This is a genomic window from Mesorhizobium sp. LSJC285A00 (genome assembly GCF_000503155.1).
In the GTDB taxonomy this organism is placed as follows: domain Bacteria; phylum Pseudomonadota; class Alphaproteobacteria; order Rhizobiales; family Rhizobiaceae; genus Mesorhizobium.
Genome location: NZ_AYVK01000038.1, coordinates 1 through 57,671, shown reverse-complemented (window position 1 = coordinate 57,671; position 57,671 = coordinate 1). Strand labels below are relative to the sequence as shown.

Genomic DNA, 57,671 nt, shown 5'->3' with positions numbered 1-57,671 from the left:
AACTGACGAGGGCTCTTCTGGCGCCCCCTGTCTCAACAGCCGGATGGAACTGATCGGCATCCACAGCGCTGCATACAGGCCTGCAGGGGTACTCAAGGGAAATCTGGCCGTCCGCATCGATGCAATCCATCCGAAAGTCCTCACACATCTTCCGATCAACTCCGTGCAGCGAGCGGCAAAATCGATCTGGCGCGTGACACGGCCCGGAAGTGCCTTGGTCCCGGTGCTGGGCAGGGATAAGCTTCAGACGTGGCTCGACAACGCGACAAGTCCATCGCCCCAGACAAGGAGCCGCAGCAACAGGGTTTATGTCGCCGATGCGCCACAGAAGGGTGCCGGAAAGTCGTTCACGGCGGACATCGTGAGGACCTTTCTGGCGGCCGATGGAACGCAGAATATTATCGTGTTGGGCGGCGACACCGAGCTCATTCCCGAAACTCTGGAGGACTTCGTGCTCGCGCTCGCAGCCGGATTCGGGATGTCGAAGGAAGACCTTGGCGCCTTCCCACCAAGGCCCAGCGTTGACTTGCCAAAAGACGCCAAGGACGGGGACAAGGTCGATCGCTGGGAATCCCAGGAGATGCCGGAGTGGTTTTCCAAGCGGCTCGCCGCGCACCGCACGACCACGGTCAACACGACCGAAGTCTTGAAACGAATTGTTCAGGACAACATCGCGCTCGGGCGTCCCAACACACAAGAGGATCTCGCCATCGCAAACGCGAATCCGCCGGTGATGGTGTCGTCCGTGAAATGGGCGAAAACTTGGATACTGTTGGACGACCTCGACCAGCGTCCGCTGTCATCTCAGGTCCGCAAGTTCACAGCCGGCCTTATCGGCGCCGACATTGATGAGGGTGCGGTGACGGACGTGCGCGCCGAGCTGCAGTGGTTATTCCTAGGAGCCGTTCCAGAGTTCCTGACCTCGCAAGACATGTCCGTCGAGACGTTTTCTCCGGCCGACGTGCAAGTCCAGCATATCTCGGCCACATTTCAGGCAGCTTTTGACGAGGCCGGCATCCTGCAGGATCCGCTCGCCCTTGCATCGGGCGTACTGCTGCTGGTGCCCGGCGTTCTGCAGGGCGAACACGCAAAGGGCAATCTTGACCACACGCCGTTGAGCGTTTGTCAGCAGATTCTGGCAAATCTCATTGCCGGCGCCTACCAGAGCAGCGGGCACAAGCTATGAAAAGCCTCTCCGCCGACTATCTGACCAATCTCCTCGCAAGGTCGGACATTCGCGACCAGTTGGAGAAAGCGGTCGGAAAGACTGCTCTGGAGACGATCGTTCGGTTCGACGCGGCGTGGACGGGCCCCAACCTACCATCGTTCGAGCCGGCACGACCAGGCTCGGACGTGTCGGAGTTCGGAGCGCAGAAAGGCGGTCCCGACTTGCCGGCGCTTGAGGCAGCGGGCCTGTCCACGCCTGCCGATGCCGCGACACCCCCGCTTGATATTTCTGGGGCGTTGCTGCGCGCGGCCATCAGCTACAATTACCACCTCGACGCACTAAACCCTGACGTCAGGACGCGAGCATGGCTGCTTCGCCAGTCGGTTCTTGTTTGTGCTTCGGGCGCCAAACACCTGCGTCTTTTGAATGCCGAGCGACAGCGATTGCTGAATTCGGTCGACGCGACACTCGCGCTGCCTAGCTTGCTTGGTGAGTACGAGGCCGACGACCGCGCCATGCTGTCGACCCCGAACGCCGAGCTCGAGAAACTCGCCGACACGTATCTGCGCGAATTCCTCCGCGGACGCAGCGTCTCGGATGCGCTCTTGGCCAATCACCGCCGTGCGATCACGGCCGCCCGCGAAGAACTCGAGGGCGTCATGAACATCTCGCCCTCCGTCCCCTCGCTGGCGGAATGCCGGCGACGTGCCGGCCTGGCGGAAATCCTGATCCCGCTCGGCATTCTGATCGGAGTAGATCCGGCCAAGGCGCCAAAGAGCGTGGGAGACCGGTTCGTCGGGCGGGCCGAGGAACTGCTCATTTTGCGCAGCGTTGTCGATGAGCTGGCTTCGCACTCCGTCCTGGAATCGGCCAGCCGCGGCTTTCATCGCGTAATCCGCAGCAAGCCGAGGCTGCTTTCTCTTGTCGCGCGCGGCGGCCTAGGCAAGACGGCGCTGGTGGCGAAGTTCCTCTACGATCATGCGACGCTTTCCCGGCAGCAATTTCCGTTCGCGTATCTCGACTTCGACCGCTCGGATGTCCAGCCTCGCGGCCCCGGCTTGATGCTGCTGGAAATCTGCCGTCAACTGTCCTTCCAGTATCCGAACGCTGAGCAGGCTCTCCATCAATTGAGCGAACAAATGCGGCAGTCGCTCATGGGCCGGGCGACCGGCGACCTCAGGCAATGGTGCAAGACGTTTCGCAGCATCATCAGAACTGCGCTCAGGTTGAATGGCGCCGCGACGTTCCTGCTGGTGCTCGACACGCTGGAGATAGTGGAGTCCGACCTGGCAGCGACGGAGGGCGTCGTCATCTTGCTGCGTACCCTGGGCGCCGATTCCGAGGATCCATTTCTCGAATTCTGCGTTGTTGCCGCGGGAAGGTCTGGTGTCGACCAGCTTTCGGTCGGCGATGCGTTTGAGGTCACCCCGCTGAAGCTACAACCGCTCTCAGTAGACGACGCGCGGGGCATGGTCGAGCAGTTGGGCAAAGACCTGCTCCCCAATGAATGGGTTGAAAGCTGGTCGCGGCGGATTGCGGGGCGCAAGAAGGACCCCGACAGCCGTCGGGAGCCGCTCAGCCTGCGAGTAGCGGTCGAGATGGTGCGCGACACGAAGCCCGACATGCGAGCGACCGTCGTCGACGACATCGTCCGGCTGGGCGAAAGCGCCGACGACAAGTTCGTCGCCGCACTCTATGAGCGGCGCATCCTGGACCATGTCCGCGACGAACGCGCCCGCAAGCTTGCATGGCCCGGGCTGGTTGCGCGCAACGTCACGCGCCACATGGCGCGGGAGGTGCTGGCGCCGGTCTGCGGACTTGATGCGTCGGAAGCTGAGGTGGCTTTTGATCTCTTGTCCCGGGAGACATGGCTCGTCGAAGGACAGCCCGGCGGTGACAGCATTCGTCACCGCAGGGAACTCAGGGCGCGCACGCTCCCGCTGATGCGCCGCCGCGATCCGGAGAGGTTCAACCGGGTAGTCGAGGCGCTGATTGTTTACTACGCCGACCGGGACCCCGTCGAGCACGTATACTATGTCCTGCTGCGGGGCGACAAAGAGGAAATCTACTCGGATCGGAGCCTTCACGGTTACCTCCCCGAGTTCGTGGTCGACATCCAGGATTTCGAAACCGGTTCTCCAGCCTGGAATCTGATTCAAGCGAAGTTTGGCAAACGATCACTCGAATTCGACCATATGAGTCAGCTCCCGGATGATCTCTTGTGGGAGCATCTCGGTCGCACCGGCAGCGGTCTGCGCGGCATAAACGACCGCAGGATCGAGCCGCGTGTACAGCTTCTGGCCGAGCGCGACAGGCCGGCCTCGTCCGACGATGTTGGACAGCAGAGTGCTTGGCAGGCAATCCAGATCAAATGCGGATTCTGGTCGCGCCTCGACCCGGCCGCTCTGGTGATCCCCTCGGCCCAGTTCGATCTCACCCAATTCGCATTCTACGTAGCCCAGCTCTCGCTTGCCGGCGAACGCCCGCCAGCGTATTGGACCCAACGCTATCCTGCGTTGATCGATTCGCTGTACAGCAGCCGCGGCAACGACAACTGGCATGCGCTGACGCAGTCGTTGATCACCGCAGGACTCTACGACCCCACGCTTTTCGCCCACATCGAATGGCGCCTCGGCGATTCGCTCGCCGGCGCTTCCGGCCAGGGCCGTATGCGGGAATGCTCGCTACGATTCCTGCTGCAGGTCGGTTTCGAAACCCAAGGCACTGCACTGACGATCTGGGCAAAGGCGGAAAAGGATCGCATACTGGGCGGAATCTCATTTGCCGAATATGCCATTCTCGTCCACTGGGCGGGCGGCAGCGGTTCGCGCGGACGCGGAGCCTCCGACAAATTCCGCGCTCTTGCAACCGAGCATAGAGACGCTATCGAGCGCGGCTCGATGGCGGAGGTTCCAAGGCAGATACTCAAGGAGCGCGACGTCATCGCTGAGGCGACAACCCTTTTGAGCGCGATCGCGACCTGGGGTGACCGCAGCCGAATTCAGCGTTTCGCGCGACAGTACTGTTCCGTCAGGCAGCCTGAGTGGATCGTGCCGTTCGCCTATTTGCTCAACGCCTGCTTGCCCCAAACTTGGCAACAGGTGGTAGGGCAGGAGGTTTCATCAGATCGATACGACCCCGGGCGCCAGGGGTTCTTCGGCCAGATCACGTCGACGCTACGGCGCTCACGGATACCTGCGGACCTGATCGAATACTTGATGCTTGCTGATCGTGCGGGCGACTTTGATACTGTAGTTCGGCGCCTGTGCGAGTTGATCGATGCCAATCGAAATGTTGACATCCAGAGTTTGGACAAGATCCGACGGCAGGCACGCACGAAAATGGTAAATGTCGAGATGGTCGTTCCCGGGCATACTCGCAACGGGTGACAATGGCCAGATGCCCGAACAAATGTGGCGTTCGCGGTCTCAAGAACCGGCTGCGCATGATCCCGCCTCCGTCCATCGGCCCGGGCCGGCTCGGGCGCTTCCTGTGCCGACCAGGCGTTCCACCGGCGTTACGCTGTCAGCCCGAGAAGCGCCTGCGTTTCAGGGATGACATCTACACTTCTACGCAAGCGCCTGGGACAGGTCGTCGTGTTCGAACGCCGACGCCATGCGGTTGACTTCGGCCTTGCCGATGCCGGCTTCAGCAGCGACGCCGCGCCAGTTCTCGACGGCTTCACCTCGCCAAGCGGCTGATGAGCCAGACCTTCGCGATTTTCGAGATCTTCGCCATTGCCGGCGTGCTCTACCTCGTGATCAATCTGCTGCTGATCGCGATCATCCGCGCCATAGAGCGCTCTCTCATGCGCCACGAGACCTCCTCTGGCCGAGATCTGGCGGCGGCGCAACCAAATCGATCGACCGTGGGTTCGTGGCGCCCCTGCTAAGATAGAGCGATCCGAAGACAAACTTGTCCGCTCAAGCACACACTCGAACTGAATTTCGCTGTCGGGGACGTCCGCTTTCAGGCGGCGGCTACGAGGCCCTGGACGGCCGAGACGGGGGCGCAAAGCAGTGGTTGGCGAAGTAAAAAGATCGAGAACTGTTCCTGTCGCCATCACGCCACCGCCAGTGCCGGCCGATTGCCCCAATTGGAACGGGCCCTGTATTCGGCCGTACGCTGCTCAGACTTGAATTACTCGTCCGGCTTCTGCAGAACGGGCGACGAGGCATTGGTGGTTTCTTTAAATTTCCGGTGACGCGAAACGACTTCGTCGCACGACAGTGGCTTTTCATCGAACATACGGCGGCATGCCACGGTAGTCGGAGCGCAGGTCCGCAGTCGCATTTCGGACGGCAAGAGGGCAACCTTATCCACCAAGGGCACCACTTGCGTTGTTGGCGATGGCGACGAGCGTCGGCCGCATCCATGCAGGTGCCCGAGTGGCGCCAGCGACAAGTGCTTTCTTGTCGCTCACCGATAGCTGGCGCGCGGCCACCTGGGCAACGTCGTGCGCAAGCATTGGATCCAGGTGACGCAGAGCGTGCACGACGGTGCCAGCGGCGCTGCCCGGGGCGATCAGATGCTTCGGGGAGGCGTGACGCAGATCCACAACAACGCGACGAGAAGGCCATCGGCCAGGTAAGTGCTCCTGGCCGGAACTTGCGTCAGAGGCCAAGCACGCTCGCAGCGCGAGCGCCCGCGATCTGCACCCGCGAGCCGATCTCGCGAGCGAGGGCCTGGGCGACGTTGTCAGGAGAGGGCGAGAGCGGGCCCAACCCAGGCGCGTTATTCCAAACGAGCAGGGACAACTTGCGGGGGTATTGCCGACTTCGACGTTGGATATTGGGGCGTGGGTCCATTTTGCATGTTGCCAACTGAATCACTGAGTGCCCGAGTTGCACGCGGCCAGTGGAATGAGCAAGCGGCGGCGGGTTTATGAATAGGTGGGGGCCGGTATTTTGCCAATGCTCAAATCGATTATACTTGTGAAGAGCAGTTTCGGCCGTTTACTTGCCGCACAAGTCCCCATAAAAGGAGACAGCATCGATTCGATGTTATCCCTTGTCTTTCGCGTACTCGCGGTCCGTGGCGCCGAGTGGACGATTGAGGACCGCCAGCCCGCTCACTAGCAGGTCTGCACTGGCGGCTTGGGGCCCGTTGGTAAGCCACAGGAGTAGGACAATGTCGAAGGATTCGGGCAAGGGCGAAAATCACGGCGGCGGCCCCGGGAAGATCGAGATCACGGTGGTGGTGAACGGCCAGCCCACACAGGTCGAAGCCAATCCCAACCAGCCGCTTCACGTCGTCCGCACCAAAGCGCTTGAAAATACGCAGAACGTCGCCCAACCGGCCGAGAATTGGGAATTCAAGGACGAGGCCGGCACCTTGCTCGACGTCGACAAAAAAGTTGGCGATTTCGGTTTCGCGACCACTGTGACCCTGTTCCTCAGCCTGAAGGCGGGCGTCGCAGGTGCCTGAACTCCAAACTGTGGACCCGGAGGTGTCCCGAGCGAAGTTCGGTCGGCAGATCGGCTGGTTCCAAACACAAGCAGGTATTTACCGGGCTCAGGGTTGTTTCCTAATCGAGGCGAGCTTCCCGACGGCCTTCTTCATCTTCGTACCGCCGAAGATAAAGCCACAGATCATCGGTGCAGCTGTCGAGATCGACTTCTCCAATTACGACCTCCGACCTCCGTCGGTGGTCTTCGTAGACCCCTTTATACGCCGGCCGATTGCCCGGAAGGATTTGCTGCTCAGGATGCTGAGACGACCGCATCTACCCGGAACCCCACCGGATATGATTTTGGTCCTCATGCAGCAGAACGCTCTGTCGCTGTCGGACTTCATCCAGGCCAACAGTGCGGAACACACGCCATTCCTGTGCATGTCAGGCGTCCGGGAATACCACGACAATCCAGCCCATTCAGGTGATTCATGGCTTCTCCACCGGGGTTCTGGCGAAGGCTGTTTGGCCTTCATCCTGGACAAGATCATCAAGTACGGGACCGGTCCCGTGGAGCAGCTTCAGTATCAGTTCCAAATCTCAGTGGGAGCCATGATAGCACCCCTACCCGCCATTCCAGAATGACCGAGCTCAAGGATGTCGGGACAGTCGCTCTTCCCCGAGACTGTCTTTCAAGTGTCCAGGCGCACCTGCGCTCAGTTGGGCGACAGGGCCATGAGGGGATGGCGCTCTGGGTCGGCGTTCAGCAGGACCAGCACTTTGGCGTAACAGAGACCGTTATACCGGCACAGCGTCACATTCGGACGGGCGACGGCGTTTGCGTGATAGTTCCGGCCGAAGAACTACACCGGCTCAATGTCTGGCTCTACAAGAGCAGCCTTAAACTCTTCGCCCAGATCCATAGCCATCCGGGCCGAGCCTACCATTCGACGACCGACGACGCCTACGCGGTCGCTACGACGGTTGGGTGTCTGTCGCTGGTGGTGCCCAATTTCGCCCGCGAGCCTTTCGATCTTGCTCGGGTCGCCGCCTATCGACTTGACGCGAAGGCGAACTGGAATGAGGTCCCATCCGCGGCACTCAGGCGGATGATCACGATAACGGGTTGAACGATGGCACTCGCTAACTTCATCGACCGCGCCGCCACGGCAGCTTCTCAGGTGCTGGCCGACTTTCATCTATGCGACTTCAAAGCAGCCCTCGAAAAGCAGGTCGTGGCTGTGGCCTTCGACAGCCAAGCCGCTTCGTGTGCCGAGGGCCAGGCGACGCTTGACCTTACGGTCAGGTTGCTTGCCAGACTTTATCCGGTTCTGGCCATACTCCCCCTGGACATGGCCGCGAGCTCTCAAGCCCAAGCGCTCGAGCGCTTGGCAAAGTCGATCAATCCAAAAATCAGCATCCGGCGTTCCGGCAAGTATGCGACGGTCTGTGTAGCTGCAGGCGCGGTGCACCCATCACTTCGGTGCCCAACGTTTTTCATGGGATCGCAGGGTTGGGCGGCAAAGCTGTCGCGTACGGACCCGGTGGGCTCTGGCTCGAGCTTGCTGCCCTATGGAGCCGGCGCCGCAAGCTGCTTTGCCGCCGCCAACGTCTTTCGAACCGTCTTTGCTTCCCAGTTGACCGGCGCCGAGCTGGACGAGAACATCGACCTCTCTTTATGCACCTACAACAAGAGCAACGCCGGCGATTCCAGCCCCTTAAATTTCCCTGTCGACCTTGGCGAAACGCACCTCGTTGGGCTCGGCGCGATAGGCCATGGCTCGCTCTGGGCGCTGGCGAGGCAATCCGGTCTGTCGGGGCGCCTGCATGTAGTTGATCACGAAGCTATCGAACTCTCAAACCTGCAGCGCTACGTGTTGGCAGGTCAGGCGGAGGTCGGCCTCTCTAAGGCGGCCCTAGCAACCCACGCCCTTCGGTCCACCGCCCTTGAAGTGGAGGCGCACCCTATGAAGTGGGCAGAATATGTTGCGCGCCGGGGCGATTGGGTATTCGACCGAGTGGGTGTGGCGCTTGACACCGCCGCCGACCGTCTAGCTGTCCAAGGTGCTCTGCCCCGATGGATCGCGAACGCCTGGACTCAGGAGCAAGATCTAGGCATCTCGCGGCATGGTTTCGATGACGGCCAGGCTTGCCTTTGCTGCATGTACATGCCGACCGGGAAATCCAAGGACGAACACCAACTGGTCGCGGAGGAACTCGGAATGCCGGAAGCACACGAGGAGGTAAAAACGCTCCTGCAGACCAATACCGGAGTCCCCAATGAGTTCGTAGCTCGGGTGGCTACGGCGATGGCTGTGCCGTTTGAGCCGCTCGCCGCGTTTGTTGGCCAGCCCCTCCGTTCCTTTTATCAGCAGGTTATCTGCGGCGGCCTGGTGTTCCAGCTTAGCGATGGAAGTCGTCTCCTTCGAACCGTGGTTCCGATGGCCTTTCAATCAGCGCTTGCCGGGATCATGCTTGCCGCAGACCTGGTCAAGCATAGTGCGGGTTTTCCGATGAGTCCGACGACCAGCACTCGCGTGAATCTACTGCGCCCCCTTGGTTCTCACCTCCATGATCCGAAAGCCAAAGATTCCAGCGGCCGCTGCATCTGCAGCGATGAGGATTTCGTTGCCGCCTACAGGCTGAAATACGGCTGTGCCGTTGAACAGCTGAGCAACTGGTCCGCCTGAGAAAGATCTGAAGTCTTCGTTACCGCGGACGGCGCGCTGTCAAGCGCTCACCGACGTTTTCGACCACGATCGAGTGCCTGGAGAGCGCGGGGCGGATACTATGACACGCTCGGCCCGCTGCTTGCCAATGTCAGGCCCAGAACCCACGACAGAGATCCTTGAGCGACGCCTCGTCGTTTAACTTTTTTGTACTGTTATCTACGTTCGACCATATTCGTCGTCGAAGCGAACGATATCATCCTCGGCGAGATAATCGCCGCTCTGCACTTCGATGATCACCAGGTCAATTCTGCCTGGGTTCTCGAGCCGATGCTTATGGCCGCAGGGGATGTAAGTAGATTCGTTTGTCCCCAGGAACAACTCCTGCTCGCCATTGACGATCTTGGCGGAGCCGCTGACCACGACCCAGTGCTCCGAACGATGATAGTGCATCTGCAGGCTCAACTGGCGACCGGGCTTCACCTCGATGCGTTTGATCTTGAAGCGCTCGCCTTCCTCCAGAACCGTATAGGAACCCCAGGGCCGGTGTACCGTGCTATGGACCAGATGAGCTTCATGTCCCGAAGCCTTGAGGCACTCGAAGAGCTTCTTAACGTCCTGAACGCGGTCGCGGGATGTGACAAGCAAAGCGTCCGGGGAATCCACGATCACCAGATCGCTTACGCCCACCGTGCCGATGACGCGCTTGTCGGAGCTCACATAGGTGCCGGTCGTGTCGACCATGTGCACATCGCCGTGTATCCTGTTCCCGCTTTCGTCGGGGGCGATCAAATCGGCCATTGCGTTCCAAGATCCGATGTCGCTCCAATCCATGTCGCAGGGAATCACGGCAAGTTTGTTAGTTTTCTCCATGACAGCGTGGTCGAGCGAGATCCGCGGCGCGGAACCGAAATGCTCAAGCGCGAGTTCGATTTTGGCAAAGCCTTGGCATTGACTGGCGCGGCCGTTCTCGTAGCTGTCGGCGACGGCCTGGAGCACCTCGGGACAATGCAAAACCATCTCGTCGAGCATGGTTTGCGCACTGAAGCAGAAGATGCCGGCGTTCCAGAAGAAGCGTTGAGACGCGACATAGGCTTTGGCTGTATCCAGATCCGGTTTTTCAACGAAACGGACGACGTTCTCACCATCTGCTTCGATGTAGCCGAATGCCGTGTCCGGTCTGGTTGGGGTGATGCCCAATGTGGCGATCCGCCCGAGCTTCGCATGTTCCATGGCCAGGCCCATGACGTCTAGAAACGCAGGCAGGTTGCTAATCAGGTGATCGGCCGGGAAAACGCACAGGATCGCGTCAGGGCCTTGCGTTACCCTCGCATGGATCGCGGCTGCAGCCACGGCGGCGGCCGTATCCCGAGCTTCGGGCTCGAGCAGAAAGGTGCGTGGCAGGACCACGGAATCCAGTTCGTCAAATTCGTCCTTGGTCAGGAAGAGGTGTTCCCCGGATGTCACAGCGACGAGTTCCACGACACCTTCTATCGAAGCGGCGCGCAGCACAGTGTGCTGAATGAGAGAATATCCATCCGCTACTTTGAGGAAAGGTTTGGGGTGCGATTGCCTTGAGGCGGGCCATAGCCGCGATCCGGCTCCGCCGCTGATGATCACGGGAATCACTTTCATAACTAACCTCGATTTCGTCTCTGGAGTGATCGCCCGCGTTCTTTCGAGCGTCAGCGTCACGATCGCCGTCGCTCTGGCTTGTCTGCGGCCCCCCGCGTAACAGCGAAGTTCTGGCGCGTTGCGGGCGGCGCCAGATGACGACCCTATCGGTAATGTACGACGCCTCCACTGGCGTCGATGAGAAATGCGCATTCAACTAAGCCTGTTGGTTGCCTCTGCCGAATTGCGCAGGTCGCGGGTCTTAACTGAGATCAGAGACTTGGCTGTCTTCTATCAAAGTCAAACGACTTGGCTCCTTCAGATCGAATTCAATTACCCGTGGTGCGAATAGACGTGCATATCGTGTAAAGGCGCTCGTCGGGGGAAACCGAATTACGGTATCGCAGCGCCCGAGAAGATACATCTCAACGAGGGCGGAAATTCCGCCGTCAATCCCGAGTGCTGCAGTGTGTAAGGGGCCACCTTGATTGGATCCGAAGTGCTTCGGGACAGTGAGCAGATCGGGAAACCTGGCCGACAGAAGATCCAGTATCCGCGCGCTGTCCGTGCATAAGAACAGCCGCACAGGCCTAGGGTGCGGTAACGCCTTAGCCTTCTCAATTGCAGCGCACACTTGCCGAACGGCGAGCTCCGGATCGGCCCAGTAGGGCGCATGCTCCATGATGTCTTCACCGTTGCCGTGCCGAACATGAATCCCGATGATGCTGTGCCCCTCAAAACATTCCTGATAAATGGCATCTATGCGGGCTTGAATTTCTGGCCGAGGCTTGACACTCTGGAACACCTGCCGCTCTGCTTCCTCATCGCACCGCCACATCAGACAAGCGTCACACACTACTGTGTTCGCTTCGACATCGTGTTCGGCCTGAAAGAGCTCGCCCAACTCATCGCGCTCTTGGAAAATCTGCTCATCTGGCCGGTAAAGGCACTCGATCGCCGGCCTGTTCCACCACTCTGGGAAGAATGGACCAGGGAAGGAAACGTCGTTGATCCGGTCGTCGGAAATAGCCGGCACCCCAGCGATGTCATTGATCGGCTGGAAGAACACCGGAAACGCATTTGTGAAGGGTTGGTCGAGGTAGCAGGCCCCCCGCCAGTCGATGGCTAGAGTTCGTCCCGACCGCTGCGCGTAGCGCCAAGCGGCCGCCAACGACCACAGACAATCACCGAACCCCGTACGCCTCCGAGAGACGACGAACCGGCGCTTTTCCAATCCACTAACATGCATTTTCGGAAATCTCGTTTCGGAGAGGAGGTTGCATCCGGTTTGGAATCCTTAGTCGACACTAGTAGACCCTGACGCCGGGCCCTTGGCAGAGGCCGGGCCACAGGGCAGAAGAGCTCACTCAGCACTGCCCACTAATCCCGTGACGCTCGCAAAGCTTGAAGCCGATGCCCTCGCTTAGGGTTGCCCTCGCTTCCGGTTCAGCCTTCTCTACTGGGCCTCCGCCGCATATGTAAAATCTATTGAGTGGATGCCGGCCATCCATGTGTTGGATGCCATGATGAAGGGGCTCGGCTGACGCGGGCCCGGTCAATAGAGCCGAAACAGCCGGAAACGCTACGACACTGCCTGCCGAAGCAAATCATTCCGTCGACGCCGTACGCCAAGGGTGCAAGGCTGCATACAGCAACCGGTACCGGGCGAGATGAGGTCGATGGCTCGACGCGCCTGGAACCAGCTGATCGACAGAATCCGCAGTCGGCTCCCAAAGTTCTGCACGACCTGTGCCGGATGCTGTGGTGACGCTCGCGGCCACGAACTTTGTCCTCGCCCCGAACGGAAGCTCGCGCTACGACTCCGGGCCGGCGATGCGCCCCCGCTGCTCGCTCAGACCATCCATTCTGTGGATGCACTTTATCCAAACAATCGATTTCACGGATCCAAACAATTCCCATTAGAAGACGCTGAAGCAAGAAAGAAAGGCGTCCTCACTCGCTGATAGAAGAGCAAATCAGCTGCAAGGTGCTGGGAGTACATGTCGCTCAGGGCGTGAGCTGAGCGGCACTCAGACCGCATGTACGAGTCCGACAGGTTAGCGGCGCGACTCTATTTTTGCTCGTGACTCTAAGCAGAGCAGGTGTGCTCGGCTGGCGGACAGTCAATGACGATCTTCGCGCCGCATCTGTCGAAGTGCTCCATGGGGCACGGGGCGGGCCGCACATTGTGTCGGCGTGGCGAGCCGGAGCCGAAACTTTAAACTTTAATTGAGCAGGAATAGAATGGGTGATAGCAGGAAAGTTGCTCTTATTACGGGCATAACTGGACAGGATGGTGCCTATCTTGCCCGTCTTCTTCTCAAAAAAGACTACATCGTTCATGGGATTAAGCGACGTTCCTCTTCCTTCAACACCGGTCGTATCGAAGACCTCTACCAAGACCCGCACGAATCCGATCCGCGCTTAATCTTGCATTACGGTGATCTCACTGATTCGACTAACCTCATCCGCGTGGTTCAGGAATCTCAGCCAGACGAAATTTACAACTTGGCTGCTCAGAGCCATGTCCAGGTGTCGTTCGAAACACCTGAGTACACAGCAAACGCGGACGGTATCGGTACATTGCGACTTCTTGAGGCGATTCGCCTCCTCGGTCTGACGGACAAGACCCGCTTCTATCAAGCCTCGACGTCAGAGCTATACGGCCTCGTGCAGTCCGTACCGCAGAACGAAACGACGCCCTTTTATCCGCGCAGCCCTTACGCCGCCGCCAAGCTCTACGCCTACTGGATGGTCGTCAATTATCGTGAGGGCTATGGTATGCACGCTTCCAACGGCATTCTTTTTAATCACGAAAGCCCCCTCCGTGGCGAAACTTTTGTGACGCGCAAGATCACCCGCGCTGCCGCTGCTATTTACCTGGGCAAGCAGGACAAGCTTTATCTCGGCAATCTCGATGCTCAACGCGATTGGGGCCATGCGCGTGAGTACGTGCGAGGTATGTGGATGATGATGCAGCAGGATCAACCGGATGATTACGTGCTGGCTACGGGCAAAACGACTCCTGTCCGCCAATTCGTCGAGTGGGCTTTCGAAGATGTCGGCGTCGAGATCGAATGGCGGGGCAAGGGTGTCGACGAAAAGGGCTATGATCTAGCGAGCGGCAGATGCCTAGTCCAAGTGGACCCACGCTACTTCCGCCCCACGGAAGTCGATCTTCTCCTGGGTGACGCTACCAAGGCGAAGGAGAAGCTCGGCTGGGTGCATGAGATATCCGTGCGCGACCTTGCTGCGGAAATGGTCCGCGAAGACCTGAAGGTCATGCAGACATCTGTAGTCATGAAGGAAGCGTAATGTATGATCTGAACGGAAAAACCGTGTGGGTCGCTGGCCACAAAGGTATGGTGGGCAGCGCTGTTGTACGCCGACTCGCGTCTGAAGACTGCAAAGTTGTGGCCGCCCCTCGCGGAGAGCTAGATCTCAAGCGACAGACCGAGGTTGAAAACTTCGTGGCAGTGATGAAACCGGACGCTATCATTATGGCGGCGGCAAAGGTAGGTGGTATTCTCGCGAACGCCACCTATCCGGTCGACTTTCTTTACGACAATCTGATGATCGAGGCCAATATCTTCGCGGCAGCCCACGAAAACAATGTCGACCGCGTCCTCTTCCTCGGCTCGTCTTGCATCTATCCGAAGATGGCACCACAGCCCATTCCTGAAAGCGCGCTTTTGACCGGGCCACTAGAGCGCACCAACGAATGCTACGCCGTCGCCAAGATCACCGGCATCAAAATGGCTCAAGCCTATCGCCAGCAATATGGCCGCGACTACATCTCCGCTATGCCGACGAATCTCTACGGGCCAGGCGACAATTATGACTTGCAGTCAAGCCACGTCATCCCAGCGCTGATCCGGAAAGCGCATGAAGCTAAGCTCATAAGTGATAAGCGAATCACCATCTGGGGCACGGGCACACCACGTCGGGAATTCATGCACGTCGACGACTGCGCCGACGCATTAGTCTTCCTTCTGAAGAACTACTCTGACCATGATCACGTCAATCTCGGCTGCGGACAGGACATCACGATCCTAGAGCTGACCAGAATGATCTGCCGTGTAGTCGGATTTACTGGGGAGATCGCGCATGATCACTCTAGACCTGACGGTACACCGCGAAAGCTGATGAGCGTCGACAAGCTGCGCACTTTGGGATGGGCAGCAAAGATCACTCTCATGGAAGGCATCGAGAGTGTCTATCATGCATTTCTGAACGGGAGCTACACCGAACGGCGATAGATAAGAGGATTTGCTGTACGCGCTTTCGGGACCCAGAGCTAATGTAGACTGAGACAATCACTCGATGGCGATAGCGCTCATGTGAGCCAGCCGCGAGGAGCCCTGCCGGGCCCGGACCCCATCCGCTCCAACTCGTCGCCGTGAAGGTCACGGTGCGCTGCCCACGCCGACGCCGACTGCGTCAATCCTCACAAGGGTAACCCTCGATAACCGAGCGCGTCTACGGTAACCGAATGTACTTCTTGTTCTCGTCCGAGGGATCTGTCGATGGGCATTCCGGACGAGCCAAAGTTTGAGCATGTTACCCTCAAAACCCGGTTAGCAACGTCGGATTTGGTATGAAATTCGGAACAAGTGGATTACGGGGCCTGGCGACAGAATTGGCAGGAGCCGCCTCTGCCCTATATGCAACGGCATTCGCGACATTCCTGCTGGAATCCGGCCTGGCCAGAATTGACGACGAGATACTCATAGGGCGCGACTTTCGCGCCTCGAGTCCGGCCATCGCCGCCGTCTGTGCGGCGGCACTGTCTGCGCTCGGCTTCATCGTAGTCGATTGCGGCGCCGTCCCCACCCCTGCCCTGGCACTGTATGCTCAGGCGCGTAAGAGTGGTTGTTTGATGATCACAGGCTCGCACATTCCGGCCGACCGTAATGGAATAAAATTCTATCGACCCGACGGTGAGATCGACAAGGGTGATGAGCGGGAGATAACGCGCATCGCCTTGCAGTTGGAGAAGCGCGGATACGTCCTTGAAGGTGCTGTTGCACGTCGGCAGCACCGGGAGGCCGAATGCAAGGCCTTTTTCATGGCGCGCAATCGAAAGCTTATGGAGATTAATGCTCTAAAGGGCTTAACGGTGGGCGTATATCAGCACAGCACAGTCGCGCGCGATCTCTTGGTTGACATTCTCTCATATCACTGTGCGACGGTCGTAACCCTGGGACGTTCGGAAGGTTTCATTCCTGTCGACACTGAAGCGGTCTCGGACGAGACTGCTCAACAGTTCAAGCTCTGGGCCAAAGAGCATCGGCTTGATGCGGTCGTCTCGGCAGATGGCGATGGTGACCGCCCACTGGTAGCTGACGACCACGGAGACCCCCTTCGCGGTGATTTGTTAGGCCTGATTACGGCGAACTTCCTGCAAGCGAAGGCAGTCGTCACGCCGGTCACATCAAACTCTGGTATCGAGACCGCAGGTTCTTTTAAAGTCGTGCGTACCAAGGTTGGATCGCCATTTGTTATTGCTGCCATGCTCGATTTGGTTGCGTCGGGTCACGAGCGCGTGGTTGGTTTCGAAGCAAACGGTGGTTTGTTGACCGGCACGGACTTTGACCCGAACGGAACTAAACTGCCAGCGCTACCTACACGCGACAGTTTTCTCCCCATCCTTGCGGCACTTTCCCTTGTTAATACAAGTGGGCAGCCACTGTCGGAGATTGGCAGTTCCTTTCAATTGCCAGCGGCGGTTGCGGATCGCTTGGAAAATTTTTCCGTCGAAAGCAGCACTCGCCTCATGACATACCTTCGTACAGCGGAAACTAACATCGCCGCCTTCGTCGGGTCGATTGGAGTGGTAAGCAAGGTTAGCGATGTTGACGGGCTTCGTATCACTCTCGCGGATAAGCGTGTCTTGCATTTGCGTCCATCCGGAAATGCCCCGGAAATGCGGTGCTACGTCGAAGCCGAAAATCGGGAGGACGCGGAGCTTTTGCTCCGGACTGGATTGGATCGAATTCGTAATTGGACGCAAGGCTAAATAAAAGCCGCCTCCCTGCGTATTCCAGGTGACCCTGGGGGTCGCACGAGCTACTCTAGCGCGATCAGAACGTCCACAGTGTCCCTGGCAGCTGTCCGCTTTGAAGCGAACCGGAACGCCCGTGGAAATGGCCGGGCGGTGGACGTGAGCCGATCCGTACCGGCCCGAAGCGTCCGGTAGCTCATGGTCAAGGCAGCGCCTTCCGGTAGCGAACAGCCGGTCCCGCACTCACCGCCTGTGCCGCATGTACGATGGCGTTGGTGTCCAGGCCGTGGTGACGGTAGAGGTCCGCAATAGTCCCCGTCTGGCCGAAATGCTCGACCCCGAGCGCCTTCACGCGATGCCCGTTAACCCCACCGAGCCACGCGAGCGTCGCCGGGTGGCCGTCGATCACGGTGACGATGCCGCAGTCACGCGATAGCGGCGCGAGCAGCCGCTCGATATGACTCAGGGCGCCAATCGCGCCACGCTGCCGGGCTCGTTCCGCCGCCTGCCAGCCCGCATTAAGCCGGTCCGCGGAGGTGATCGCGAGCAGCCCGACATCGCGCCGGTCCTCCGCCAGAAGACCCGTCGCGGCAATCGCCTCCGGCGCGACAACGCCTTGGTAAGCAATGACGACACTCGCGTTCGGCCCGGGCGGACGCAGCCAATAGGCGCCGTTGACGATGTCCCGCGCGAGCGCCGGTTTCATGTCGCGCAGCGGCTGCTCGAGCGGCCGGGTTGACAGGCGAAGATAGACCGATCCTCCGGTCTGATCACGCAGCCACGTCATCTCATCCGGATCCCCCTCGCCATTACGTTGCATGTAATCGAAGGCAAAGCGCATGATCACGGACAGTTCGTCGACGAAGGCCGGTTCGAAGGCGCAAAGCCCATCCTGCGCCATGCCGATCAATGGGGTTCCGATCGACTGGTGTGCCCCGCCCTCGGGCGCCAGCGTCACGCCCGAGGGCGTTGCGACCAGCATGAAGCGCGCATCCTGATAGCAGGCGTAGTTTAGCTGGTCGGCCGATCGGTAGATGAAGGGATCATAGACTGTCCCGATCGGCAGTAGGCGCACGCCATTAATCGAGTGCGAGAGACCGAGCGCCCCGAGCATGATCATCAGGTTCGACTCGGCGATCCCGAGCTCAAGGTGCTGCCCCTTCGGCCCAAATTCCCAGGTAAAGGTCGACGGAATGCGTTCGGCCTTGAAGGTGTCCGCCATGGTCTCCCGGGCGAAAAGGCCGCGCCGGTTAACCCAGCCACCGAGATTGGTCGAGACCGTCACATCGGGCGAGGTGGTGACAATGCGGTCGGCAAGCAGACTGCGCTCTCGTGCGATGTCGTTCAGGATCTGGCCGAAGCCCATCTGGGTCGAGAGCGGTTTGCCGGGCTGCCCCGGTGACGGAAGGGTTTCGGGCACCGGCACCGACGGCGCAGACAGCCTCCTACGGCCCTCACTGAAGAACGGCGCCCTTGCGAAGAAGGCGTCAAGTTCCGCTTCCGGCAAGTTGGCGGCCGCCCATTTGTCCCACTCCTCACCCCGCTTTACGCCCATCTGCAGGCGGTAGTCTTCCATCTGCGTGGGCGTCATCTGCCCCGCGTGGTTGTCCTTGTGTCCGGCAAGCGGCAGACCGTAGCCCTTGATGGTGTAACAGATGAAGCAGACGGGACGGTCATGCCTGGACGCCGCCTCGAAGGCTTCGAGGAGGCTCGGCATGTCATGCCCGCCAAGGTTCGTCATCAACGCCTGCAACTCGTCGTCTGAGCGGCGTTCTATCAGAGTGGTTACCCGCCCTTGGTCTCCGATCTCGTCGAGCAGCCGCTTGCGCCAGGCAGCACCCCCTTGGAAGGTCAGCGCCGAATAGAGCTGGTTCGGACAGCGCTCTATCCACTCGAGCAGCTTCTCGCCCCCCGGCTCGGCAAAGGCAGCCTCTTGCAGAGCGCCGTGGCGCAGGACCATCACGTCCCAGCCGAAGTTGCGAAAAATCTGCTCGAACCGCTGCCAGAGGCCCTCCCGGATCACGGCGTCGAGCGACTGGCGATTGTAGTCGACCACCCACCAGCAGTTCCTGAGCCCGTGCTTCCAGCCTTCGATCAGGGCCTCGTAGATGTTGCCCTCATCCATCTCGGCGTCGCCGATCAGGCTGACCATTCGGCCCTCGGAACGCTCCTTCATCCAGCCGTGACCCGAGACGTAGTCCTGCACCAGTGACGAGAACAGCGTCTGAGCAACGCCGAGACCCACCGACCCGGTCGAGAAGTCGACATCGTCGACATCCTTCGTCCGCGAAGGATAGCTCTGCGCGCCCTTGTAGCCGCGGAAGTTCATGAGCTTTTCGTGAGTCTGGTTGCCCGCCAGATACTGAAGTGCATGGAAGATCGGCGCCGCATGGGGTTTGACCGCCACCCGATCCTGCGGGCGTAGGACCGAACCGTAGAGCGCGGTCATGATGGTGCTCAGCGACGCGGACGAGGCCTGATGCCCCCCGACCTTGATCTCATCGCCCTCGCGGACGTGGTTGGCGTGGTGGATCGTCCAGGCTGCGAGCCAGGAGACGCAGCGCTCGATCTCGTTCAGATATTCCAGTTTCCTCGTCATTCAGTTTCCCGCAAATCAGCTGCCGGTCTCACAGGACCCCCGCCCAAATGGTCAAAGATCGAGTTTCAACAAACCTGTCGCGCGCGACACGCAGGGGATGAAGCGGTGGCCGCGTGCCTCCTTGGACAGGACGGCATCCCGATGGATCGGCTGTCCCGCCAGCATTGCGCATTCGCAGGTCCCGCACACCCCATTCTCACACGAGGCCATCAACGGCACACCGGCCCCGCGCAGGGCCGCGAGCGCCGTGGTCTGCGCCGAAACCTCGACCATCCTGCCCTCACCCAGTTCTATGACGAATGGTTCCGGTGGCGCGCCATCAAACTCGGGAGGCTGGAAAGTTTCGAAATGAACAGTACCCTCGGGCCAGTGTTCGGCCGCGCGCCCCACAACCGCCATGAAGCCAGGCGGCCCGCAATAGTAAACCTGAGCCTCGGCCGAACGGTTCGCCAGCAGCGCGGCGATGTCCTGCCGGGTCTGAGGCTCGTCGTCGAAATGAATCCGCACATTGCCGCCGGGAAGATCGCGCCCGATCGCCGCCAAGAGTGGCGTGAGCGCCCGGCTGCGGGTGAAATAGTGCAACTCAAAGGGCTTGGCCTGCCGGGTGAGCGCGCGCGCCATGGCCAGAATCGGGGTGATCCCGATTCCCCCTGCCAGCAGCAAAGTCGGCCCCTCGCCTGGCTTGAGCGCAAAATGGTTGCGTGGCGCGGAGACAGGCAGTGTGGAGCCGACGGCAATGGTTTCGTGGATCCACGCCGAGCCGCCACGGCCGTCATTCTCGCGCTTCACCGCGATGGTGTAGCGGCCCAGCTCGGTCGGGTCGCCGCAAAGTGAATACTGACGCACCTTCCCTTCAGGCAGATGGACGTCGACGTGAGAACCCGCTTCGAACGCCGGCAGCACAGGTTTGCGTGGGTGTTTCAGGTCGATGACCAGCACGTCGCCCGGCTCCTTGCGGACGGCGGTCACGGTCAGCTTCATGATAATACGCGGCGAGGCCATGGCGTTTCACTCGTCGATGGGCAAGATCAGATCACCAGGGCGGATCACGCCCCCGACGTCGATTGTGCAGTTCAGGCCGGAGCGGTTCAGAAGCCCCTCGTAGAGACCCGAAAGCCCGAGCAACTCCTCGATATACTTGCACGGCACATTCATCCGGGCGGCCCTGAGAATCGTTTCCCCGACCCGGAAGCGTTTGCCGACAAGATGGCTAAGCGGAACGCCTCGTGTCGTCAGATTGCGCCGGTGATCCTCGGGTGCGAGCTTGGCCTTGAAGCCCGGAATTCTGGGTTCGCCCTGCGCGATGGCGTCCAAGACTTCAGCTTCGATCAGCGTCACTTCGCGAACGTCAGGACGCGCGGAATAGGTCCCCGTCCCCAGGTAGTAGCGGTCTCCGACAATGCCTTGGCCGGCAATAAGCTGCGCCTGCGCCAGCTCCTCCATTTCATAGGAGGCAGCGGGCGCGATATGGACGTGAAGCAGCTTTCCTCGCCAGGTCATCATCGCTCTCGGAAACCGTCTCGTGGAACCTGCTGCAAAACTGGCCTGATCAACAGCGCCAGTTGCATGGCATTTTCCCGGTCCAGTTGGCTGTTTGGAAAGAAATACGGCGGGCCCTCGGACCGTTTTCAGCGCCAGCTTTCGGCGTCGCCCCGTCTCAGTTGTTCCGCGCCGGCATCGCGTCTTGCACCTGCTTGACAACCTCTCGCAGGACCTCAACGCCCTTCCCGATCTGCCGAATGCTCAAGGCGGCATAGCCCATGACAAGTCCGACGCGATCGGTGCGGCCTTGGTCCGATGGCCGTTCGTAGAGCGGCGAGATCAGGTGTAGCCCCAGGCCAGCGTCGCGGGCGGATTCGACCAAGGCCGTTTCCCGCGATCGTGGCAGGTCATTGAACCAAACCGCGACGTGCAGTCCCGCATCTGCTCCCTGGACAGTGATGCGATCCCCGAAGCTGTGCTGCAAGGCACCCAACAACGTTTCCCGACGCTCGCCGTTCAGCCTGCGCACACGGCGCACATGGCTTTCGTAGCCGCCGCTCTCGATCAACGATGCCAGCGCTTCCTGTTCAGCGACCGGCGAATGCCGGTCTGCGAATTGTTTGGCGGTTGCGAAGACCTCCTGCAATTCGGGCGGGACGACGAGGTAGCCGATGCGCAGCATCGGCGAGAGCGTTTTGGAGATCGTGCCGAGGTAGATGACAGCCCCGTGGTCCTCGAGACTGTGCAGCGGAGGGACCGGATTGATGTCGTAGCGATATTCGCTGTCGTAGTCGTCCTCGATCACATAGGCGTTGTTGTGCCGCGCCCATTTCAGAAGCTGATGGCGGCGCGCGATCGGCATGACGCCGCCAAGCGGAAACTGATGCGATGGCGTCACATACGCCAGTCGTGCTCCGATCCCCGCCAGCAACTTGGTCCTCATCCCGTCTTCGTCCACGATGACCGGGATGGGTGAGGCACCCGTACTGGCAAAGACCTGACGCGCCATCCTGTAGCACGGATCCTCGATGACGAAACGGTCGGCGGGATCGAGAAGCAGGCGCGCGCACAGATCAAGGCCCTGCTGCGAACCGTTCACAACTATGATCTGGTCGAGGTCGCAGCTCAGGGTCCGGGCGCGCCAGAGATAGCCCTGAAGCGCCTGGCGAAGCCGGCGCGAGCCGCGAGGATCGTCATAGGCAAGACGCAGCGGGCGCTGCCCCATCGCCTCGTTCATCGCGCGTTTCCAGACCAATGAAGGGAAATCCGACGGCGCGAGGTCGCCATAGCGGAACTCGACCTTCAGCCCAGTCGGCAGATAATCTGGCCAGGGTGACGTCGCGCGCAGCCGCTCGCCATATGCGGACAGGTGGATCGGGCCGACCCGTTGCGCGTGAGTGCGCCCCGTCCCATGGCCCATCAACGAAGACGCAACGCGAGGTCGTGCGCCTTGACGGACTTCGATGAAACCCTCCGCAGCCAGTTGCTCATAGGCGACCGTCACCGTGGTTCGCGAAACGCCGAGGTCATTTGCCAGGGCCCGGGAGGATGGCAACTGACTGCCGGTTTCGTAGACGCCGCCGAGGATTTGCTCGCGAAGGGCTTCGTATATCTGGCGTGCACCCATCGCGTGCGAGCGCGCTGCAGACCCGGCACTTGAAGACTGGACCATCTCTTTCATCGCCAACTGGATATTTCACATTGGCCAGGTTGCCGTCAATCTTTCGGAACCCCAAGAGAGATCGCAGAGGCCGAATGACCAGCTCCCATCAATCCGAAACCGATGCTCCCACGGGGTCGCTCAACCGCACCAGCCCCGGATTTGCCACCCGGGCGATCCATCATGGCTACGATCCGGCCGGCTTTTCCAATGCCGTCCAGCCGCCAGTGTTCCTGACGTCAACCTATGGGTTCGAAAGCGTGGCAGCAAACGATGCCGCCGCCGCCCTTGGTGGACGGCTCTATGCGCGCGAATACAATCCCACGACCGAGATCCTCGAGCAGCGGCTCGCGAATCTGGAAGGAGCCGAGGCGGGGCTGGTTGTTGCCTCGGGGATGGCGGCCTTCGGCACTCTGATCCTGTCGCTCCTGTCCCAGGGCGATGAACTCATCGTCCACAAGACGCTTTATGCGAACACGCTTGCCATGGTCGAACAGGCGGTCCCCCGCTTCGGCATCAAGGTCGTCGCGGTCGATCTGTCAGATCCCCAAAATCTCGATGCCGCGATCACCGAGCGGACGCGGCTGGTTTTCTTCGAGACGCCGGTGAATCCGCTGAGCCGCATCGTCGATATCTCTGCCATTGCCAAGCGCGCCCACGCGCGCGGTGTGAAGGTTGCCGTGGACAGCACCTTCGCCTCGCCCGCGCTCCAGCGACCGCTTGAGCACGGGGCGGACATCGTGCTCCATTCGCTGACCAAGTACATCAATGGTCATGGCGATGCGCTTGGCGGGGCGCTTCTCGGCGACGCCCAAACGCTCCGTACGCTGCATGAAACGGGCCTGCGCTACATCACCGGCGCAGCGCTCTCGCCCATGTCAGCTTTCCTGATCCTGCGCGGTCTGAAGACGCTGACGCTGCGTATGGAACGGCACAGCGCCACGGCCCTTGCGGTGGCTCGGGCGCTGGAAGCGCACCCGGCGGTGGCATTTGTGAGTTATCCGTTCCTCGACTCGCACCCTGATCAGGTGACGGCGCGAAAACAGATGTCCAACGGATCGGGCATGTTGGCCTTTGGCCTCCACGCTGGATACGAAGGAGCGCGCCGGATGATGGACCGGCTCAACCTGATCATTCGCGCCGTCAGCCTCGGCGATGCCGACAGCCTCATCTATCATCCAGCAAGCCTCACCCGTGCTCGGCAGCCGATCCGCAAGGATGCCCATTTGGCCGATGGAGTCGGCGAGGATCTCATGCGTCTCTCGGTGGGGCTTGAAGACGCTGATGACCTGATCGCCGATCTGCGGCGGGCTTTGGACGTCTTGTAATGACCTGGCGTGCGGCCATCTCTGCGCTCACACATAGATCTGGAGCCTTGCCAATGGCATTCCTGAGCGGTCTTTCCGCGTTCCCCATCACCCCGACCAATCGTGACGGCCGCGTCGATAGCGTTGCCCTGCGCAGGCTGATTGCTCGGCTTGGCATTGCTCAGGTCGATTCCATCGGTCTTCTCGGCAGCACCGGCACATACATCTATCTGTCGCGCGAGCAACGGCGGCGGGCGCTCTCCGAGACCTTGGACCAAACGGCGGGGCAAATGCCGGTCGTGGTGGGTGTGGGCGCGCTGCGCACCGATGAAGCCGTGGGGCTCGCGCAAGACGCCAAGGCCCTTGGAGCAGCTGCGGGTTTGCTTGCCGCCGCCTCCTACACCCCGCTTACTGATGACGAGGTGTTCGAACATTTCTCCACTGTGGCGCGCGAAAGTGGCCTGCCGATCGTCGTCTACGACAATCCAGGAACGACGCATTTCCATTTCAGTCCACCCCTTGTCAGCCGCCTGGCAAAGGTGGCTGGGATTGTCGCCATCAAGAATCCGACAGACAAAAGCGGCGCGATCAAGAACCACCTGACCGCCCAGAGGCGCACACTGCCGGAAGGGTTCTCGATTGGCTACAGCGGCGACTGGAACGCCGCCGAGGCCATGATCGCCGGGGCCGACACATGGTACAGCGTCCTCGCGGGCATCCTGCCCGAGGTCTGCATGACGATCGTCACAGCGGCGCAACAGGGGGATGCGGCCGAAGCGCGACGGATCAATGCCGCGCTGGTCCCGATCTGGAGCCTCTTCAAGGAGTTCTCGAGCCTTCGCGTCGTCTATGCACTCGCTGAATTGCTCGACATTTGTGCCGACCCCCCGCGTCCCATCCTGCCTCTGCCCCCAGCAGCGAAGCGCCAGATCGCCGCCGCGTTGAAAGGTTTGCCATCGGATGCCAGCCGGTGAACAGCAAACCTCGTTCGGCAAGTGAAAGGAAGTGTCATGTATTTACCCGCTCATTTCGAGAACTGATCGAAAACAACGCACTCGGCGTGCTGATAGCCATGGCTTGAGCGGTCTCGACGCCAATAACACCCCCCTTCGAACTCAACAATCGACTGCGGAGGTACAGACTGCGCAGGCACTCCGCCCATGCCGCACCGTTCCCCTTCAAACTAGGAATCGGTGGTTTATCCATTGGGATGGCATCGAGCCGGCGCTTTACTTTCCGGCCCGGTGCGCGCATTGAAGCCAGTGCCAATGCCGCCGGCGAACACCATACTTCCGTCCTCGACATTCGCCAGAGCACGCTTCCCGACCGCCGTAACTGTTGCCGGGTTCGCAGCCGATGACGATGAACTCACCACTCAGCACGCATTTTGTCTCACCCATTCTTAGCGCCGGCCGGATGGATATGGACTGACACGAAGCTTGGAGACGGTGCCCTCGAGGCCGAACTGGCAGACTTGCGCGAGAATGTCGCTGCCGCCGCTGATCTCGTCGCTCAGAACGATGCCGTTTGGCGGCGTTTCAGCAGGTTAACTAGCGCTTTGCGTCGATCAACGAGTGGCCGATCGCGAAGACCCGCGCCGTCGATCTTGAGCAGGTCGAAGCCGGCAAGCATGGTCCTGACGTCTCCCGCCGCGGCCAAGAGCCCGCTGAAGACTGGGAATGCGCGACAAGTCTTCTGGTCAACGACGAACGCCTCACCGTCTATTATAGCGTCCGAGGCGCCGAGCTCGGCCACCGCCCGGGACGATAGTCGGAAACCTGAGGGTCCAGTCGTGGAGGTTGCGGGTCGAGGTAGGCCCCCATCGATAGTCGTCCCATTTCATTTCGTGTAGCCAATCAGGGCCCTGCCGGACGCGGCCGACCAGCGGTCGATGTTCGCGACGACCCGAATGTCCAGTCTCGTGTAACCCAGCCTAAGCGGCCTGTCCGCCCAAAAAATGACATTCAGTTGCCTCCAGCCTTTCGACACGACCCACTTCACGATCTCGTAACTCGCCAAACTAGCGGCTTGTTGCTTGAGCTGCGCGTTCCTACGGTGTGGTCGCTAGGCCCAGCAACAAGAGCTCGGTTGCCAGGCGGGCGGAGGCTCAACGAGATAGCCAGCTCAGGACAAGGAGAGCAAGCAATGGTCGCTTTTACCCTCAATGGCGAGGCGCGAACACTCGACGTCGATCCAGAGATGCCGCTGCTCTGGGCGGTCCGTGACGTCATCGGACTCACGGGAACGAAATTCGGTTGCGGGCTTGCCCAGTGCGGCGCTTGCACGGTTCACGTTAACGGCATGCCGACGCGCTCGTGCCAGACCGCAGTCGGCGACATCGAAGGAGCCTCGATCACCACCATTGAGGGTGTGTCGGGCAAGATAGGCGAAACGGTCCAGGCCGTGTGGGCCGAGTTCGACGTACCTCAATGCGGCTATTGCCAGTCTGGCCAGATCATGTCGGCCGTGGCCCTGCTCACAGAAACGCCTAAGCCGTCGGACGATGATATTGATTCGGCGATGAGCGGCAATCTCTGCCGCTGCGCCACCTATCATCGCATCCGCGCGGCCATCCACGAGACCGCCAACCGGCTGGAGACTTGAGGCATGTCGCAGTTTCTTTCGAAGCATAACTCCGTGCGGCCCACGCGCCGCCGGTTCCTCGTCGGCGCGGGCGTCACCACCGCTGGCCTCGCCGTAGGCTACCGGCTAGTGCTGGCGGCGTCCGACATCGCACAAACGACTACTGCAAAGGTTCAGGCGAACCCCTTCCAGACCTATGTCGAGATCACAAAGGAGAACCGAATCATCATCTACTCCTCGCAGTTCGAGATGGGACAAGGCTCCTATTTCGGCATCGCCACCCTGGTTATGGAAGAGCTCGACGGCGACTGGGCGCAGGTGGACGTGGTCGGCGGATATGGCAATACCGCGCTCTACGGCAATCTCGCCTGGGGCGGGGCCGCACAGGCAACCGGTGGCTCCACGTCGATGAGTTCGTCGTGGGAACGCTACCGCAAGGCGGGTGCTGCCGCACGGGCCTTGCTGGTGGCGGCCGCGGCGCAGCGGTGGGATGTGCCAGCCGGCGAGATCAAAGTCGCTTCCGGGGTCGTGTCGCACGCCTCAGGGATGCAGGCGCGCTACGGTGACCTGGCTGAAGCCGCAGCGGGAATGCCGGTTCCCGACGACGTGCCGCTAAAGCCGCGCGACAAGTGGGCCCAGATCGGATCGGACAGCCTCAAGCGCTACGATTCCGCCGGCAAGACCAACGGCGCGCAGACCTACACGATCGACCTCATGATGGAGGGACTCCAGACGGCCGTTATGATCCATCCGCCGAAGTTCGGCGCCGAGATCGAGAGCTTCGACGCAACCAAGGCGAAGGCACTCGACGGCATTGTCGATGTCGTCCAGACGCCGCGAGGCATTGCCGTGGTTGGCAGGGACACCTGGACGGCGCTCAAGGGCCGCGAACTCGTGGAGGTGACCTGGAACGAGGAGAAGGCCGAAGGGCGCGGCACGGCCGAGATCATGGCCGAATACAACAAGGCAGCAGACGATCTGGGCGCGGCCACCGCGCGCGACGACGGTAACACTCCCGCAGCGTTCGCCAGTGCTGAGAAAATCATCGAGGGGCACTACGAATTCCCCTATCTTGTCCATGCTTCGATCGAGCCACTCAACGCGGCCGCCCGAATCAACGAAGACGGCACCATCGACGTCTGGGGCGGACACCAGATGCCCGACCTTTATCAGGCGGCTGCCGCTCAGGTAGGCGGCACCACGCCGGACAAGGTGAGGCTGCACGTGATGAAGACCGGCGGCAGTTTCGGCCGCCGCGCGGTCTTTGATGCAGATGTCATTATCGAAGCTGTTTCCACAGCGCGTGCACTGGGACGCGGCAAGCCAGTGAGGGTGCAGTGGACCCGCGAGAATGACATGCGGGGTGGGCGGTACCGGCCGGCCTATGTGCATGCAGTCAAGGCGGGGCTCGACAAGAAAGGCAATGTCGTCGCTCTCCATGACCACATCGTGGGCCAATCGGTCTTGGGCGGTTCGACCTCTGCGGCGATGATCAAGAACGGCATCGATCCAACCTCCGTAGAGGGCGCCACCAACCTGCCCTATGCGATCCCGAACCTGAAGGTCGAGCTGACCACCACGGACGTGAACATCCCGGTGCTGTGGTGGCGTTCGGTAGGCTCCACCCACACCGCTTACGCGGTGGAAACCCTGATCGATGAGCTCGCCGCCGCTGCGAACCGTGATCCGGTCGACTTCCGCTTGTCAATGCTCGGTCACCATCCACGGAATGCCGCCGTGCTTAAAGTGGCTGCTGAGAAGGCAGGCTGGGACAAGCCTCTGCCGGAAGGCCGTTTCCGCGGCGTGGCCCTGCATGAAAGCCTCTCGACCTATGTCGCCGATGTGGTGGAGATCACCCTCAACGATGAAAATGGTTTCAAGGTCGACCGCGTCGTCTGCGCGGTAGATTGCGGCACCGCGATAAATCCTGACCAGATTCGCGCTCAGATGGAGGGCGGTATCGGCTTCGGGCTAGGCGCGATCCTCCAGGAGGAGCTGACCCTGAATGGCGGTGTCGTAGACCAAGAGAACTACGATACCTATACACCGCTCAGGATCGAGCAGATGCCGCGAGTCGAGGTGCACATTGTGCCGTCCGAGGAGCCGCCCACGGGAGTTGGTGAGCCAGGTGTGCCGCCTATCGGCCCGGCCGTCGCCAACGCGCTACGGGCGGCGACGGGCAAGACTATCCGCAAGCTGCCGATTATAAAGAACATGTCAGGAATGACACCATGAAACAGCCGCGATGAAGATCGCGCCGTTTTCGAAACGCCTCCTGACAGGCGCTCATCTCCATGGGTCAAATTCCGGCGGCTGCCCGCTCCAATATCCGGTTTGGAGACGGCACCCCGTGTTCTGAACGACCACAGACGGGCCTTGGCGCCGGTTCCACTGAAGAACCGCTTTCGAGACGCAAATGCGTCCACTCCATGAAGAGCACAACCGTATAGCACCAGGAAGGCTAGCTACCTCCATCGCTTCGGAGACCCAGGCCCTCAGAAAACCGAACCTCCCGAGCTCAGAGGCGCTCGTGATCACAATCGCGCTGGTGCGTGGATCATTGTTCAAGGGTTTGCCGATAGGCAGGCGAGATGGCCGATCGACATGATCTTCGCCCGATGCTCTACAAACACAATGCCAGCCGCTGTCACGGAGTCGCGAAGACGAAGGCAATGTGGGTCGACGCCGATACTCATCGTTTTGGTTGACAGAGCGCTTGGAATGCCATGCGCTTCACATCGGAGTAGCCATCCGGGAAGCCTGAAGCGCTTTGAAAACGCATGTGCTGCGGCTGTTATTCATAGCGTGGATGACTTTGATCAAAACAATCGATTTCATCACCCTTCCGGAATCGTGCATGGACAAAAAAGAGCCTCACGCACCAATCACACGCTGCTCTATCGCGTGACGAAAGCTGCCTTAGGAATAATCCAAAGGAGAAAATCTTCCATGCGCCCTGACGTGCAGTGGAGGTCGTGCCGAGAAAGTGAGTTGCAACTGGCCGACAATGTCGGGCGGTGCGACCATGGTCGCTTCGGAGAATGAAATCGGGCCAGTTCACGGGGGCGGTACTGTTATTCGTCGACGGCCGCCCTTCCCAAGAACAGGCAACATCGCAAGTTGGTTCTGCCGATGAAAACGACATTGCCGGATACATGTCAGCAGCCGCTCAGGATTGGATGATCCAGCCAAGCTCTCGGCGTGATGGCACCGTAGGTGTCACAGTCGAAGCATCTCATTGATCGTTTATGAGGCTTTCTTCGATGCCGCTGATGCCTGACGGGCGGTCGCAGCTGCAGGCGACAACACGGCCTATTTAGTTGGAACAGTCGAGGTAAGCCAATTTGGCTTCCCGTTACTATTTGGAGAAAGAAATGCTGTGTCTAGGAATCAGCGGCGGACTTGACCAAGTCCATGAAAACCGATTCGAGCGTCCGAACGCCTTTATGCACGATGGCGCCGCGGTGCTCGTCCGAGACGGAAAGGTGATAGCCGCCGTAGAAGAGGAACGCCTCAATCGAATCAAGCACTCGAACAAGCTGCCAAGTGGTTCGATTCAATACTGTCTTTCGACGGCCGGGGTTCAGCTCAGCGACATTGATCGTGTCGCGGTCTACGCCAGCGAGCCCTACGCCAACGCCATGCTTGAAGGTATGTCCGCTTCCCAACCAGACATTCTCTCCATTCCGTTGGATGCTAAAATGTTGGTGCAGAACCTGTTAGCGCGTGAGTTCGGCACTAAGTTGGACAGTTCACGTATTTCATTCGTAGGTCATCATCAGGCGCACGCCGTGAGCGCCTTTGCAATGTCGGGCTTCGAACAAAGTCTCATTCTAGCGATTGATGGCTGTGGTGATTTCCTGTCGGGCCTTGTGGCGGTAGGGTCTGGCACAGAAATTACGCAAATCGAGGCTTTCCCGGAGGACAATTCTCTGGGGCTGTTTTATCTCGAGACGATCCGCTGTCTCGGCTACGGCTTGTTCGACGAGTATAAGGTAATGGGACTCGCGCCCTATGGCGACCCCGCTCCCTATCGCGAGCTCTTCGAGCAGTTCTACGAGCTCTCCGCCAACGGTGGCTACCGTGTTCACCTCGACCGCATCGGTCCGGCGTTGCTCCGCAACATCGAGATCAGGCGAAAGGGAATGCCTTTCACCCAGCAGCATCGAGATGTGAGTGCGTCACTGCAGGAAGCGCTTGAGCGGATCGTGTTCCACATTCTCCGGCACCACCGTGAGGCCACCGGCATGAAGCGGCTGTGTCTGGCGGGAGGGGTAGCCCACAACTGCACGATGAACGGCAAGCTGCTGTATTCAGGGCTTTTCGAAGACATCTTCGTGCAACCCGCGTCTCACGACGCTGGCTGCGCATTGGGAGCTGCGCTGATAGTCTCTAACGAGATGGGCCGCCCCGCGCCGCGTGAGCGACTGCAGGAGGTCTATTGGGGTCCTGATCTCGGGAGCGACCGCGCCGTGGAACAGGAACTGAATGCATGGGCCGGACATCTCGAGGTTGAACGCTCTTATGACGTAGCGATCAGTGCAGCCGACTGGATCGCCAACGGCGCCGTGATCGGCTGGGTGCAGGGTCGTTCGGAGTTTGGGCCACGTGCGCTGGGCAACCGCAGCATTCTTGCCGACCCTCGGCCCGCTGCGAACAAGGACCGGATCAATGCCATGGTCAAGAAGCGCGAAGGCTACAGGCCTTTCGCACCATCTGTGCTGGAAGAGGATGCGAGCGAATTTTTCGACCTCCCGGACGGTAAGCACGAATTTCCATTCATGAATTTCGTCGTTCGCGTGCGTGACTCAAAGCGCGCCTTGTTGGGTGCCATTACGCACGTCGACGGTACGGCTCGGCTGCAAACAGTATCGCGCGATGCCAACCCCGCTTACTGGGAGGTCATCAATGCGTTCAAGAAGCGGACAGGCACTCCAATTCTGCTCAATACGTCCTTTAACAACAATGCTGAACCGATCGTGGATACGGTTGCAGACGCGATTGCCACATTTTTGACGACAGAGCTGGATGGACTTGTGGTCGGGCCCTTCCTGGTTAAAAAACGGGCTGCAACGCTGCAGGATTGGACTGCGCTTGCGATTTCATTGCCTCCCTCAGTCTCCCTCCATCAAACCCGTGCTTACACAGCGCGAGATCATCAGGAGACTGTCTGTGAGATTATTCCGAACCACTCCAGCATTGACAGTGTGCGAATTTCAAACGACTTGTTTAATCTACTGATGCGGATCGAGGGCGAAGCCGTGTTGCGAGATCACCTCAATATGATTGAGCCGGATCAGGCCAGGCATGCAGCTCTAATGGAGGGCCTGCGAAGACTGTGGGAGCAGCGCCTGGTTCGGTTGCATCCCTCACAAGCTGGTCGGATGGATCATGCGTCCGATCAAACGCTGGGCCAGCCCAATAGACAATCAGCCTGATAGAGATGCACCTCAAGCTCGGCCAATCAAGGGTTTTTGTCGACCCCGCCTGCGAGCTCCCGCTGTGATTACGGGGTCGTCGCCTAGCGGCGGCGCCCACCACCATCTCCATCAGTCGCTTCGGCGACAAAGCCAATCATGTCCCGTAAGAGAAGTGCTTTCGGGCAAGGTCTGCAGGTTCAAGGAGTTCGTTGAAGGCGCCGCCAGCTGGAGCTGCGTCGAGCGCATCATCGCGCATGGTCGAACTCGGCGCCCAAGGGAAATCGCCCAATTCGACACGCGTGCGTTTGCGCCTCATTCAAAACCGCTGCGCGGGTGGTCGAGGTGAAATCGGAAGTCCGTCTGTGCCAGCCGACGACGTTCCCGCAGCGCATCCTGCACATCGCCCTCGATCGCATTCCTCAACTCGCGACATACGACGGGGCGCAGGCGCCGGAAACGAACCCGCCCACCGCAACCTGCAAACTCCCGCCTGTCCTCACGACGGAGCAATCCTGTCGCCTGACCAGGCGCGTGGAAAAGCATCACAAGGGTGACCACAGCGTCGCTTCAGGCCGTCAAACGCTATTGCCGTGCGTCAAGGCGGACTAGGTGACCCGTCGGGAAGCCGGCACCAGCGGCTTTGTCGGGACAAGACACATGCTATTGGGATTTGACCGCCGCAGCCGCGAGCATCGCTTCTCCCATCGCAATGGCCCCTTGGGCACGCAGCATTTCGCCAGGGTTCTGAATGTCGCGCAACTCTTTGTTCTGGCTGAGTTTTGATTTTCCAACCAGGCCGGTGATCTCGATCTCCAAGGCGACGATTGCCCTGACCATCGTGTCGATGAAGTCCTTCGGCGCGTCGCCCATCTTCCATGGGACCGGCTGCGAGGCTTCTTGCATGTGAGTGAGCTTCGCCACGTTGCGGCGCACATACCGCTCATCATCCCGGACAGTGATGCGTCCGTGGGCATGGACGACGAGATAGTTCCAGGTCGGCACCTGCTTGTGGAATTCATGCTTGCTCGGATACCAGTTCGGCGAGATGTAAGCGTCGGCCTCACGGAAGATTACGAGAACCTCATCGCCATTGGCGACTTCCTCCCAGACTGGGTTCTTGCGAGCGACATGGCAATTGAGAACGCCCTTGTCTCCCTTCGAGCGGTCAAGCTCGAAAGGGAGGTGGTTCGCGTCCAGCGTGCCTTTGCTTTGGGTGACGAGGATACCCAGCGGGTGTCTCTCGATAAGGTCAAACAGGGCGTTCTGATCAGGGACGGCAAAATGAGGCGGAACGTACAACGGTTTATCTCCTGTCGCGAATGTGCGGTTGTTAGTAATCGGCGGGGCCTTACGGAACGTGCCCCTGAATCTTCGCTGCCGTCGACGAGTGCCCCGGATTTCGGTGTCCACCACGCTCAAGCACCGCCATCGTGAAGTGGGCGGGCACATCAGATGCCGCCGCATATGAGTGAGGTTGGTCAGTGACAAGCCGTGCACTCTCGCCTTCGCTTAAAATTTCCACGTGGGTACCTACCACAACGCTCAGGGCACCCTGTCTGACCGAGATCAGCTCGCGCGTATCCGGACTATGAGCTTCCGCGGAAAACACATCGCCCGGCATCATGACCCAGCTCCACAGTTCGAACATCGTGCGTCCCGAGGTCGACGAATGCAGTTGCGCAGAGCTTCCCTTGGCGCTCGTCCAAAGCCTCCTGGTCTCTGTCCGCTCGATGGGAAGGCGCACCGTGGAAGGGTGCTCGTTCAACAAATCGGCCACCGAGAGCGAAAACGCCGCCGCCAGCCGACACAGTATGCCGATACTGGGGTTCGCCCTACCCTGCTCCAGCGCGACCACGGTTCCCTTCGATAGGCCACTTAGTTTAGCCAGGCGATCCAGGGTCAGGCTTCGGTCACGCCTCAAGTCTCGGATCCGGGCTGCTATCGCTTGCCCAAGCGCTTGCTCGGCATCAAACGCTTCCGTAACATTGGTCATTATATTGACTTGGGTCCTCGGCTCACGTATTGCGGTCAGTATAATGACCGGCACGAAATTGCAACTGCCCGTTAGGAAGGAATAACCGATGCGTTTTGAGACGAAGGCGATCCACTGCGGCCGAGGTGTCGACGCGTCCACGGGGGCCGTATCCATGCCGCTGCACACCAGCACGACGTTCGAACGAGGCGCCAACGGGTCATTTCCGTCCGGCTTCGAATACACAAGGGATGGAAATCCGACACGCAATGCGTTCGAGGCGGCCATGGCGACGCTTGAGGGAGGGGGAGACGGCATTGCCTTCGCTTCGGGCATGGCCGCAATCGCTGCAGTTTTCGAGAGCCATCCGTCGGCGGGTCGGATCGTTCTGCCGGATGACATGTATTTCGGCATTCGTTCGCTGATCGAAGAGACCGACATTGGGTCTCGCTTCGACTTTGCCCCCGTCGACATGCGCGATTTGGACGCTTTGCGCGCCGCGGTGACATCGAAGCGGACTGGCCTCGTCTGGGTCGAGACGCCGTCAAACCCGATGATCCGCGTTGTCGACATTGCGGCCATCTGCGCAATCGCGCACGAGGCAGACGCCTTGGCGGTGGTGGACAATACGTGGGCCACCCCAGTGCTTCAACTGCCACTCGAAATCGGGGCAGACGCGGTGATGCACTCGGCGACAAAGTACATTGGCGGCCACTCGGATTTGATGGCCGGTGTCGTCATTGTCCCAAACGCGTCACCCCTCGGTCGCCCATTGCGGATGGTCCAGAAACACAAGGGCAGCGTCGCAGCGCCCTTCGACTGTTGGCTGGCGTTGCGGGGCCTGCAGACATTGCCGGTCCGCATGCGCGCCCATTGCGAAGGCGCCCAGAAAGTGGCCGAGGCCCTGGCGTCTCATCGGCGCGTCGAAAAAGTGCTCTTTCCTGGTTTGCAAACTGATCCGGGACACGATCTTGCTACGCGGCAAATGAGCCATTACGGAGCGATGCTATCCTTTATCGTCGAGGGCGGAGCCGATGCTGCAATGGCCGTGGCCGGCCGCCTGAAGATTGTTGTCCGGGCGACAAGCCTTGGCGGGACGCATTCTCTGATAGAGCATCGCGCATCCGTTGAAGGTGCGAAGTCCAAAGCGCCAGGCGGATTGCTGCGAATTTCTGTAGGGCTTGAACATCCTCAGGACATTATAGATGACCTGATGCAGGCCCTCGGCGAAACCTGCAAAGCGGGAGTCCAATGACGGGTGCAAGAACTCTGGCGCCGCTTTACGTGACGGCTGGCGCAGCCGACGATCGGCAGAACAATGTTCCTGCTGAGTAGAACGCACGTCCTCTGGTGAACCGCTACCGCCGTGTCGCATTGTCTCGGGCGTGGTGGTCGCCTGGGTGATGAACGTCTTCGGGTTTCCGGACGATGGCCACGCGCTCGACCGGATAGCGGAAATACCCAGATTTGCCGTTGACCTACTGCTGCTCGACCTCGTCGGAGATCGCGGTCAACAGATGGGATGGATGTGCTGGCACTACGGCAGTTTGACAAGCCGGCCATCGGGGCGCTAGCACCGTCCAAAGCCAAGAGTCGCAGGGCAGAACTGACCGCACCCAGCGGGCTGCGGGACCCATCAGCTACGGCCAGGTTGGTACCTCAAGGCGCATCAGCACCATGGATGTCACATTGTCCTTGTTGCGAGCCGGAACTTCGTTGTGACGAGTCTGTGCACAGAGCGCACCGCTGTAAGCAAATGAGCGGACGAACGACACCCACTGGAGGAGAGAAGTGATGCGGCGTCAAGATCCTCCGCGCTTTGCGGCAAACACACTGATCCCTCTTCACAACCCGGTCTTTCGTTCTATCTGGACAGCCACGCAGATATCCAGCCTTGGCTGGCTGGTGCAGAGCGTGGCTATAAGCTGGCTCATGGCGACGATTTCAGCCTCCGATCTAATGGTTGCGCTCGTACAGGCTGCATCGACACTGCCCGCGTTCTTCTTGTCGATCCTTGCTGGAGCCATTGCAGACAGCTTCAGCCGCCGCGGCGTGATGCTTGCCGGACACTGCCTTATCGCACTGGCATCCACGGCGCTGGCACTCGCTGTGGGACTGGGCTTTGTTAGTCCATGGCTGATCCTGGGACTGAGTTTCTTGGCCGGATGCGGCTTTGCCTTGAACGATCCAGCATGGCACGCGTCGGTAGGCGATATCCTGGAAAAGCGCGACATACCCGCCGCAGTGACGCTGATGTCGGTGGGCTACAACGTGGTTCGGAGCATAGGACCGGCGCTGGGCGGTGTAATCTTAGCTTTGCTAGGCCCCCTTTCGGCTTTCGCCCTCGCTGCGCTGAGTGACCTGGTCCCGTTGAGCGCTGTTCTGCGCTCAAAGTGGCAAGTTCGCTTTTCGCCTCTTCCGCGCGAGCGGATGACTACGGCCATTCATGATGGCATGCGATTCACGGCAATATCCTCAGAGATCAGAGTGGCGATTGTGCGTGCAACCCTATTCGGGCTGTCAAGCATCTCGATCCTTGCTCTGCTCCCCCTCCTGGTTCGCGACCAGCTGGCGGGAGGGCCAATTGTTTACGGGGTGCTATTGGCTGGCTTCGGCACAGGCGCCTTCATAGCCGGCATTGGCAGCAGCTACTTGAGACGCATTACGTCCCAGAACCGATTGATCACGCTCGCATCCGTTGCTTGCGCAACGTGTTGCCTTTTGATGGCCCTCACATCGTCGGTGGCTGTGGCGGCGATCGCGCTTGCAATCGGTGGCGCTGGCTGGGTTGTCACCTGGACCGGAACCGACGTGTGTGTGCAGTTGGCAAGCCCAAGGTGGGCCGTTGGTCGGACCCTGTCCATCTATTACGCCCTGACCTACGGCGGCATGGCAGCGGGCAGCTGGATCTGGGGTGCTGTCGCGCAGTACTATTCGCTGACGTGGGCTTTGGAAGGTGCTGCAGCGGCACTGTTGCTGGTCGCGGCTGTGGGAAAGCTATTGCCAGTGCGGCTATGGGAGGAATCGGATCAAGCGGCCGTCGACTTCAGGCCACCAGAACTGGCCCTCCCTTTGAAGCCCAGGAGCGGTCCGATCATGATCAAGGTGGAGTACTCGATACCCGAGGAGAGTATCGATGAATTTCTGAGCTGCATGCGCGAAAGACGGCGCGTTCAGAGCCGCGCCGGTGCGCGGGACTGGACCCTCCAGCGCGACCTTCAGAAGNGCATGCGCGAAAGACGGCGCGTTCAGAGCCGCGCCGGTGCGCGGGACTGGACCCTCCAGCGCGACCTTCAGAAGTCGACGCTTTGGACCGAGACATTCCGCACGCCGACATGGACGGACTATCTTCGTCTAAACCATCGGCTAACGGTGAATGACAGGGAGGTAGGCGAGCGCCTTGCCGCTCTGCACATGGGTGATTCTCCGCCTCGCATCTCACTTTCAATCGAGCGGTCGACAAGCCCCGCCCCCGGCAGCCAAGTCCAGCCTGTGCCTTTTGTATCGCGCCCGTGAGAAAACCAAGACTTGTCTGGGCTTGGACACGGAACGAGCTACTCCTTAATTTGTCGAGCCTGCCCGGATTGCAAATCGTTCCGGCCGGTTAGGCGAGCATGAGGATTCGCGCGGCAATTATGTCAATCACGGGTCCCATGTTCAGCCCGCCCCCCTCTGCCGCCAGATCGGCTTGAGCACGGTTTCAGGTCGCCTGTCCTTTGCATAGCGGCGGGCAACGAATAGCAAGGGGGCGGAGGGTATCCCCGTCTGCGAAGCGGGCGGAGGAGGAATCCGCAAGGCGGGTTGCTGGGGAGAGGGGCCGCGCGCCTCTTTCCGCCTCACTTAGAAAACATGCGGCCAAGCACGTTCATGTCGGCCGTGGGCGGCCGCAACAATTGCCTACAAGGCGCAAGCGTCGTCACATATTAAGCGTAGCCGCGCGACAACCATCCGTGGTCACGCGCAATCCTGCGAATTGTCAAGCGGAGACAACGATCGCGGCACCAAGCAAAGTGGCGAACCCGATTCTGCTCGGGAGATCCCAAAGCTCTCCGAACCCTATTAGATCCATGAAGCGAAACACGGCGCCCTGAAGCAGGTAAAGCAGCAGTGTGCTCTGACCAAGCTCCACCGCAACAAAGCGAGCTACGCGAGTTGAATGGCCAACTCTCCAGCATAGGAACATAAGCTGCATTGTGACTGCAGAAGTTGCTACGGAGCCAATGAACATCAGCAACACTTGTCTCGCCGACTCTCCATCGTAGATCGAAACGAGATTGTTGTAGACGTAAGTCTCCCTTCCCCAAACAAGAAAGCACACTCACGGCGTGCCGAGCAGCTTGGCCAAGGAGCCGCACTGGGGCCTCCGGAGTGAGTGTTATCGCTCAAGCAGCCACGTCGGCGCGGCCTAAAATCTTCGATGAGCGCGTCAGGAGAGCGTCGATCTCCACATTTCTTCCAGGAGATCGTCCCCACATCATCATGGCCACGGCTCTAACGGGCTGGCCCTCCCTTTCCCGTTTTTTGTCTCGATGCTCGGTTGCGCCGCCCGCCGGGGCAAGGCAAAAAAATCGTCGAGGCTGAGCCCCCACTGCGGCTTCGGCGAAATATTCATCCACGGGTTCGCATCACCGCGGGCAGCGGGCGAGTTCGTCGATAGGAGTGCGGATGGAAGTAGGCGATGCACATCGTCACCAGCGGCTCAGATTGTGTGAGGTCCACGGCTCGCTGGTTTCCGCCGACGGCGGCGCGGACGGCATCGGTATGCGCAGAGCGGGTCCGTCGGCTTGGCGTCAGTTTCGGGGCAAGGGGCTATTGCTGGTCGCGCGGCGCTGAGTTGGGCGGAAGGATCGACGGCGCAGCCCGGGGCTCCCGCGCGACGAGCAGGTTCTTTTCCCGGTCTGACCTGGCCTCGACTCCAGATGTCGCGATGACCGACGTGACCGGCGCGATTGAACGGGTCTCATGCCCAAAGCTGCCTCGGTGCCCAGTAGCGGCACCGCATGACCCACCCGGCGCTGCTCGAAGTAAACCGCGGCCAGCCAACATCCGAAGGTGCGCCAGACCCGATGTCGCGGCGGCCTGATGGCTCCGGCGCCGTGCGCGGCAGAAAGCTGCCGATCTCGTCTGGCATGGTCGCTGACCGCATCGTCACCCGGGCCATCGCAGCGACTTTTCTCCGTTACAAAGTCCCCGCGGGACGGACTGCCAGGGCCAACAGCACCCGCAGGGGCGACCGCCGCGTCTGCCGGTCCTGCGAGTAGAATAAGATCGGGAAGTGCGGCTTCATCCTCGATGCCAGAGCTCGCTTCGCCGTACCGCGGCCGCCATAGCCCCTTGCGCTATCACGAGTCAGCCCACCTTTCTATTGGCAGCCATCGGGAGCCGATCCGCAACCACAGGGCGGCACCTGTCGGCCCGGCTTCCGTGTCAACGCAGAACATGATGCATATTCCCAGCGCTTTTTGACAGAGCGAACTACAAAATGCAGAACACTGACTCTCCGCCAAATGAATGCTGCGAGCAAGCAGCAGGCGGAGGAACTCCGTCTGGGCTGAGTACCTGTTTCAACGTGGACAAATAAATTGTAGCCAGTTCACGAAACGCCAGGCCCGCTCCTCTGCCGTCCGATCGTCCAGGAAATCCCCTCGGCGCGCACCACGCCAGACACCTCCTTGCCGATATGATGCTCAAGCACCGGCCGCCAGGGCACCAGCGTGAACTCGCGCGATTTCTCGATGACAGCGTATTTTCCGGCGGCGAGCTCGACGCAGCGGCGCAGCGTACCGTCTATTCGATTGCCATGCTGCGCTTCAGAATACGAGTGCCCGAGTTCGTCCGAGAGCTGACTGGCAACACGGTTCAGCTCTCGTTGGCGCAGCATTGAAAGCATGTTGGCGCGATAGATGACCCGATCCTGCGCATCATGGGCAAGACCTTGCGCGATCAGCCACTGCTGTCGGCGGGCCTGGACCTGACGTACTTCTCGACCGAAGCCAGAGTCGCGCAAGGACTCAGGGTGGGCTGATACCAGCTCCTGGTCGATCCAGGTGGCGCCGTCAAAGCCTACTTGGCTCTCCAGCGGCATTGATGAGAGCTTGTCGACGACAACAGGCTGGGCCCTCGCTCGTTGACGCTCGTAATCCGCGACGCGGTTGAGATGGTCGGGCGCGACTGTCCATGTGCCGTCCGGCTCGCGCTCGACGCCACCGGTCGCACGGCGGATCGCCTCCAGTCGCCGCACGTGCGTTTCGGCAAAGCGTTCGGTGGCCGAGGGGTCATGCTTGAGATGGATATCGATGCTGTAGCGCCCGTCGTTGACCGTGGCGATGCCGGCAATTGTGCGGTCGACTTTTCTTGGCCCGGTGTCCCTCGGCCTGATCCGCACTATGCAGCCTTCTGGTGTCGGTTGGGTGGCCTCGCCTTTGCCGATATCAAAATAGTGGCTTTTGCCGTCCACGCCGTCGACGACGAGGTAATGGCGGTCAGTGATTTCGTCGGCCAGCCCGCGCCCGACGACACGTCCGACCACGGTTTGGGCCGACCCGTCGGATCGATCGTGGATAAGATAGTCGGCGGCACTGCGGACGAGCCCCTTGCCGGTCAGCTCGCGATGGATGGTCTTGACAATGTCGCCGCGCTCGCCGATGCGGCGTAGCGTGGCTTCGAGATCATCCTCCAGGCGCCAGCGACCCGAAGGCATCTCCTCGGCGAGGCCCATCCGCTCGAGCTTGCGCAGGCGGCCCTGGTGCAGCGTCTGGCGAAAGGTGTCTCGGCTGGCTGGTGAGACATGCCCCTCGTCGCGCATGCGCATCAGCTGCCGGTCGATGCTGGTGAAGCGTTCCTGCTCCATCTCCTGGCGCAAGCGCTGCTCGATCTCGCGGTCGGTGCGCGGGCCAAGGTCGAGGCTAACCAGTTCGGCTGCGCGCTCGCGCAGGCCAGAGGAGATGTAGTCCCGCGCGATGACGAGGTTTTCGCCGTGATCGTCCCTGCCGCGCACGATGATGTGGGTGTGAGGATGGCCGGTGTTGAAATGGTCGATGGCCACCCAGTCTAGCCTGGTGCCGAGGTCTTCTTCCATTTGCGCCATGAGGCGCCGGGTGAGCAGCTTCAGGTCATCATACTCGATACCGTCTTCAGGGCCGACGATGAAGCGGAACTGATGACGGTCACCGTTCGCGCGATCGAGAAAGGCCCTGCCGTCCGCGTGGTCTTTGTCGGCAGCGTAGAGCTCGCCACGCTCGCCTTCCCGGGTGACGCCGTCGCGCTGGAGGTAGCGGAGGTGCGCACGAGCTCCGTCGACTCCCTTGCCGGCCAGCTTGACGATGCGTGCCTTGACGACTGCGCGCCGCTGCCGAAACGCCGCGTGGCGGTCGCGTGCTCTAAGAACGGCGGCAGCAGCCCCGCCGCGCCCCACCCGGCTTCCGATGAAGCGGCTGCCGCGTCCGCTCCTGCCGCCTGCTCGGTTGACCGCGGCCTGGACCTGGCCAGCGTAGCGTTTGCCCGCCTTCGAGCCGCGCGAGCCAATTTTGCCGAGCCTCGGCGTGAATTCGTCATCCTGCATGCGGCCTCCGATGAACCAGCAGCAAAATCAGAGGCTTGCGGCGCCAGACCCTCCTGGACCCGCAGGCAGCCTCCTGGGAAAACGATGTGCAGACAAACACTTCGCCGCCTCAGGAGGCGATGCCTTTATCTTGCCTTCCGCGGACCTGCCTCCCTGCCCCCCGCCCGAACCGCGGTAGCCGCTGCCCTCACCTGCGATCCGGCCGGCCTGACCTTGCTCGCTCCGATCCGAGCGGCACCAGGAGGTGGCCATTCGGGCCGGTCACGGAAACACCGTTTCGGAGGAAAAACAGCGACTGCCCGGAAGGGATTCCCGGCGCGCTTTTGGAACGGGATTTGTCGGTGAGCGCGTCCATATCGGCGGCCGAAATGCCCGCCGCCTTGACCTCTTCCAGATACGAAACCGTCTCGCTGGGCAGTGGCCGCCCACGCTGCAAATGCTGTTCGTAGCGCTCCGGCCCGGCGTTATAGGCTGCAAACAGGCCTGGAAATCCGAAGCGGTCAAACATGGCGCGCAGATAGGCAGTGCCTGCCAGAATGTTGTCGCGAGGGTCGTGCGGGGCGGCTCCCAGGCCAAGCTCTGCGCGCAACTCCTCGTAGGTGCCCGGCATCACCTGCATCAGGCCAATGGCACCGGCGGTCGACGTGACCGGCCGTCCATTGAGCCTTGTCTGCCCCCGGCTTTCGGCATCCATGACGGCATAAATCCAAGTCTGTGGAATGCTGAAACGCCGGCTTGCTTCGGCTACGAAGGGCTGCCATCTTGCAAGCTGCGGACTATGGGAGATGACGACCGGCTTCGTGTTGGTCGCCGCGGAACAGGAGCATGGTGCGAGAGACACCATGCCCAGCATCAGGAGGGTCACTCGGTCCATAGCGGCACGAGCCTCCCGATGATATTTTCGGTCGGCACCGGCCCGAAATAGCGGCTGTCGAACGAGCGATTTTTGTCGCTGCCGAGTAGGAAAACCTCGGCAGCGGCGAGCTTTCGGCAGGCATTCCACCAAGGCAGCGGACGGTGCTGCGTGTCGGTTGCAAGCCGGCGCGCGACAATCTCGCCGCCGATGATGATGGCGTCGCCGAAGGCGCAGACATGCTCGCCAGCCAGCGCGGCAAGGTGCTTGACCAGCGGCACGTTGCTGGGCAGATAGAAGCGTTCGGCGGCCAGATCGACGACCGGTTTTGGCGGGCGGACGAGTACGAGATCACCAAGAGCCGGCGATCCGGACGCGACGCGATAGAGGCCGACCGGCGCACTCGCAGAGGCGTTCCAGACCAGCCAGTGCGATGGTTTGCCGAAGGCGGCGAAGCCGATCAGGGCAAGGCCCATCGTGGCCATGGCGATCGTCTTGCGCGCCCGAATGCGCCGCAGATGGCTGCCGATCAGATGGATGGTGGGACGCCGGCTCATGAGCGGCCTCCCTCGCCGGCCGAGCCGGAATCGTGCCCGCCGTCCTCGGGCCCGGTCTCCTGCGCGTGCCCCTTCGACCAATCGTCGAGTTCGTCGATGTGATAGCGGACATAGCGGCCGTGCTTGCGGAATTGCGGGCCGCCGCCTTTGAGGCGCATCTTCTCCAGCGTGCGCTGGGACAGCCCGATATAGAAGGCCGCCTGCGCGGTATTGAGAAACGGACTGCCCTTCTTGGCGCGGGCTGCGCGTTCGTTTTCGTCGTCCATGATGATCCTCGTTTCGCTACGGACAAGCCAAGGCGAGGATCGGCGAGCGAGATCGTTTTGGGGACGGGCGAAGAGTGGGGGGCGAGTTTTCGCCGCCCCCTTCGGCGGCCTCACGGTTCCTGAGAGAGGACCCCGCGCCGGTGGCGGCGCGGGGCTTTCCGGATCGGCCGGTTAGTCGACCGGGTTCCAGATGATGGCGTAAGTGTCGTCGTCATCCTGGCCGGCGGCGCGGCCGAGATTGGCGTAGAGCTTGCGGGGGCCAAACTCGGGGGCGGCAATCGACAGGCTCACATAGTCCTTGCCGGAGGTCTCGCCGGTGCGGATCCAGCCCGCACCCACTTCGACCCCTTGCGTCAGCACCCGGAAGTCGGGATGGGTGTCGGCGCTCTTTGCCTGATTGGGCACGATATCGATGTCGGCGCGGACGCTGAGCGTCTTGAGCTGGCCCTTGTAGCCGCCGTTTTCCTGTTTGGTGACGTATCCGATCGCGGTCATTTCCAGTCTCCTCTTGGTCTTCGCAAGGGACCATTCCCCTGCGATGGCGGACCGTGATGGGCGCGTCCGGACCGCCGGAACCGGGACGGCCGCAGCGATAGCGGAGGACCCGCGCGGGCAGCTTTTTTGAAGCGAAGCGGCGCGAGGAAGCCGCCGCAGGCGGCGGGGAAAAAAGCTGCCGGCGAGGGTTTCGGGCGGGCCTGATCCGCCCATAGGTCGACAAGCCAGCCGCAGGGAATGGTCCCCGAGACACAATGGAGACAGGTGGCGCGATCGGTGACACAAGAAGCCGGCCGCAATGCAGAGCGCCGGCTGCGCGGGCTCTGTCGGCAACCGGATCGGACAATTGGCCCCATGGGCCTTTGGCGCCTCAGCAAGCAACCCGGCGCGGTGCGGGGCTGCCGAAATGGGGCGAACTGGCGTCGGAATTTCTCGCGCGCGGCACTGGCTCGACAAGACGCCCAATCGGCAGCCGGCGTGGCCCGTAGCGGCGCGCGCGACCTGAGCGGCGGTAATCGAGAGAACCGCCGCTCGGGCCCTGATCGACTATTCGCGCACGAACAGCGGCTGCACTTGTGTCCACTGATCGGCGGTGCGGAGCCGCTGCGGCTGGTGTAGCTTTCGGCCGGGAATTTCATCCAGCGCGGCAGCCAGGTCTCGACCCAGGGGCGGCCATTCTCGCCCGCCAGGAATTCGCGGATGATGTTCTTTTGCGTCTTGACCTTCTCGGCGACATTGCCGTCCGCGACCAGCTTGCCGCCGACGTCGGCCAGCATCGAATTGGCGATTTCCTTGTCGCGCAAGAGGTCGAAGAAGGCATCATCCGGTTGCCACCATATGCCAATGTCGACGTTCAGGTGGTTGCCGAGCGCCTCGACGACGGCGCTGCCGGCTGCAAGCGTCTCGGCCATGACAAGGGTGAGAACGCGCATGACATCGTCGTCGCAGAGCGCCAAGAGGCGCGCGAACACGCCGGCGATAGCAACGGCGTCGCCATTGCCGCCGGCGACCAAGCTATCCTCATCCGGTGATCCGAGCAGGGCCAATACCTCGCGCCGCTTTTTGCCGAATGCGGCTTCAGCCTTGCAGCCGGCAAGGCTGGCAGTCACCGTCTCGTTGGCTGCGCGCTGCGGCTCAGGCCGCACCTGCCACAGGCCCGAACCGGTGATGGCGTGCGCCACCACGAGGCGCAGCGCCACGGCGGGATGGTCGATCATGGCCGCGCGCACGGCGGCATGGCGATGCAGATCGATATAGTTGTGCATCGGGCCGGTGACTTCGGGGCGCGGCAGCTTGGCGGCTGTTTCTTCTTGCTCGCCGCCCTCGCGGGCGCGGCGGGCTTCCTTGCGTGACAGCCAGCCCTCGTGACACTCGACCTCGCCGCGATGCGAGACAGTGATGATGATCTTGCCGCCCTCTTCTTCGGGGTCTTCTCGTGGTCCCATGCGTGGAAATACTGGCCCGGTTCCAGCGCACAACCTCGCTCCAGCCCTCGTTGAGATAGGTGTCGCGTTTGGTGGCAATCGCTTCGTTCTGCTTTTGCCAGAACAGGTCGGCATCGGCGAAATAGCTGTCCTCGCCGAACAGGTCCGAGGTGATCAGGCCGGGATACTCCTCGATGGCAAACAGTGCCACCTTGGTGGAAATCGACTGGCCGCCGAACAGCCATTGCTTCAATTGATAGCCACGCGGCGCGTATTGATCGGGATCGGCACAGAGTGCCAGCCAGTCCTTCTGCTGCGCCTTGGAAGACATGGTGAGATGGCGCACCGGCTCGGTGTCGATCTCCTCGCGCCGATAGGCTTCGCGGATTTTGGGCAAGAGGTCGCCAAGCGCCAGAATGCGTTTGACCTTGAGATCAGTGATGCCGAAGGTCACAGCGATGTCGAGAACGGTGCGGCCTTGCCTGACAAGCCGCGAAACGTCTCCCATTGCCATACTTCGTCAGGATCGAGGCGGGCGAGGTTTTCGATCAGGAAGCTTCGAGCGCATCGGCGTCGTCACCGTCCTCCATGATGGCGCAGGGCAAGGGATCGCCTTCACCGCGCTCGCCGGCAAGCGATTTCGCGGCGAAATAGCGCCGCCTGCCGGGTTGTCCCCGCCGCGGAGGCCGAAGGCCGACGCGGCGGGACGGTTTTTGCGCCTATCGGCGCTGCTGTTCCGCCGTGTCGGGCGGAAGCTCGGAATGGGGCTTTGATAGGGCGTCTGCTGCCTGCCGCAGCAGTCGCTCGGCCTCGGTGACGTGGCCGCAAAATGCGGGCGGCTTCGGCATGGACGGAGATCGGAAAGCGCGCCTGGAAATGCAGGTCGCGCTCTATGCCGAGGCCAAGCGGCCCTTTTACGGATGCAAGCTCGGCCAGACTGACGCTGCCAAGTTCGGGGAAGCCGAAGCCGAGATCGCAAAGACCGAACAGCGTGTCGCCATCGGCGTCGAGTTCGCTCAGAAGCGAGGTCGCGGCACCTGTCGGATCAAACAGTTTCACAACGGGAAAATGGTCGATGTCGGCGCCGGCGGCGCCATGGGCGAGCAGTCGTGCGCGCAGTGGATTGGTGATCAGGATCATGGAAAGACTCCTTGTCAGAACGGGTCGCGTTGACTTCTTGCGTCCGGCGGGAGAAAGGTTCACCGGACCTTCCTCTGATCCGCCTCCCCATTAGAGACCGACCTCGAGCAGCTTTGCGCCGCGCGCGGACACATCGGCGCGTCCATCAGGAGGGTTTGCCCGCGTGGTGATCGGCTGGACGCCGGGAATGAGCGTCTGCTCCTTTGCGGCGTCGGCTCGGTCGCGGTCAGTTGAGGATCGCGCATCGTCATGCCGCAATCCCTTCTTGCGCCTCGCCTTCCGCATCGGCCGGAAGGCCAAACAGGAAATCAGCGGCCTTTGAAGCTAGGCTGGCGGCACGGAATATAGCGCGGTTGTCCTCGCGCAGCACCTTCAGCCATGAGCCGATGTAATCGGCGTGACGCACGGTCGGCTCGATGCCGAGATTGCTGCAGACGAAGGCGGCAGTGATTTCGGCGACCAATTCTTCACGCGCGTAGGGCTTGGAGCCGAACGAGCCGGAGAGGTCGCGAGCAAGCCGCGTCGGGTGGCCGGTCCAGTGGCCTAGCTCGTGAAAGCAGGTCCGGTAATAGTCGATCTGCTGATGGAACGCTGGCTGCGGCGGCACCTGAATGTGGTCGCTGCACGGCATGTAGAAAGCGCGATCGCCGCCGACCCTGAAATCCGCACCGCTGGCGAGAATGAGCGTCTCGGCCTGCGGCACGATCTCGCACTGTGGCAGCGGCTCGGCAGGGGCATGGAGGTGTTCCGGAAGATTGTCGCATTGCGCGACATTGAAGACGGTAAAGCGCTTCAGAAAAGGCACGGCCTGTGGTGCATCGCCCTCGTGGCGTGCGCGCTCCTTCTCGTTCTTTGGGACAAAGCGGTCGGCATGCACGATCGTCGTGCCGCGCTCGCCCTTCCTGACATTGCCGCCCAGGGCAAGCGCCTGCCGGAAGGTCAGCCAATTCTGGCTGGGATAGCTGCGCTCGATGACGGCGCCCCACAGGATGAGGATATTGATGCCGGAATAGGTGCGCCCCGTGGACGCATTCCTCGGCAGGCCGAGGCCTGCTTTTGCGCTGCCCCATGGCTTGACCCATGGCACGGTGCCGCGCTCCAGCTCGGCAATGATGCGGTCGGTGATCTCCTGATAGAGGCTTGCGCCTGGGCGCCTGCCCTTGCCTGCGCCAGCCTCTCCGCTGGTGGTACGCTTGCTGTTTGCACGCATGTGTTATCCTCCGCTCGCCAATCGCCGCGCCTTTCCCCGGAAGCGGGGTGGGCGGCGAGTCGCGACCGGAAAGGCCCGCCGTGGTAGGCGGACCGCATCCGAAGGACCGGAACGAAGAGGAGGACCCTGAGCGGCACGCGAAGGGTTGCGGGCTGCCGCGGCGGGTCTAGAAGGGAGTGTCGCCCGCCCCGCGCCACCGGGAAAGGCCAACAGACAAACCGCGCCGCCCGCAAGGGCGGCGGCCGTCACAGCCCGAAGGGCTGCCCACGCCAAGGGGCGAAGCCGAATGGCCGAGACCGCCTGAGCTTGCCGAAGAAAAGCGGGCTCGGTTCACGAGCACCTGGTGCGCGTCGTCAGGCGCGCGGGCGCCCGCCAAGTTTTTTCGCACATGGTCAGGCGCCGCAGTTACGTCGAGAACCAAAAGGCATCGGCGCCGTGCGCGCGGCTTCCTCCGAAAACCAGCGCTCGCCTTTCAACAAATTGAGGCGTTGTCCCACTCAATATTCCTGTCCGTGATCATGATGGATGCGGCGCGCCCGCTAGGACCGGAGGCTGGAGAGAATCTCGCACGGATCAGCGTCAAGGGCCGCAGTTATGTCGAGAAACTCGATGACATCGAGACGCCGCTCTGCGCCCTCGTACTTGGCCACGAAGGATTGGGGACGACCAAGCTTGTCAGCCAGCTGCTTCTGGGTCAGGCCTTTGGCCTTGCGCAGCAAAACCAGCCGGGCCAGGAACCGCTGGTGGCGGGGCGATCGAAGGGATTTGGGCATGGAGGCGAACCGGTCGGGTAAAGACCGGATCAGCGACTAATCCCGGTTTCGGATTATCCCATTTTGGGATATACTGCCTGCGCTCACAGGCGAGGTTCGCAGGCATGAATGGACCAATGGGAACAGATGAGACTCGAAGCTCAAGTTTGAGCGATGAAGTCCCCTGGTCGGAGAACCTCACGAGCTACGACAGGGAGCATTTCACGATCTACCTGCGGATCCTGGATGCCTGCGCCGAGAATGCCAGCGAAAAGGAGATGGCCGAGCGCATCCTCGGCATCGACCCGTCCATTGACCCGGTCCGCGCTCGCAAAGCTCTTCGCAGCCATATCGACCGTGCGAACTGGATGGTGACGACCGGCTACAAGGAACTGTTCGCCGGCTGATGCACAGCGCCCAATGCCACGTGTTTCGAGTGGGCAAGTCTCTGTAGCCAAATTCGGCAGCGCACGGCCGCGACAGCGGGCGCTGCGGGAGCGGTCACAACTGGTTCGCGTACTGTTTGACTGCCATTTCCAGTGCTTGCATCAAAGGCACAGCCTTGGAGAAGAGGAAGCCTTGAGCGGTTCGGCAACCAAGCTTGTGCAGGGTTTGCCGATCCGCCTCTGTTTCGACGCCCTCGGCCATGACCTCGATCCCGAGCATGTCACCGAGTTCGATGACGGATTTGACAAGCAGTCGGTCCTCTCGGGACTTGGCCAAGCCGCGAATGAAGCCTTGGTCTATTTTCACCTTGCGTATCCGACGGTCCTTGAGAGAAGCCAAGGTAGAAAAGCCGGTGCCGAAGTCGTCGAGCGCGATGGAAATACCGGCATGCGAAAGCCGTCCGAGCTTTTCATCCACTCTGTCCGGATCCACCGGCGATTCTTCGGTAATCTCGATTTCGAACATCGTCGCAGGCAGGCCTCTTGCGGCCAGACCATCCAGAACCATGTCGTCGATATCGCCGGCTTCCAGTTCGCGCGGGGAAACATTCATCGCCACACGAATGTTACGACAGTCAGCTTTCACCAAGCCGTCGATAAAAGCACAACAGTCGGCGAATACGGTTTGCGTCAGCAGCTGAAGCATTCCGGTTTCGCGTGCGGCTGTGATGATTTCGGGTGGAGAGATGGCACCATGTGTCGGATGGGACCATCTCAGCAAGGCTTCAAAACTGACCACGGCCTCGGTGTCGAGTTTCACGATCGGCTGGAACCAAGGTTGCAATCTTCCCGTCTTTATCGCCGAATGAAGGTCCCGTTCGATGGACTGGCGGCGTTGGAGTTCCCGGTCGAGTTCGGCATCGAACAGGCAAAATTCGTTCCTGCCATGGCGCTTGGCCGTATAAAGGGCGATATCGGCCCGCAACAGCATTTCAGTCAGGCTCGACGTCTGCGCCAAGTATATCCCTATCGATGCCCCGACGCGCACGGACGCGACCCCGATATAGGGGCGAGCAATTTTGGCTATGATATTGGAGGCGAGATCACTGGCAGAAAGCGAAGCTCTCGTTGAGGGAAAAACCAGCACGAATTCATCGCCGCCGATACGAGCTAGCGTTGAGCCTTCCGGTGCTTCCTGCTCTATGCGGCGGGCGATCATGACAAGCAGTTCATCACCGGTCCTGTGACCGTAGGTGTCGTTGACAGATTTAAAGCCGTCCAGATCAATCAGCATTGCCACGAAGGGGCCATCCGCGGTCTTGAACCGACCGATGGCGTGTTCAAGGCCCCGCCTGTTGAGAAGGGCGGTCAAATGGTCCTCCCTGGAGTTGCGCTCCATTTCCGACGCAAGTCGCTCTGCCTCATGTCTCAGGCGGCTTGCTTCGCGGAAGCGCGCCTGCCCAACAAACGAAGCTCGGACCAAGCCGCCCATGAAGAGCAGAACGGTGAAAGCCAGAATGTAGCGTTCAAAATTGCCTTTCGCCAAAAGGCACGCCACCGTGATGAGGAGTGGAGGTGTGATGAAGCTGGTCGCCGCCGCGGCATACGAACTGCCATATGTAACCGCACCAGCTGAAATGCCCGCCAGTATGACCAGATGCATCGGTGCTTGAGGTGTTGTGTATCCAACAGTCAGCACGGCCGGGAAGGACCAGGCAAACCCTGCCAGAAGGGCAAGGACGCCCAACATGCGAAGGCGCGGCAAAACGCCAAGCGAATCCTGATGGCGCCCCGTTTCCTTTAGCTGAAAACGGGCGAGTGCAAGCCGGGCGGCATTTAGCGCATTGACGACCAGGAACCAGCTTGCAGCGGCAAAGCCGCCGCCAGAAAGGGCCTGCACCCCGCAAATCAGGCCTGACAGGATCGCGCTTATCGGCATCGACACGAAGAGCCCGGCCCTCAGGTCAGCAAGCTGATCCTGACGGATTTTGGCCTCCAGCGATTCTTCTTTCTTTAGGGGTGCCATGAATGGACCAGCTTGCTTCCGTCATTGTTCGCGAGGACCAAACCTATGCAAGCCCACTGAAGGACGGGTTAACTACCCAGCGAGGGTAACCGGTGCGCTCACCATACTTCGGGTCACACCTTTGGCTTAGCATTGCCGAATCATCAAGGTTTCGCCCGCGCGCGTGCCTTGATCCGAATCATGCCATGATCGGCAACGTCACCAGGAAGCAGCCTTGCCCGCGACGCTGCGAGCCAGCAAGACAAAGAAGCCGCGCCGAGACAGCGCTCCAGAGCGGTAGCGCTCTGTGCGATTCACCGCCTGAGCATGGCCGAAATGCCATGGCGGACAAAGGGAAGATGTTGGGCAAAGCGGAGCCCAGCATGTCTTGCAAGCCGTGCCGCCGGGTGCTCGCTTGAGTAAAGACCGACAAGCATGTTGGTGGCATGATAGAGCGGCGCCGCCGACAGCCGCAGCCGGCTTTCATATCTGCCGAGCATGTCGGGATCGGCAATGTCGCGGCGTGCGCGACATGCTGTCAGTATTTTATGAGCGAGTTGCTTCTGGCCGCTGAGGCCGATGTTGAAGCCATGCGCGGTCACCGGGTGCATGCCGATGGCAGCGTCTCCTATAAGTGCCGCACTCGGTGCCGAGAACTTGTGCGCCCAGGTCGTGACCAGCGGATAGGCATGGCGGGTGCTTGCCAGGGTCAACTGCCCGAGGCGTCCTCGACACCGGTTCATCAATTCCATGAGGAACAATTCGTCATCGAGAACAGACAGTCTATCGGCCTCGATTGAGCGCAAAGTCAGAAGCAGCGACGACACGCCTTCCATGAGCGGCAACATCGCTATGGTCTGATGGTGGTCGAACCATTCGACCGCGATCTGGCGATGGAAGCGCTCGTGCCTCACTCGGCAAATCAGCATGGAGTGGCCAAGCGGATGGATGTTGGCGCCAATGCCGAGCAGGTCGCGCATCGCGGACAAACGCGAATCCGCTGCTACGAGCAGCCGAGCGGCCAATTGCCTGCCATCAGAAAGCGTTATGACCGCCTCGTCGTCGCTGGTTGTTGCATTCACGACCGAGTTGCCGCACAGCAGCCGGGCATGATCCTGGAAGTAGACAATTTTGAACAGGGCATCGCGGATCCGACAATTTGGGACCAGAAATCCGAGTGGTTCCCCAGATCCGCTGCGAGTATCGAAGCACAGGGCGAAAGGGCTCGATCCGTTGAGCACGCGCGCGCCATGAAGCGGTGATTTGTCAGATGCGGGCATGGCGTCCCAGGCGCCGAGCTCGCGAAGGATTCTCACCGAAGCGTGCGTCAGCGCGATCTCGCGACCGTCGAAAGCCGGATTCGCCAGGCTGTCGAGCGACTGCCGTTCAACCACTGCCACCTTGAGTCGGCTCAGGGCGAGCGATGCTGCGAAGGCAAGTCCGACCGGCCCAGCTCCGACGACAATGATGTCGAATGTGTCGACAGAGCCGGCCATCAGCGTGCCGCCATAGCGGCTATCTGCGATACGAAGCGCTTTTGAAGCATCGCAATCACCCACGGTTTGCCGCTCATCTCCCCATCGTCGATAGACATGCGTTCTCCGTTGGAAGCCTGGTCAATGAAACCACGCCGACGAAGAGATAACGCTGATCTGGATCAACCAGGCTCGATAACCAGGCAACGGCGGGTTCACGGTCGAGTGGTCGATTGCCGTGAAAACGTTTGCATGTCTAGGCATTCTGAATGGTCGGCTTCCCAATCGCGTGCCCCTACTGGCCAAAGGTTCGGCAACGTATTGTGGCTGATCCGTTCTTCGCACGCGCGCCGATATCATCATGACGAGGCAATCCAGCAAAGACTCGGTCGACTGACGACCAGCATCCGCACAGTCGTTGGGCGCCGCCAACCGGTTCAGCCTCGCGGCTCTTCCCGATCGATAAGGATCCGCTGGGCGGAGCCGTCGAGATCTTCGTATTGGCCGCTCTTCAGATCCACAGGAAGCGCCGGTCCAAGCCCCACCAAAACAGGCAGCGGCCATCGCATTCCGTCAGGACGGGCATCTTGCTGCCGACAGCTTACTCTCCGCCCATGACGGGCGCTAGACGCCGAAGGAACTCGCCGACGGCCTCATGTCCAAGTGATGTGGGAAGGGAGCAGAACCAAAGGGACTCTGCTCCGCGTCCCCGCCTTTTCCGCAGCTATGAAACCTTCACCGAACGGATCCGTACTGAGGAGGAGGCCGTCCTTGACTTGCCCGACGCCGGCAACCTTCTCAGCCGCAACGATCGCCGCCTTCCGCTGACGCTCGTCGACAATCGCCCCCTTCAGTTCGACAAGGCCGTCGCTGACCCTCACATCGATCAAGTCACCACCGCTCCAGGTTTGTGACTGCAGTTCGGCAAGGATAGCCTTGCGGATCAGGTCGTCTTCGGGTGGCGTGGTTCCCCGTTTCGGCATGGCGCGGATCAGGACAAGCAGCAAATCAGTTCGCGTGATGATGCCGATGACCCTGTCCCGATCGACAATCGGAAGATTGTTGATGCGATGTTGCATCATCAGGTCGACAATATCTGCAATCGAGGCGCCAGGAGGCGCCGAGATGACGGGTGTGGTCATCACCTGATGGATGATCCGTCCGTTCGAGCGCGCATAGTCATTGGCGACTGTGCCCGGGCCAAGATCAAACTCCAGCCAGCGCGGACGCACACGCTGGGTCCCAAGTTCTTCTCGGCGCAAGAAGTCGCTTTTGCTTACAATTCCAACGAGGGCACCTCGCTGTCGGTTACCGGGAGGCAGCTGGCTTTGTTGGAANCGTCGCGGTCGATTAGAATGCGCTCCGCAGCGCCATCGAGATCATCGTACTGGCCGCTTCTCAACGCCCACAGGAAGCCGGACAGGCCGAGTGCGCCAAGGAACAACGCCACCGGAATGAGATAGGCGAGCGTTGTCATGAGGATCGGGCCAAGGTGCCGGCCCGCGCGGGCCTGTCCTGCCGCGCAGTTTCGGACGACGCACCCGTTGCGAAGCCTTGCAGACGCATTGCGTTTCCAATCACAAGCAATGACGAGGCAGACATCGCGACCGCCGCGATCAGAGGCGTAACATGACCCAGAATGGCGATCGGCACGGCGACAGCATTGTAGACGATGGCGATCGCGATGTTCTGGCGGATCAGGTTTCCCGCGNAGAATGGCGATCGGCACGGCGACAGCATTGTAGACGATGGCGATCGCGATGTTCTGGCGGATCAGGTTTCCCGCGTTGCGCGACACGTCCAGCGCCAGCGGGATCGCCAAAAGGCTTTCGCGCAGAAAAACGAAGTCGGCTGCATTGCGGCCAATGTCGGCCGCCGTGGCGGGTGCGATCGAGACATCCGCGGCGCTCAGCGCCGGTGTGTCGTTGAGCCCGTCGCCAACCATCAGAACCTTGTGCCCGTCTCTCGCCAGACTCTCGATGCGTTCAACCTTGCCGGACGGGAGCAGGCAGGGAACGAAGTCATCGACACCGAGCACGTCCGCAATCTCGGCGCAGGCTTTCGCGGTATCGCCCGACAGCATTTCCACGCACATACCAGCGTTGCGCAGTTGATCGATCGCTGCCCTGGTGTCGAGGCGTAGCGCATCTTCGAAAACGAAGGACGCGACAATCATGCCGTTTTTCGTCAGCACTGTTCCGCCATAGCCATGTTTGCCTTCGCCGCCGGTTCGCGCCTTCCAGCCAGCCCATCCGCGTCGACCCAGCCGCCAGGTGATACCGGCGGCGGTGGCTTCGATCCCGAAACCCGGGTGCTCGGTCACCGCATCGAATTTGTGCTGGCTGCTGCTGACGGCAAAGCCGGCAATGGCCTTTGAATATGGATGACGCGAATGCGCGGCCAAGTCGGCAGCGATTGCCAGCATGGCGGGATCGATCGACGACGTGTTGACGAGCCTGGGCTGGCCAAGCGTGAGCGTGCCGGTCTTGTCGAACACGGCTGTATCGATCGCTGCCAGGCGCTCCATGGCCGAGCCGTCCTTCACCATGATGCCGTTCTCGAACAGGCGCCGCGCGGCGACCACCTGAACGATTGGGACGGCGAGGCCAAGCGCGCAGGGGCATGTGATGATGAGAACAGCGATGGCAATCGTCATCGCCCGATGCCAGTCGCCGGTCGCCGCCATCCAGCCCGAGAATGTTACCAATGCGGTGAGATGAACCACGGGCGCGTAGAGTGCCGACACGCGGTCGGCGATACGGCGATACCGGGCGCGACCACCTTCGGCGGCCTCCATCAGCCGAACCATTTCCGCCAGGAACGAATCCTTCGCGGCGGCTGTGGCCTCTACCGTCAGCGGACCGGTAAGGTTGAGGACCCCGGCCTGCACGGTGTCTTCCGGCGCCACGCTACTGGGCGTGCTCTCGCCGGAGACCAGGGAGCAGTCGACGTCCGATGTCCCGCGCACAATTTTGCCATCGACAGGGATTCTTTCGCCGGCGGCGATCAACAACAGCATGCCCGGTTCGATCTCGGCCACCGGCAGATAGCCCCGAGCGCCATCGCCGCGCAGCACCATGGCGCCGCGCGCGGCCAATTGTGACAGGCTCTTCACAGCGGTGCGGGCGCGTTCCCGCATCACGTGATCGAGCGTGCGACCAATCAGGAGGAAGAACAGCAGCGATACCGACGCGTCGAAATAGGCGTGGTCGCCATGGGTGATCGTCTCATAGAGGNGAGGAAGAACAGCAGCGATACCGACGCGTCGAAATAGGCGTGGTCGCCATGGGTGATCGTCTCATAGAGGCTCATGGCGTAGGCCAGCGACACGCCGACGGCGATCGGCACGTCCATGTTCATGCGGCCGTGGCGCAACGCAGTCCACGCCGATTTGAAGAAGATCCCGCCGGCGAAGGCCAGCGCAGGAATGGCGATCAGGGCCGAGACCCAGTGGAACAGGTCGCGGGTGGCGCCCTCGGCGCCGGACCAGACCGACACCGAGAGCAGCATGATGTTGCCCGCAGCAAAGCCGGCAATAGCGACGGCGCGGATAAGCTCCGAAAGCATCTTGTCCTTTGCATCAATCTCGGCTTCGAACAAATGCGCCTGATAGCCGAGCCGGCCGAGCACAGCGACCAATGGTGGAGCCTCGTCGCCGCGCCAGCGGACTGAGACCCGCTTGGTTGACAGGTTCACGCGAGCTGCCTCGACGTGATCGAGTTTTCCCAACGCCGTCTCGATCGTCTGGATGCAGGCGCCGCAATGAACGGTCGGCACCGAAAGGTCGGACTGATGAAGGTCGTCGCCAAGCGATCGGCTCGCCAGCCTGATTTCCTGGCTGGAGGGCAGGACCGAGGTGCCGCTGGCCAGATCCAGCGCTATTTCAGCGCCCGGTGCACAACAGCTCATTTCAGCGCTCCATTGGAAATCATGATCCTGCGCACGTCGCGATAAGGCTTTGCCAGGCCGGCATCGGCGTCTATTTCGATGATCCAGACACCATCCCTTGGCACGTGTTGTGCAGCAAACTCCTGGCCCGAGGCGAGGGCGAGCGTGACGGACTCATCCTCTTTCTCGTAAGCGGGATGGCGAAACAGCACCTTCACGCCATGCAGGGAAACCGGATTGCCCGCGGCGTCGATGATGCCATAGCGGACTTCACCCCATGCGATGGTCAACTGGCCGGTCCAGCCAAGCGCTGCCTGCGCACGGCCTTCTTCAGCCTTCTTGTTGAATTGCTGGCTCGCGACATAGGTATTTTCGACGACAAGGCCGGTCCAGCTTGTGTTGGCAAGCGTCGCCATCGTCAGATTGACCGCGATGACCACGCCGAAAAAGGCAAGGATGGTGGCCAACATGTGCCTGCCCGTGAATTCGCGGGGTTTTCGCGTGGTGGCGTTCATCTGGCGATCTCCGGCGCATTGAAGGTGGCGGTGTATTCGTTGGACTCGAAGCTGACCTTGTCTTCGACGCGGAATGTGAAGGTCTGCGCCTGGCGATTAATCTGATCGGCGGGCAGGCGCACGAAAACCTTCAGCATCTTCAGCCGGTCGGGTTCGACCTGGACCGCAAAGGAGCGATCGGCGGGGAGGTCGACGCCAACGATGCTCATCTCTGCGCCTGGCAAACCCCCGAGGGTGATGATAATCGTTCTCGGTTCGGGGATCATGTTCAGCAGCTTGACGGTATAGCCATTGCGGATCGAGCCGTCGGAGAGCGTCACGAATTGCGGGTTGCGGTCGCGCAGGACATTGATCTCGAGCCGGTCGCGGGTCAGCAGCGAAAAGAGCAGGCCCAGGCCGATCATCGACCACATAGCCATGTAAACGTAAGTGCGCGGCCGAAAGATCTTGCGGATATGGAAATGCGCCACCCTGTCCGAAAACAGGCCGTCATCCGTCCTGACCAGCGACGGATCGACCGAGCTGGCGCCGCCGGCGGTGGCCAGCATCATGTTGGCGTTGTAGTCGGAGAGCGTCGCGTAGGAGATCAGTCCTCGCTCCTTGCCGAGTTTATCCATGACGCCGTCGCAGGCATCGATGCAGAGCGCGCAGGTGATGCATTCGAGTTGCTGACCGTCGCGTATGTCGATCCCCATCGGACAGACGGCGACACAGGCATTGCAGTCGACGCAATCGCCGACGGGATGCCCTGCAGCAAGAACCTTCTTGGCGTGACGGGTGCGCGGTTCGCCGCGCCAGTCATTGTAGGTGACGGTGAGCGAGCTCTCGTCGAGCATGGCTGCCTGGATGCGCGGCCAAGGGCACATATAGGTGCAGACCTGTTCGCGCATCAGCCCGCCAAACGTGTAGGTCGTCGCCGTCAGAACCGCGACGGTGATGTAGGCGACAGGCGCTGCCGTGCCGGTNAGCCCGCCAAACGTGTAGGTCGTCGCCGTCAGAACCGCGACGGTGATGTAGGCGACAGGCGCTGCCGTGCCGGTGAAGAGTTCGCCGAGCAGCGTCGGCGCATCGGCGAAATAGAAGATCCATGCGCCACCAGTCGCTGCGGCTATGACCAGCCAGATGACGTGTTTCGATGCCCGCAGCGCAAGCTTACGAGTGGTCCATGGACCGGCATCGAGCCGCATGCGCGCGTTGCGGTCGCCCTCGATCGCGCGCTCGACGACCAGGAACAGATCGACCCATACGGTCTGTGGGCATGTGTAGCCACACCA

Annotated in this window: 43 protein-coding genes and 5 pseudogenes (1 of these 48 running past the window's edge); 18 read left to right on the top strand and 30 right to left on the bottom strand. The window is 60.9% G+C overall.

The window, feature by feature from the left end:
* The 3 genes from X726_RS143830 to X726_RS143840 all read left to right on the top strand — a co-directional run.
* Positions 1-1,186, top strand: partial view of a serine protease gene (locus X726_RS143830; protein WP_023672410.1) — the 3' portion only. The gene continues 974 nt to the left of window position 1, outside the view; only the last 1,186 of its 2,160 coding nucleotides appear in the window; its start codon lies beyond the left edge, outside the window; the stop codon is at positions 1,184-1,186.
* Complete coding sequence (locus X726_RS143835) at positions 1,183-4,557, top strand: ATP-binding protein (RefSeq protein WP_023672409.1); 3,375 nt, start codon at positions 1,183-1,185, stop codon at positions 4,555-4,557. The genes X726_RS143830 and X726_RS143835 overlap by 4 nt, the downstream gene beginning before the upstream one ends.
* Positions 4,558-4,868: 311 nt before the next feature.
* Positions 4,869-5,060 carry a hypothetical protein gene (locus tag X726_RS143840; RefSeq protein ID WP_023672407.1) on the top strand — a complete coding sequence of 64 codons (192 nt, stop codon included), beginning with the start codon at positions 4,869-4,871 and terminating at the stop codon, positions 5,058-5,060.
* A 423-nt stretch (positions 5,061-5,483) separates the two neighbouring features.
* Here X726_RS143840 and X726_RS1000000171950 read toward each other — a convergent pair.
* A pseudogene (locus X726_RS1000000171950) lies at positions 5,484-5,898 on the bottom strand (DUF6088 family protein); the annotation flags it as partial.
* 400 nt (positions 5,899-6,298) lie between these two features.
* Here X726_RS1000000171950 and X726_RS143845 point away from each other — a divergent pair.
* The 4 genes from X726_RS143845 (at position 6,299) to X726_RS143860 (ending at position 9,250) form a co-directional block, all read left to right on the top strand.
* Entirely contained in the window at positions 6,299-6,595 is a 297-nt protein-coding gene (locus X726_RS143845) for a DUF2604 domain-containing protein (RefSeq protein WP_023672403.1), read from the top strand.
* Complete coding sequence (locus tag X726_RS143850) at positions 6,588-7,205, top strand: putative metal-binding protein (protein WP_023746214.1); 618 nt, start codon at positions 6,588-6,590, stop codon at positions 7,203-7,205. The genes X726_RS143845 and X726_RS143850 overlap by 8 nt, the downstream gene beginning before the upstream one ends.
* Positions 7,206-7,303: 98 nt before the next feature.
* The gene (locus X726_RS143855; RefSeq protein ID WP_245261414.1) at positions 7,304-7,690 is read left to right on the top strand and encodes a hypothetical protein; all 387 of its coding nucleotides are present in this window, start codon (positions 7,304-7,306) and stop codon (positions 7,688-7,690) included.
* Between the two features lie 3 nt (positions 7,691-7,693).
* Positions 7,694-9,250 (top strand): E2 ligase fold family C protein, encoded by a 1,557-nt coding sequence (locus X726_RS143860; RefSeq protein ID WP_023672400.1) that lies wholly within the window; start codon positions 7,694-7,696, stop codon positions 9,248-9,250.
* 198 nt (positions 9,251-9,448) lie between these two features.
* Here X726_RS143860 and X726_RS143865 read toward each other — a convergent pair whose 3' ends face one another.
* Positions 9,449-10,864, bottom strand: coding sequence for a mannose-1-phosphate guanylyltransferase/mannose-6-phosphate isomerase (locus tag X726_RS143865; RefSeq protein ID WP_023746212.1), 1,416 nt, complete (start codon positions 10,862-10,864; stop codon positions 9,449-9,451).
* Positions 10,865-11,105: 241 nt separating this feature from the next.
* A complete protein-coding gene (locus X726_RS143870) occupies positions 11,106-12,092 on the bottom strand; it encodes a nodulation protein NodZ (protein WP_023708037.1) in 987 nt (328 codons plus the stop codon).
* 995 nt (positions 12,093-13,087) lie between these two features.
* On the opposite strand from X726_RS143870, the gene gmd reads away from it, so the two are divergent.
* From gmd to X726_RS143885, 3 genes are all read left to right on the top strand, one after another.
* On the top strand, positions 13,088-14,158 hold the full coding sequence (gmd, locus tag X726_RS143875; protein ID WP_023672397.1) for a GDP-mannose 4,6-dehydratase: 1,071 nt from the start codon (positions 13,088-13,090) through the stop codon (positions 14,156-14,158).
* The gene (locus X726_RS143880) at positions 14,158-15,102 is read left to right on the top strand and encodes a GDP-L-fucose synthase (protein ID WP_023672396.1); all 945 of its coding nucleotides are present in this window, start codon (positions 14,158-14,160) and stop codon (positions 15,100-15,102) included. The genes gmd and X726_RS143880 overlap by 1 nt, the downstream gene beginning before the upstream one ends.
* A gap of 338 nt (positions 15,103-15,440) precedes the next feature.
* Entirely contained in the window at positions 15,441-16,862 is a 1,422-nt protein-coding gene (locus X726_RS143885) for a phosphomannomutase (protein ID WP_023672395.1), read from the top strand.
* A gap of 187 nt (positions 16,863-17,049) precedes the next feature.
* Here the strand turns inward: X726_RS143885 and X726_RS143890 are convergent, their stop codons facing one another.
* The 4 genes from X726_RS143890 to X726_RS143905 form a co-directional block, all read right to left on the bottom strand.
* Entirely contained in the window at positions 17,050-19,446 is a 2,397-nt protein-coding gene (locus X726_RS143890; RefSeq protein WP_023672394.1) for a transketolase, read from the bottom strand.
* 51 nt (positions 19,447-19,497) lie between these two features.
* Positions 19,498-20,448, bottom strand: coding sequence for a PDR/VanB family oxidoreductase (locus X726_RS143895; protein WP_023672393.1), 951 nt, complete (start codon positions 20,446-20,448; stop codon positions 19,498-19,500).
* 6 nt (positions 20,449-20,454) lie between these two features.
* Positions 20,455-20,946 (bottom strand): MOSC domain-containing protein, encoded by a 492-nt coding sequence (locus X726_RS143900; RefSeq protein ID WP_023711837.1) that lies wholly within the window; start codon positions 20,944-20,946, stop codon positions 20,455-20,457.
* A gap of 157 nt (positions 20,947-21,103) precedes the next feature.
* Positions 21,104-22,609 carry a PLP-dependent aminotransferase family protein gene (locus X726_RS143905; RefSeq protein WP_031215355.1) on the bottom strand — a complete coding sequence of 502 codons (1,506 nt, stop codon included), beginning with the start codon at positions 22,607-22,609 and terminating at the stop codon, positions 21,104-21,106.
* 74 nt (positions 22,610-22,683) lie between these two features.
* Here X726_RS143905 and X726_RS143910 point away from each other — a divergent pair, with 74 nt between their 5' ends.
* Complete coding sequence (locus tag X726_RS143910) at positions 22,684-23,916, top strand: PLP-dependent aspartate aminotransferase family protein (protein WP_023672390.1); 1,233 nt, start codon at positions 22,684-22,686, stop codon at positions 23,914-23,916.
* A gap of 53 nt (positions 23,917-23,969) precedes the next feature.
* A complete protein-coding gene (locus tag X726_RS143915; protein ID WP_023672389.1) occupies positions 23,970-24,869 on the top strand; it encodes a dihydrodipicolinate synthase family protein in 900 nt (299 codons plus the stop codon).
* Positions 24,870-25,407: 538 nt separating this feature from the next.
* Here X726_RS143915 and X726_RS1000000172485 read toward each other — a convergent pair.
* Positions 25,408-25,650 (bottom strand): hypothetical protein, encoded by a 243-nt coding sequence (locus X726_RS1000000172485; RefSeq protein ID WP_023672388.1) that lies wholly within the window; start codon positions 25,648-25,650, stop codon positions 25,408-25,410.
* Positions 25,651-26,040: 390 nt separating this feature from the next.
* On the opposite strand from X726_RS1000000172485, the gene X726_RS0136210 reads away from it, so the two are divergent.
* The 3 genes from X726_RS0136210 to X726_RS143935 all read left to right on the top strand — a co-directional run bounded on the left by X726_RS0136210 (position 26,041) and on the right by X726_RS143935 (position 31,916).
* Entirely contained in the window at positions 26,041-26,499 is a 459-nt protein-coding gene (locus X726_RS0136210; protein WP_023708041.1) for a (2Fe-2S)-binding protein, read from the top strand.
* 3 nt (positions 26,500-26,502) lie between these two features.
* Positions 26,503-28,713, top strand: coding sequence for a xanthine dehydrogenase family protein molybdopterin-binding subunit (locus X726_RS143930; RefSeq protein WP_023672385.1), 2,211 nt, complete (start codon positions 26,503-26,505; stop codon positions 28,711-28,713).
* Positions 28,714-29,852: 1,139 nt separating this feature from the next.
* On the top strand, positions 29,853-31,916 hold the full coding sequence (locus X726_RS143935; RefSeq protein ID WP_023672384.1) for a carbamoyltransferase: 2,064 nt from the start codon (positions 29,853-29,855) through the stop codon (positions 31,914-31,916).
* A 642-nt stretch (positions 31,917-32,558) separates the two neighbouring features.
* On the opposite strand, the gene X726_RS143945 is transcribed toward X726_RS143935, so the two are convergent.
* Together X726_RS143945 and X726_RS0136205 are read right to left on the bottom strand one after the other, a co-directional pair.
* Positions 32,559-33,197, bottom strand: a complete 639-nt coding sequence (locus X726_RS143945) for an FMN-binding negative transcriptional regulator (RefSeq protein ID WP_023672382.1) — start codon at positions 33,195-33,197, stop codon at positions 32,559-32,561.
* 49 nt (positions 33,198-33,246) lie between these two features.
* Complete coding sequence (locus tag X726_RS0136205; protein WP_032893307.1) at positions 33,247-33,891, bottom strand: XRE family transcriptional regulator; 645 nt, start codon at positions 33,889-33,891, stop codon at positions 33,247-33,249.
* An 88-nt stretch (positions 33,892-33,979) separates the two neighbouring features.
* Here X726_RS0136205 and X726_RS143950 point away from each other — a divergent pair, with 88 nt between their 5' ends.
* Both X726_RS143950 and X726_RS143955 read left to right on the top strand, forming a co-directional pair.
* Positions 33,980-35,125, top strand: a complete 1,146-nt coding sequence (locus X726_RS143950; RefSeq protein ID WP_023672380.1) for a PLP-dependent aspartate aminotransferase family protein — start codon at positions 33,980-33,982, stop codon at positions 35,123-35,125.
* Positions 35,126-35,664: 539 nt separating this feature from the next.
* Positions 35,665-37,386: an MFS transporter gene (locus X726_RS143955; protein WP_031215350.1), complete on the top strand. Its 1,722-nt coding sequence runs from the start codon at positions 35,665-35,667 to the stop codon at positions 37,384-37,386.
* Between the two features lie 407 nt (positions 37,387-37,793).
* Here the strand turns inward: X726_RS143955 and X726_RS1000000172480 are convergent.
* The 12 genes and pseudogenes from X726_RS1000000172480 to X726_RS1000000169670 all read right to left on the bottom strand — a co-directional run.
* Positions 37,794-38,188: pseudogene (locus X726_RS1000000172480) on the bottom strand (nodulation factor fucose acetyltransferase NolL); the annotation flags it as partial.
* A gap of 344 nt (positions 38,189-38,532) precedes the next feature.
* Positions 38,533-38,646, bottom strand: a pseudogene (locus X726_RS1000000171940) (SMC-Scp complex subunit ScpB); the annotation flags it as partial.
* An 817-nt stretch (positions 38,647-39,463) separates the two neighbouring features.
* Positions 39,464-41,431, bottom strand: coding sequence for a relaxase/mobilization nuclease RlxS (gene rlxS / locus X726_RS143960; protein ID WP_023672376.1), 1,968 nt, complete (start codon positions 41,429-41,431; stop codon positions 39,464-39,466).
* A 187-nt stretch (positions 41,432-41,618) separates the two neighbouring features.
* Positions 41,619-42,275 carry a lytic transglycosylase domain-containing protein gene (locus X726_RS0136195; protein WP_348626777.1) on the bottom strand — a complete coding sequence of 219 codons (657 nt, stop codon included), beginning with the start codon at positions 42,273-42,275 and terminating at the stop codon, positions 41,619-41,621.
* Positions 42,276-42,292: 17 nt separating this feature from the next.
* On the bottom strand, positions 42,293-42,841 hold the full coding sequence (locus X726_RS143965; RefSeq protein ID WP_023672374.1) for a S26 family signal peptidase: 549 nt from the start codon (positions 42,839-42,841) through the stop codon (positions 42,293-42,295).
* Positions 42,838-43,107: a helix-turn-helix domain-containing protein gene (locus X726_RS143970; protein WP_023672373.1), complete on the bottom strand. Its 270-nt coding sequence runs from the start codon at positions 43,105-43,107 to the stop codon at positions 42,838-42,840. Before X726_RS143970 ends, X726_RS143965 begins: the two co-directional genes overlap by 4 nt.
* A 171-nt stretch (positions 43,108-43,278) precedes the next feature.
* Complete coding sequence (locus X726_RS143975; RefSeq protein WP_023672372.1) at positions 43,279-43,602, bottom strand: DUF736 domain-containing protein; 324 nt, start codon at positions 43,600-43,602, stop codon at positions 43,279-43,281.
* Complete coding sequence (locus X726_RS1000000171935; protein ID WP_245272156.1) at positions 43,599-44,615, bottom strand: hypothetical protein; 1,017 nt, start codon at positions 44,613-44,615, stop codon at positions 43,599-43,601. The genes X726_RS143975 and X726_RS1000000171935 overlap by 4 nt, the downstream gene beginning before the upstream one ends.
* 121 nt (positions 44,616-44,736) lie before the next feature.
* Positions 44,737-45,480, bottom strand: a complete 744-nt coding sequence (locus tag X726_RS1000000171930) for a hypothetical protein (protein WP_245272155.1) — start codon at positions 45,478-45,480, stop codon at positions 44,737-44,739.
* Positions 45,481-45,745: 265 nt separating this feature from the next.
* Positions 45,746-46,166, bottom strand: a pseudogene (locus X726_RS1000000169675) (DUF2958 domain-containing protein).
* Between the two features lie 247 nt (positions 46,167-46,413).
* Positions 46,414-47,376 (bottom strand): zincin-like metallopeptidase domain-containing protein, encoded by a 963-nt coding sequence (locus tag X726_RS143985; protein WP_023672367.1) that lies wholly within the window; start codon positions 47,374-47,376, stop codon positions 46,414-46,416.
* A gap of 539 nt (positions 47,377-47,915) precedes the next feature.
* Positions 47,916-48,149 (bottom strand): helix-turn-helix transcriptional regulator, encoded by a 234-nt coding sequence (locus tag X726_RS1000000169670; RefSeq protein ID WP_023708050.1) that lies wholly within the window; start codon positions 48,147-48,149, stop codon positions 47,916-47,918.
* A 104-nt stretch (positions 48,150-48,253) separates the two neighbouring features.
* Between X726_RS1000000169670 and X726_RS143995 the strand changes: the two genes are divergently transcribed.
* Positions 48,254-48,535 (top strand): DUF2285 domain-containing protein, encoded by a 282-nt coding sequence (locus X726_RS143995; protein ID WP_081731646.1) that lies wholly within the window; start codon positions 48,254-48,256, stop codon positions 48,533-48,535.
* Between the two features lie 94 nt (positions 48,536-48,629).
* On the opposite strand, the gene X726_RS144000 is transcribed toward X726_RS143995, so the two are convergent.
* From X726_RS144000 to X726_RS144015, 8 genes and pseudogenes are all read right to left on the bottom strand, one after another.
* Positions 48,630-50,540, bottom strand: a complete 1,911-nt coding sequence (locus X726_RS144000; protein WP_023672364.1) for a bifunctional diguanylate cyclase/phosphodiesterase — start codon at positions 50,538-50,540, stop codon at positions 48,630-48,632.
* Between the two features lie 293 nt (positions 50,541-50,833).
* Positions 50,834-52,015 carry a 5-demethoxyubiquinol-8 5-hydroxylase UbiM gene (gene ubiM / locus X726_RS144005; RefSeq protein ID WP_023672363.1) on the bottom strand — a complete coding sequence of 394 codons (1,182 nt, stop codon included), beginning with the start codon at positions 52,013-52,015 and terminating at the stop codon, positions 50,834-50,836.
* A gap of 416 nt (positions 52,016-52,431) precedes the next feature.
* Entirely contained in the window at positions 52,432-52,563 is a 132-nt protein-coding gene (gene ccoS / locus X726_RS1000000169665; RefSeq protein WP_081740647.1) for a cbb3-type cytochrome oxidase assembly protein CcoS, read from the bottom strand.
* Positions 52,564-52,647: 84 nt separating this feature from the next.
* Entirely contained in the window at positions 52,648-53,226 is a 579-nt protein-coding gene (locus X726_RS01000000167430) for a CBS domain-containing protein (protein WP_023672361.1), read from the bottom strand.
* A 44-nt stretch (positions 53,227-53,270) separates the two neighbouring features.
* Positions 53,271-53,471 (bottom strand): cbb3-type cytochrome oxidase assembly protein CcoS, encoded by a 201-nt coding sequence (gene ccoS / locus X726_RS1000000168240; RefSeq protein WP_050588576.1) that lies wholly within the window; start codon positions 53,469-53,471, stop codon positions 53,271-53,273.
* A pseudogene (locus X726_RS01000000167425) lies at positions 53,468-55,903 on the bottom strand (heavy metal translocating P-type ATPase). Before X726_RS01000000167425 ends, ccoS (X726_RS1000000168240) begins: the two are co-directional and overlap by 4 nt.
* A complete protein-coding gene (locus tag X726_RS144010) occupies positions 55,900-56,397 on the bottom strand; it encodes a FixH family protein (RefSeq protein WP_023672358.1) in 498 nt (165 codons plus the stop codon). The pseudogene X726_RS01000000167425 and the gene X726_RS144010 overlap by 4 nt, the downstream one beginning before the upstream one ends.
* Positions 56,394-57,671, bottom strand: a 1,278-nt coding sequence (locus tag X726_RS144015) for a 4Fe-4S dicluster domain-containing protein (protein WP_023672357.1), incomplete at its 5' end; no start/stop codon positions are given. The genes X726_RS144010 and X726_RS144015, both read right to left, overlap by 4 nt.

Excerpts from the sequence above, each read along its gene's own strand:
- X726_RS143835 (WP_023672409.1), top strand. The coding sequence starts at position 1,183 with ATGAAAAGCCTCTCCGCCGACTATCTGACCAATCTCCTCGCAAGGTCG.
- X726_RS143840 (WP_023672407.1), top strand. The coding sequence starts at position 4,869 with ATGAGCCAGACCTTCGCGATTTTCGAGATCTTCGCCATTGCCGGCGTG.
- X726_RS143845 (WP_023672403.1), top strand. The coding sequence starts at position 6,299 with ATGTCGAAGGATTCGGGCAAGGGCGAAAATCACGGCGGCGGCCCCGGG.
- X726_RS143855 (WP_245261414.1), top strand. The coding sequence starts at position 7,304 with ATGGCGCTCTGGGTCGGCGTTCAGCAGGACCAGCACTTTGGCGTAACA.
- X726_RS143860 (WP_023672400.1), top strand. The coding sequence starts at position 7,694 with ATGGCACTCGCTAACTTCATCGACCGCGCCGCCACGGCAGCTTCTCAG.
- X726_RS143865 (WP_023746212.1), bottom strand. The coding sequence starts at position 10,864 with ATGAAAGTGATTCCCGTGATCATCAGCGGCGGAGCCGGATCGCGGCTA.
- X726_RS143870 (WP_023708037.1), bottom strand. The coding sequence starts at position 12,092 with ATGCATGTTAGTGGATTGGAAAAGCGCCGGTTCGTCGTCTCTCGGAGG.
- gmd (WP_023672397.1), top strand. The coding sequence starts at position 13,088 with ATGGGTGATAGCAGGAAAGTTGCTCTTATTACGGGCATAACTGGACAG.
- X726_RS143880 (WP_023672396.1), top strand. The coding sequence starts at position 14,158 with ATGTATGATCTGAACGGAAAAACCGTGTGGGTCGCTGGCCACAAAGGT.
- X726_RS143885 (WP_023672395.1), top strand. The coding sequence starts at position 15,441 with ATGAAATTCGGAACAAGTGGATTACGGGGCCTGGCGACAGAATTGGCA.
- X726_RS143890 (WP_023672394.1), bottom strand. The coding sequence starts at position 19,446 with ATGACGAGGAAACTGGAATATCTGAACGAGATCGAGCGCTGCGTCTCC.
- X726_RS143895 (WP_023672393.1), bottom strand. The coding sequence starts at position 20,448 with ATGGCCTCGCCGCGTATTATCATGAAGCTGACCGTGACCGCCGTCCGC.
- X726_RS143900 (WP_023711837.1), bottom strand. The coding sequence starts at position 20,946 with ATGACCTGGCGAGGAAAGCTGCTTCACGTCCATATCGCGCCCGCTGCC.
- X726_RS143905 (WP_031215355.1), bottom strand. The coding sequence starts at position 22,609 with ATGAAAGAGATGGTCCAGTCTTCAAGTGCCGGGTCTGCAGCGCGCTCG.
- X726_RS143910 (WP_023672390.1), top strand. The coding sequence starts at position 22,684 with ATGACCAGCTCCCATCAATCCGAAACCGATGCTCCCACGGGGTCGCTC.
- X726_RS143915 (WP_023672389.1), top strand. The coding sequence starts at position 23,970 with ATGGCATTCCTGAGCGGTCTTTCCGCGTTCCCCATCACCCCGACCAAT.
- X726_RS0136210 (WP_023708041.1), top strand. The coding sequence starts at position 26,041 with ATGGTCGCTTTTACCCTCAATGGCGAGGCGCGAACACTCGACGTCGAT.
- X726_RS143930 (WP_023672385.1), top strand. The coding sequence starts at position 26,503 with ATGTCGCAGTTTCTTTCGAAGCATAACTCCGTGCGGCCCACGCGCCGC.
- X726_RS143935 (WP_023672384.1), top strand. The coding sequence starts at position 29,853 with ATGCTGTGTCTAGGAATCAGCGGCGGACTTGACCAAGTCCATGAAAAC.
- X726_RS0136205 (WP_032893307.1), bottom strand. The coding sequence starts at position 33,891 with ATGACCAATGTTACGGAAGCGTTTGATGCCGAGCAAGCGCTTGGGCAA.
- X726_RS143950 (WP_023672380.1), top strand. The coding sequence starts at position 33,980 with ATGCGTTTTGAGACGAAGGCGATCCACTGCGGCCGAGGTGTCGACGCG.
- rlxS (WP_023672376.1), bottom strand. The coding sequence starts at position 41,431 with ATGCAGGATGACGAATTCACGCCGAGGCTCGGCAAAATTGGCTCGCGC.
- X726_RS0136195 (WP_348626777.1), bottom strand. The coding sequence starts at position 42,275 with ATGGTGTCTCTCGCACCATGCTCCTGTTCCGCGGCGACCAACACGAAG.
- X726_RS143965 (WP_023672374.1), bottom strand. The coding sequence starts at position 42,841 with ATGAGCCGGCGTCCCACCATCCATCTGATCGGCAGCCATCTGCGGCGC.
- X726_RS143970 (WP_023672373.1), bottom strand. The coding sequence starts at position 43,107 with ATGGACGACGAAAACGAACGCGCAGCCCGCGCCAAGAAGGGCAGTCCG.
- X726_RS143975 (WP_023672372.1), bottom strand. The coding sequence starts at position 43,602 with ATGACCGCGATCGGATACGTCACCAAACAGGAAAACGGCGGCTACAAG.
- X726_RS143985 (WP_023672367.1), bottom strand. The coding sequence starts at position 47,376 with ATGCGTGCAAACAGCAAGCGTACCACCAGCGGAGAGGCTGGCGCAGGC.
- X726_RS1000000169670 (WP_023708050.1), bottom strand. The coding sequence starts at position 48,149 with ATGCCCAAATCCCTTCGATCGCCCCGCCACCAGCGGTTCCTGGCCCGG.
- X726_RS143995 (WP_081731646.1), top strand. The coding sequence starts at position 48,254 with ATGAATGGACCAATGGGAACAGATGAGACTCGAAGCTCAAGTTTGAGC.
- X726_RS144000 (WP_023672364.1), bottom strand. The coding sequence starts at position 50,540 with ATGGCACCCCTAAAGAAAGAAGAATCGCTGGAGGCCAAAATCCGTCAG.
- ubiM (WP_023672363.1), bottom strand. The coding sequence starts at position 52,015 with ATGGCCGGCTCTGTCGACACATTCGACATCATTGTCGTCGGAGCTGGG.
- ccoS (WP_081740647.1), bottom strand. The coding sequence starts at position 52,563 with ATGCGATGGCCGCTGCCTGTTTTGGTGGGGCTTGGACCGGCGCTTCCT.
- X726_RS144010 (WP_023672358.1), bottom strand. The coding sequence starts at position 56,397 with ATGAACGCCACCACGCGAAAACCCCGCGAATTCACGGGCAGGCACATG.